The organism is Alloalcanivorax mobilis (genome assembly GCF_002864685.1).
Classification (GTDB): domain Bacteria; phylum Pseudomonadota; class Gammaproteobacteria; order Pseudomonadales; family Alcanivoracaceae; genus Alloalcanivorax; species Alloalcanivorax mobilis.
The window spans coordinates 1-55853 of the sequence record NZ_NMQZ01000004.1 but is presented as its reverse complement, the minus strand read 5'-3'; the positions used below and the strand labels follow the sequence as shown (position 1 = coordinate 55853).

Annotated in this window: 54 protein-coding genes and 1 tRNA gene (1 of these 55 running past the window's edge); 22 read left to right on the top strand and 33 right to left on the bottom strand. The window is 64.8% G+C overall.

Annotated features, from left to right (window positions below):
* On the bottom strand, positions 1–521 hold the 5' portion of the coding sequence (locus CGS25_RS04025) for a D-2-hydroxyacid dehydrogenase (RefSeq protein ID WP_101674661.1). Its footprint begins 451 nt before the window's first position; 521 of the gene's 972 nt are visible here — the first part of the coding sequence; it begins with the start codon at positions 519–521; the stop codon falls past the left edge of the window.
* Positions 522–559: 38 nt separating this feature from the next.
* On the opposite strand from CGS25_RS04025, the gene CGS25_RS04020 reads away from it, so the two are divergent.
* The gene (locus tag CGS25_RS04020; protein WP_101674660.1) at positions 560–1117 is read left to right on the top strand and encodes a DUF523 domain-containing protein; all 558 of its coding nucleotides are present in this window, start codon (positions 560–562) and stop codon (positions 1115–1117) included.
* 6 nt (positions 1118–1123) lie between these two features.
* Here CGS25_RS04020 and CGS25_RS04015 read toward each other — a convergent pair whose 3' ends face one another.
* Complete coding sequence (locus tag CGS25_RS04015) at positions 1124–1591, bottom strand: DUF4112 domain-containing protein (RefSeq protein ID WP_089033650.1); 468 nt, start codon at positions 1589–1591, stop codon at positions 1124–1126.
* Between the two features lie 49 nt (positions 1592–1640).
* Positions 1641–3521, bottom strand: a complete 1881-nt coding sequence (gene speA / locus CGS25_RS04010) for a biosynthetic arginine decarboxylase (RefSeq protein ID WP_101674659.1) — start codon at positions 3519–3521, stop codon at positions 1641–1643.
* 184 nt (positions 3522–3705) lie between these two features.
* Here speA and speE point away from each other — a divergent pair, with 184 nt between their 5' ends.
* The 3 genes from speE to CGS25_RS03995 all read left to right on the top strand — a co-directional run bounded on the left by speE (position 3706) and on the right by CGS25_RS03995 (position 6352).
* Positions 3706–4566 carry a polyamine aminopropyltransferase gene (speE, locus tag CGS25_RS04005; protein WP_089033652.1) on the top strand — a complete coding sequence of 287 codons (861 nt, stop codon included), beginning with the start codon at positions 3706–3708 and terminating at the stop codon, positions 4564–4566.
* A gap of 140 nt (positions 4567–4706) precedes the next feature.
* The gene (locus tag CGS25_RS04000; protein ID WP_101674658.1) at positions 4707–5165 is read left to right on the top strand and encodes a MarR family winged helix-turn-helix transcriptional regulator; all 459 of its coding nucleotides are present in this window, start codon (positions 4707–4709) and stop codon (positions 5163–5165) included.
* Positions 5162–6352, top strand: coding sequence for a multidrug effflux MFS transporter (locus CGS25_RS03995; RefSeq protein ID WP_089033654.1), 1191 nt, complete (start codon positions 5162–5164; stop codon positions 6350–6352). Before CGS25_RS04000 ends, CGS25_RS03995 begins: the two co-directional genes overlap by 4 nt.
* Before the next feature lie 9 nt (positions 6353–6361).
* Here the strand turns inward: CGS25_RS03995 and CGS25_RS03990 are convergent, their stop codons facing one another.
* Both CGS25_RS03990 and CGS25_RS03985 read right to left on the bottom strand, forming a co-directional pair.
* Positions 6362–7090: an SDR family oxidoreductase gene (locus CGS25_RS03990; RefSeq protein WP_089033655.1), complete on the bottom strand. Its 729-nt coding sequence runs from the start codon at positions 7088–7090 to the stop codon at positions 6362–6364.
* 536 nt (positions 7091–7626) lie between these two features.
* Positions 7627–8553, bottom strand: a complete 927-nt coding sequence (locus CGS25_RS03985) for a LysR family transcriptional regulator (protein ID WP_101674657.1) — start codon at positions 8551–8553, stop codon at positions 7627–7629.
* 123 nt (positions 8554–8676) lie between these two features.
* Here CGS25_RS03985 and CGS25_RS03980 point away from each other — a divergent pair, with 123 nt between their 5' ends.
* Positions 8677–9354, top strand: coding sequence for a histidine phosphatase family protein (locus tag CGS25_RS03980; RefSeq protein ID WP_089033657.1), 678 nt, complete (start codon positions 8677–8679; stop codon positions 9352–9354).
* A gap of 96 nt (positions 9355–9450) precedes the next feature.
* Positions 9451–10203, top strand: coding sequence for an SDR family oxidoreductase (locus CGS25_RS03975; RefSeq protein WP_089033658.1), 753 nt, complete (start codon positions 9451–9453; stop codon positions 10201–10203).
* Positions 10204–10339: 136 nt separating this feature from the next.
* On the opposite strand, the gene CGS25_RS03970 is transcribed toward CGS25_RS03975, so the two are convergent.
* The 6 genes from CGS25_RS03970 to glnK (CGS25_RS03945) all read right to left on the bottom strand — a co-directional run bounded on the left by CGS25_RS03970 (position 10340) and on the right by glnK (CGS25_RS03945) (position 15786).
* Entirely contained in the window at positions 10340–11182 is an 843-nt protein-coding gene (locus CGS25_RS03970) for a PqiB family protein (protein WP_089033659.1), read from the bottom strand.
* Complete coding sequence (locus CGS25_RS03965) at positions 11160–11666, bottom strand: paraquat-inducible protein A (protein WP_089033660.1); 507 nt, start codon at positions 11664–11666, stop codon at positions 11160–11162. The genes CGS25_RS03970 and CGS25_RS03965 overlap by 23 nt, the downstream gene beginning before the upstream one ends.
* A complete protein-coding gene (locus tag CGS25_RS03960) occupies positions 11650–12255 on the bottom strand; it encodes a paraquat-inducible protein A (RefSeq protein ID WP_089033661.1) in 606 nt (201 codons plus the stop codon). Before CGS25_RS03960 ends, CGS25_RS03965 begins: the two co-directional genes overlap by 17 nt.
* Before the next feature lie 316 nt (positions 12256–12571).
* Entirely contained in the window at positions 12572–13924 is a 1353-nt protein-coding gene (locus tag CGS25_RS03955; RefSeq protein WP_101674656.1) for a DEAD/DEAH box helicase, read from the bottom strand.
* Positions 13925–14115: 191 nt separating this feature from the next.
* Positions 14116–15375, bottom strand: a complete 1260-nt coding sequence (locus tag CGS25_RS03950) for an ammonium transporter (RefSeq protein ID WP_089033663.1) — start codon at positions 15373–15375, stop codon at positions 14116–14118.
* A 72-nt stretch (positions 15376–15447) separates the two neighbouring features.
* A complete protein-coding gene (gene glnK, locus CGS25_RS03945) occupies positions 15448–15786 on the bottom strand; it encodes a P-II family nitrogen regulator (RefSeq protein WP_089033664.1) in 339 nt (112 codons plus the stop codon).
* 489 nt (positions 15787–16275) lie between these two features.
* Between glnK (CGS25_RS03945) and glnK (CGS25_RS03940) the strand changes: the two genes are divergently transcribed.
* From glnK (CGS25_RS03940) to CGS25_RS03930, 3 genes are all read left to right on the top strand, one after another.
* A complete protein-coding gene (glnK, locus tag CGS25_RS03940) occupies positions 16276–16614 on the top strand; it encodes a P-II family nitrogen regulator (protein WP_089033665.1) in 339 nt (112 codons plus the stop codon).
* A 26-nt stretch (positions 16615–16640) separates the two neighbouring features.
* Positions 16641–17963, top strand: coding sequence for an ammonium transporter (locus CGS25_RS03935; RefSeq protein WP_101674655.1), 1323 nt, complete (start codon positions 16641–16643; stop codon positions 17961–17963).
* A gap of 201 nt (positions 17964–18164) precedes the next feature.
* Positions 18165–18446 carry an accessory factor UbiK family protein gene (locus CGS25_RS03930; RefSeq protein ID WP_089033667.1) on the top strand — a complete coding sequence of 94 codons (282 nt, stop codon included), beginning with the start codon at positions 18165–18167 and terminating at the stop codon, positions 18444–18446.
* On the opposite strand, the gene CGS25_RS03925 is transcribed toward CGS25_RS03930, so the two are convergent.
* Positions 18437–20371: an alkyl/aryl-sulfatase gene (locus CGS25_RS03925; protein ID WP_101674654.1), complete on the bottom strand. Its 1935-nt coding sequence runs from the start codon at positions 20369–20371 to the stop codon at positions 18437–18439. The genes CGS25_RS03930 and CGS25_RS03925 overlap by 10 nt on opposite strands.
* Before the next feature lie 106 nt (positions 20372–20477).
* On the opposite strand from CGS25_RS03925, the gene CGS25_RS03920 reads away from it, so the two are divergent.
* Both CGS25_RS03920 and CGS25_RS03915 read left to right on the top strand, forming a co-directional pair.
* Complete coding sequence (locus CGS25_RS03920; protein ID WP_158672533.1) at positions 20478–21377, top strand: LysR family transcriptional regulator; 900 nt, start codon at positions 20478–20480, stop codon at positions 21375–21377.
* A 106-nt stretch (positions 21378–21483) separates the two neighbouring features.
* On the top strand, positions 21484–22971 hold the full coding sequence (locus CGS25_RS03915) for a YifB family Mg chelatase-like AAA ATPase (RefSeq protein WP_089033670.1): 1488 nt from the start codon (positions 21484–21486) through the stop codon (positions 22969–22971).
* Between the two features lie 6 nt (positions 22972–22977).
* On the opposite strand, the gene CGS25_RS03910 is transcribed toward CGS25_RS03915, so the two are convergent.
* From CGS25_RS03910 to CGS25_RS03870, 9 genes are all read right to left on the bottom strand, one after another.
* Positions 22978–23850, bottom strand: coding sequence for a DMT family transporter (locus CGS25_RS03910; RefSeq protein WP_101674652.1), 873 nt, complete (start codon positions 23848–23850; stop codon positions 22978–22980).
* A 198-nt stretch (positions 23851–24048) separates the two neighbouring features.
* On the bottom strand, positions 24049–24840 hold the full coding sequence (locus CGS25_RS03905) for an N-acyl homoserine lactonase family protein (RefSeq protein WP_101674651.1): 792 nt from the start codon (positions 24838–24840) through the stop codon (positions 24049–24051).
* 4 nt (positions 24841–24844) lie between these two features.
* A complete protein-coding gene (locus CGS25_RS03900; protein ID WP_101674650.1) occupies positions 24845–25729 on the bottom strand; it encodes an NAD(P)-dependent oxidoreductase in 885 nt (294 codons plus the stop codon).
* Positions 25729–27114 (bottom strand): MmgE/PrpD family protein, encoded by a 1386-nt coding sequence (locus CGS25_RS03895; protein WP_101674649.1) that lies wholly within the window; start codon positions 27112–27114, stop codon positions 25729–25731. Before CGS25_RS03895 ends, CGS25_RS03900 begins: the two co-directional genes overlap by 1 nt.
* The gene (locus CGS25_RS03890) at positions 27111–28556 is read right to left on the bottom strand and encodes an NAD-dependent succinate-semialdehyde dehydrogenase (protein ID WP_101674648.1); all 1446 of its coding nucleotides are present in this window, start codon (positions 28554–28556) and stop codon (positions 27111–27113) included. The genes CGS25_RS03895 and CGS25_RS03890 overlap by 4 nt, the downstream gene beginning before the upstream one ends.
* 19 nt (positions 28557–28575) lie before the next feature.
* Positions 28576–29439 carry an alpha/beta fold hydrolase gene (locus CGS25_RS03885; protein WP_089033676.1) on the bottom strand — a complete coding sequence of 288 codons (864 nt, stop codon included), beginning with the start codon at positions 29437–29439 and terminating at the stop codon, positions 28576–28578.
* Positions 29439–29804: a hypothetical protein gene (locus tag CGS25_RS03880; protein ID WP_101674647.1), complete on the bottom strand. Its 366-nt coding sequence runs from the start codon at positions 29802–29804 to the stop codon at positions 29439–29441. The genes CGS25_RS03885 and CGS25_RS03880 overlap by 1 nt, the downstream gene beginning before the upstream one ends.
* Before the next feature lie 104 nt (positions 29805–29908).
* On the bottom strand, positions 29909–31993 hold the full coding sequence (locus CGS25_RS03875; RefSeq protein WP_101674646.1) for an acetate--CoA ligase family protein: 2085 nt from the start codon (positions 31991–31993) through the stop codon (positions 29909–29911).
* Between the two features lie 2 nt (positions 31994–31995).
* Complete coding sequence (locus CGS25_RS03870; RefSeq protein ID WP_101674645.1) at positions 31996–33162, bottom strand: acyl-CoA dehydrogenase family protein; 1167 nt, start codon at positions 33160–33162, stop codon at positions 31996–31998.
* Between the two features lie 113 nt (positions 33163–33275).
* Here CGS25_RS03870 and gcvA point away from each other — a divergent pair, with 113 nt between their 5' ends.
* From gcvA to CGS25_RS03835, 7 genes are all read left to right on the top strand, one after another.
* Positions 33276–34175 (top strand): transcriptional regulator GcvA, encoded by a 900-nt coding sequence (gene gcvA, locus CGS25_RS03865; RefSeq protein ID WP_101674644.1) that lies wholly within the window; start codon positions 33276–33278, stop codon positions 34173–34175.
* Between the two features lie 166 nt (positions 34176–34341).
* A complete protein-coding gene (locus CGS25_RS03860; RefSeq protein WP_089033681.1) occupies positions 34342–35400 on the top strand; it encodes an NAD-dependent epimerase/dehydratase family protein in 1059 nt (352 codons plus the stop codon).
* 46 nt (positions 35401–35446) lie between these two features.
* Positions 35447–36694, top strand: coding sequence for an ABC transporter substrate-binding protein (locus CGS25_RS03855; RefSeq protein WP_101674643.1), 1248 nt, complete (start codon positions 35447–35449; stop codon positions 36692–36694).
* 113 nt (positions 36695–36807) lie between these two features.
* Positions 36808–37749 carry a branched-chain amino acid ABC transporter permease gene (locus CGS25_RS03850; protein ID WP_089033683.1) on the top strand — a complete coding sequence of 314 codons (942 nt, stop codon included), beginning with the start codon at positions 36808–36810 and terminating at the stop codon, positions 37747–37749.
* Between the two features lie 8 nt (positions 37750–37757).
* The gene (locus CGS25_RS03845) at positions 37758–39008 is read left to right on the top strand and encodes a branched-chain amino acid ABC transporter permease (RefSeq protein WP_157933781.1); all 1251 of its coding nucleotides are present in this window, start codon (positions 37758–37760) and stop codon (positions 39006–39008) included.
* Positions 39005–39754 (top strand): ABC transporter ATP-binding protein, encoded by a 750-nt coding sequence (locus CGS25_RS03840; RefSeq protein ID WP_101674641.1) that lies wholly within the window; start codon positions 39005–39007, stop codon positions 39752–39754. Before CGS25_RS03845 ends, CGS25_RS03840 begins: the two co-directional genes overlap by 4 nt.
* Positions 39754–40458: an ABC transporter ATP-binding protein gene (locus tag CGS25_RS03835; RefSeq protein WP_101674640.1), complete on the top strand. Its 705-nt coding sequence runs from the start codon at positions 39754–39756 to the stop codon at positions 40456–40458. Before CGS25_RS03840 ends, CGS25_RS03835 begins: the two co-directional genes overlap by 1 nt.
* Positions 40459–40509: 51 nt before the next feature.
* Here the strand turns inward: CGS25_RS03835 and CGS25_RS03830 are convergent, their stop codons facing one another.
* The 4 genes from CGS25_RS03830 to CGS25_RS03810 form a co-directional block, all read right to left on the bottom strand.
* The gene (locus CGS25_RS03830) at positions 40510–41406 is read right to left on the bottom strand and encodes a TauD/TfdA dioxygenase family protein (protein ID WP_101674639.1); all 897 of its coding nucleotides are present in this window, start codon (positions 41404–41406) and stop codon (positions 40510–40512) included.
* 28 nt (positions 41407–41434) lie between these two features.
* Positions 41435–42124 carry a TetR/AcrR family transcriptional regulator gene (locus tag CGS25_RS03825; protein WP_157933780.1) on the bottom strand — a complete coding sequence of 230 codons (690 nt, stop codon included), beginning with the start codon at positions 42122–42124 and terminating at the stop codon, positions 41435–41437.
* A gap of 309 nt (positions 42125–42433) precedes the next feature.
* Complete coding sequence (locus CGS25_RS03815; protein ID WP_101674638.1) at positions 42434–43180, bottom strand: SDR family NAD(P)-dependent oxidoreductase; 747 nt, start codon at positions 43178–43180, stop codon at positions 42434–42436.
* Between the two features lie 164 nt (positions 43181–43344).
* Positions 43345–44397: an AraC family transcriptional regulator gene (locus CGS25_RS03810; protein ID WP_101674637.1), complete on the bottom strand. Its 1053-nt coding sequence runs from the start codon at positions 44395–44397 to the stop codon at positions 43345–43347.
* 179 nt (positions 44398–44576) lie between these two features.
* Here CGS25_RS03810 and CGS25_RS03805 point away from each other — a divergent pair, with 179 nt between their 5' ends.
* Together CGS25_RS03805 and CGS25_RS03800 are read left to right on the top strand one after the other, a co-directional pair.
* Entirely contained in the window at positions 44577–45050 is a 474-nt protein-coding gene (locus CGS25_RS03805; protein WP_101674636.1) for an MOSC domain-containing protein, read from the top strand.
* On the top strand, positions 45047–45592 hold the full coding sequence (locus CGS25_RS03800; RefSeq protein ID WP_101674635.1) for a DUF1415 domain-containing protein: 546 nt from the start codon (positions 45047–45049) through the stop codon (positions 45590–45592). Before CGS25_RS03805 ends, CGS25_RS03800 begins: the two co-directional genes overlap by 4 nt.
* 1 nt (position 45593) lies before the next feature.
* Here the strand turns inward: CGS25_RS03800 and CGS25_RS03795 are convergent, their stop codons facing one another.
* The 4 genes from CGS25_RS03795 to CGS25_RS03780 all read right to left on the bottom strand — a co-directional run bounded on the left by CGS25_RS03795 (position 45594) and on the right by CGS25_RS03780 (position 47829).
* The gene (locus tag CGS25_RS03795) at positions 45594–46322 is read right to left on the bottom strand and encodes a pseudouridine synthase (protein WP_232802246.1); all 729 of its coding nucleotides are present in this window, start codon (positions 46320–46322) and stop codon (positions 45594–45596) included.
* 69 nt (positions 46323–46391) lie between these two features.
* Positions 46392–46868: a LabA-like NYN domain-containing protein gene (locus tag CGS25_RS03790; protein WP_101674634.1), complete on the bottom strand. Its 477-nt coding sequence runs from the start codon at positions 46866–46868 to the stop codon at positions 46392–46394.
* Positions 46865–47122 carry a VF530 family protein gene (locus CGS25_RS03785; protein WP_101674633.1) on the bottom strand — a complete coding sequence of 86 codons (258 nt, stop codon included), beginning with the start codon at positions 47120–47122 and terminating at the stop codon, positions 46865–46867. Before CGS25_RS03785 ends, CGS25_RS03790 begins: the two co-directional genes overlap by 4 nt.
* A complete protein-coding gene (locus CGS25_RS03780; RefSeq protein WP_101674632.1) occupies positions 47119–47829 on the bottom strand; it encodes a pseudouridine synthase in 711 nt (236 codons plus the stop codon). Before CGS25_RS03780 ends, CGS25_RS03785 begins: the two co-directional genes overlap by 4 nt.
* Positions 47830–47917: 88 nt before the next feature.
* Here CGS25_RS03780 and rep point away from each other — a divergent pair, with 88 nt between their 5' ends.
* Entirely contained in the window at positions 47918–49939 is a 2022-nt protein-coding gene (gene rep / locus CGS25_RS03775; protein ID WP_089033696.1) for a DNA helicase Rep, read from the top strand.
* A 68-nt stretch (positions 49940–50007) separates the two neighbouring features.
* Here the strand turns inward: rep and CGS25_RS03770 are convergent, their stop codons facing one another.
* The 4 genes from CGS25_RS03770 to CGS25_RS03755 form a co-directional block, all read right to left on the bottom strand.
* Positions 50008–50463: a c-type cytochrome gene (locus CGS25_RS03770; RefSeq protein ID WP_089033697.1), complete on the bottom strand. Its 456-nt coding sequence runs from the start codon at positions 50461–50463 to the stop codon at positions 50008–50010.
* Positions 50464–50594: 131 nt separating this feature from the next.
* The gene (locus tag CGS25_RS03765) at positions 50595–53195 is read right to left on the bottom strand and encodes a CHASE2 domain-containing protein (RefSeq protein WP_089033698.1); all 2601 of its coding nucleotides are present in this window, start codon (positions 53193–53195) and stop codon (positions 50595–50597) included.
* A 462-nt stretch (positions 53196–53657) separates the two neighbouring features.
* Complete coding sequence (locus CGS25_RS03760) at positions 53658–54347, bottom strand: response regulator transcription factor (protein ID WP_089033699.1); 690 nt, start codon at positions 54345–54347, stop codon at positions 53658–53660.
* Between the two features lie 107 nt (positions 54348–54454).
* Positions 54455–54781 (bottom strand): DMT family transporter, encoded by a 327-nt coding sequence (locus CGS25_RS03755; RefSeq protein ID WP_089033700.1) that lies wholly within the window; start codon positions 54779–54781, stop codon positions 54455–54457.
* Positions 54782–55257: 476 nt separating this feature from the next.
* Between CGS25_RS03755 and CGS25_RS03750 the strand changes: the two genes are divergently transcribed.
* A tRNA-Arg gene (locus CGS25_RS03750) sits at positions 55258–55334 on the top strand.
* Positions 55335–55853: the final 519 nt, after the last annotated feature.

Genomic DNA, 55853 nt, shown 5'->3' with positions numbered 1-55853 from the left:
ACGGTCATGCCGAAGGCGGCGGCCAGTTCGCCAACCCGGCGCCCCAGGTCGCCGTGGCCGATCAGCCCCAGCACCTTGCCCTGTAGCTCCATCACCGGGTAATCCATGCGGCAGAACATCGGCGAGCGGCTCCAGGCGCCGGCGTGGGCGTCGCGGTCATACTGGTGCCAGCGGGTGGCCAGGCCAAGCATCAACGCCAAGGTGTGCTGGGCGACGCTGGCGGTGCCGTAACCACTGACGTTGCACACCACGATGCCGCGCTCGCGGGCGGCGTCCAGGTCCACGTTGTTGATGCCGGTGGCGCTGATGCAGATCAGCTTGAGATCGGGGCTGGCCTCGATCGCCGCCCGGTCGATCACCACCTTGTTGGTGACCGCCACGGTGATGCCCTGCAAACGGCTTTGCAGTTCCGTCGGGCTGGTTTGCGTGTAGCGGGTCCAATGGGGCAGCTCCGCCTCCAGGGCGGCGCTGTCCAGCTCCGGAAGGTTGAGGGTCTGGCTGTCGAGAATCACGCCTTTCATGGGAGACTGTCCCTGTAATCACACTGTGGGAGCCCTCCATGCTACCGGATTTGCTGCGCGAGTTGGGCGTCACCCTGCCGCTGGAGCCAGCACATAGGCCGGTGGTGGGCGTCAGCGCCTGCCTGCTGGGCCGGCGGGTGCGTTACGACGGTGACCATAAATACGATCCGCGCGTTGGCGAGACCCTGGCCGGGCTGGTCAGGCTGCGTGAGTTCTGCCCCGAGGCGGCCATCGGCCTGCCGGTGCCGCGCCCGCCGATCCGGGTGGTGGACCTGGATGGCAGCCAGCGGGTGCGCGGCGTCGCCGCCCCGGGGCACGATTTCACCGATGCTCTGAGCGGCTGCGCGGATCGCATCGAGGAGACACTGGACGGCTTTATTCTCAAAGCACGCTCACCCAGTTGCGGGTTGGGCGACACGCCCGTGCACGACGCCGCCGGAGTGCCGCACGGTGTCACCGACGGCGCCTTCGCCGCGCGCCTGCGCGAACGCTTTGCCGGCCTGCCGATGTGCAGCGAAACCGGGCTTGTTGACCCTCAGGCCCTGGCCGCCTTCGTGACGGCGGTGTTTCGCCACTGGCGCGCCCGAAACCAGTGAACCCGGTTACAGCACCATCACCACCGCCGCCGTGATCAGCGCGAACAGTACCGACAGCCCCGCCAGCGTCGCCCAGGGGAAGGGGTCCTTGCGCTCTTCGTGCAGTTGACGGTGCAGGTGCTCGCGCAACAAGCGGGTGTTGCGGGTGTTGGCTTTATAGATGGCGTCGAAGGCGTCGCCCACCACCGGCAGCAACCCGCCAATGAAATCCACCAGCATATTGCGCAGCATCTTGCGCTTCAGCGCGCCGGGAACGCCGGCGCGCTGCGCTTCCAGCAGAACATAGCTGGACAACACCAGCCCGGCGGCATCGCCAACCACCGGCACCAGGCCGATGATCGCCTCGGCACCGAGCCGGAAACGGGTGAAGGGAATGCCAATGCTGGAATCGGTGAAGCGGCTGAAGCGCTCCAGGCGCTGCAAGGCAGCTTCCTGTCGGGCCCGGTCCCGGGCGGTGTCGGCGTGCTCGGCCATGGTTCGTCCTTGTTCGGTTAGTCCAGGTAGGTGTTATTCCAGGCAAGTGTTATTCCAGGTAAGTGTAGCCGGCCAGGCCATCGCGAATCTCGCCGAGAAAGCGCTGCCGTTCGGCGTCGTCGAGTTGGGCCTGGTGGCAACGCTGCTCCAGGGTGCCGAGCAGACGCTCGGGGTCGTAGTTCACATAGCGCAATACCGAACTGACGGTGTCGCCCTGGATCGCGTGGCTGAGCTCGATCTGTCCGGTTTCGGTGAGGTTCACATCCACCGAATCGGTGTCGCCGAACAGATTGTGCATGTCGCCCAGGATTTCCTGGTAGGCGCCCACCATGAAGATGCCCAGGTGGCCGTTGATGCGCTCGGGCAACGGCAGGCTGGTTTCCACGCCTTCGCCGTCCACGTACTGATCGATGCGGCCATCGGAGTCGCAGGTAATGTCCTGCAGCACACCACGCCGGGTGGCCGGCTGATCAAGGCCGGAGAGCGGCAGCACCGGGAAAATCTGATCGATTCCCCAGACATCGGGCACCGACTGGAACACCGAGAAATTGACGAACAGCTTGTCGGCGAGCAGTTCGTTGAGGCGATCAAGCAGTTCACGCTGCTGACGGCGGCGCGGGTCGAGACGCTCGCGCAGCGCCAACAGACCGTTGATGTACAGTTGCTCGCCGCGGGCCCGGTCGGCGATGCTCAATTCGCCGCTCAAATAGCGCAGGTGCAAATCCTGCCAGGCGCCCACCAGTTCCGGGTGAATCTCCAGCAGGTTGGGCTGCTCGCCGACCAGCAGCCCGTTCAGGCGCCACAGCTCGCGTAATTCGTTGCCGTCCTGCTCGCCGGGGGCCTGCACGTCGGCCCGTTCGAGGCGCTCTTCGTCGGTGATGTTGAGCAGCAGCACGGCGTGGTGGGCGGTGAGCGCGCGCCCGGATTCGGAGATCAGGTCGGGCACCGGCTGGCCAAAACGGGCGCATTGCTCGGCCAGCGTTTGCACGATGTGCCAGGCGTAATCGGCGACGCCGTAGTTCATCGAGCAATAGGAGCGCGAGTGGGTGCCCTCGTAATCCACCCCCAGGCCGCCGCCCACGTCCACCGTGTCGACACCGGCGCCCAGGGTGCGCAATTCCGTGTAGTAACGCGCCGCTTCGCGCATGCCCGCTTTGATGTCCTGGATGTTGGCGATCTGCGAGCCGAGATGGAAATGCAGCATGCGCAGGCAATCCAGTTTGCCGGCGGCGCGGCAGTGCTCCACCGCCTGAATCAATTGCGGCGCGCTGAGCCCGAATTTGGATTTTTCGCCACCGGTGTTCTGCCAGTTGCCCTTGCCGATGCTCATCAGCCGCACTCGCAAACCAATGCGCGGCGACACCTGCAAGCGCTCCGCTTCGTTGAGCAGCATCGGCAATTCGGAGAGCTTCTCGACCACGATGTGCACGCGCACGCCGAGCTTCTGGCCCATCAGCGCCAGGCGCAGGTACTCCTGATCTTTATAGCCGTTGCACACCACGATGTCGCCGGGATTGGACAGCGCCAGCACCGCCAGCAACTCCGGTTTGGAACCCGCTTCCAGGCCGACCGGCTCGCCTTCGTCGCGGGCACGCAGAATTTCGTGCACCACGCGGCGCTGCTGATTGACCTTGATCGGGTAAACCGGCGTATAGCCGGCGTCGTAATGCTGCTGCTCAATGGCGTCGCGGAAGGCGCCGGCGAGGCGCCGCACGCGGTCGCGCAGGATGCCAGAGAAACGCGCCAGCACCGGCGTGCGCAGGCCCGCGGCCCGGCATGCGCTGAGCACGTCTTCCAGGGTCGCTTCGCGGCCATCGGCGCCTTGCGGGCGCACCCGCAGGTGGCCATCGGCGCCGATGCGGAAATAGCCCTCGCCCCAACGTTCCACGTTATAGATGGCGTCAAACGGGCTGTGCGGCTGCGAACTCATGGCGATTCCTTGGGGCTGCGATATTGCGGGCATTATGCCTGCCGGCGGCGGCGGATAGCACGTCGCAATCGCGCCCCGCCAGCACCGCCAGGCATGACGCTCTGGTTCCGGTGGAAAACCGTGGCCGGGCCGCGCGCTTGCCCTACAATAGAGCCCCCGTTTTGTGTTTCCCCGGAAGATTGCTATGAGCACCCATGACGACAACTGGTTCATCGAACATTTCGACTCCGCCGGCACCGCGTTCGGCTTGCGCCTGAACAGCAAGCTCGAGGAGGTGCGCACCGACTACCAGCACATCGAAATGTGGGACACCGAAACGTTCGGCTACCTGATGACCATCGACGGCGCCACCATGCTCACCAGCCGCGACAACTTCCTGTACCACGAGATGATGGCGCACCCGGCGTTGTTCAGTCACCAGGGCGCGCGCAACGTGCTGATCATCGGCGGCGGCGATTGCGGCACTCTGCGCGAAGTGCTGCGCCACGAGGGCGTTGCCCGCGCCACCCAGATCGACATTGACGAGCAGGTGACCCGCTTCTCGGAGAAATACTTTCCCGAACTGTGCGAGCGCAACGATGACCCGCGCGCGGAGCTGCGCTTCGAAGACGGCGTGAAGTTCATGCAAGAGTGCGAGGCGGCCAGCTTCGACGTCATCATCGTCGACTCCACCGACCCGGTGGGCCCCGCCGAGGGGTTGTTCAAGGCCGAGTTCTTCCGCCATTGCCATCGCGCCCTGGCCGACGGCGGCGTGCTGGTGCAGCAGTCCGAATCGCCGCTGCTGCACAGCAGCACGATTATCCGTGACCTGCACAGCAACATGCGCGAAGCGGGCTTCGAATCCACCCGCACCCTGCCGTTTCCGCAGCCGGTCTATCCGAGCGGCTGGTGGAGTTGCACCCTGGCCGGCAAAGGCTGTGACGTGGGCGAATTCCGCGAAGCGGACGCCCGCGGCAAGGGCTTCGAAACCCACTATTACACCTCGGACATCCACAAAGGCGCGCTCTCTCTGCCGCCCTTCATGGCCCGCGCCCTGCAAGCCTGAGCCCGGCAATCCCTCCCGGTCGCGCCGTGCGGCACCGGTTGCAGACCGGGAGGGTGGCGTCCGCCGGCCGCGCATCGCTTGCCGGTGGGCAAATAGATGACATATCATCTATTTCCATATCATCTAAATAAGCGATTGCCATGCCCTCCCCGGATTCCTCGCCACGCAACGCCCTGGCCCCCTTGGTCGGGCAGGTGTCACGCCTGTGGCGCCGCGCCGTTGACCGCCGCCTGCAACCCTTTGGCCTCTCCCAAGCCACCTGGCGACCACTGCTGCATTTGTCGCGGGTGCCGGCACCGGTCTACCAGAAGGATCTCGCCAACGCCCTGATGGTGGAAAGCTCGTCGGTGGTGCGGGTGCTCGATGCCCTGCAACGCCAGGGCTTCATCGAACGCCGCGAAGGCCAGGACCGGCGTGCCAAGGAGATCCTGCTGACCGATCCGGGCCGCGCGATCGTCGATCAGTTGGAGCGAATCTCCGCCGAGGTCCGCGACCGCACCCTGGCGGATGTGTCCGACCAGGACCTCGCCACCACCTTGCGGGTGATGGCGCGCCTGCGCGACGCCCTGGAATCGGAACGCGACCTGGAGTCGCAATGACACCGCCCTCCTCCACGCCACGGGCGCCTGCCCTGTGGGGGCTGGCGTTACTGACCTTCAGCGGCACCCTGGCGATGCACATTTTCGTGCCCGCCCTGCCGGTGGCCGGCGCCGACCTGCACGCCTCCAGCGCCGCCATGCAGATGACCGTGAGCCTGTATATTTTCGGCCTGGCCCTCGGCCAGTTGGTGTACGGCCCACTCTCCGACCGCTTTGGCCGGCGGCCGGTGCTGCTCGGCGCGCTCACGCTGTACACCCTGGCCGGGCTCGCCGCCGCCCTGGCGCCGGGCGTCAACGCCTTGATCGCGGCGCGCTTGTTCCAGGCACTGGGCGGTTGCGCTGGTCTGGTGCTGGCACGGGCGATCGTGCGCGACACCGCCGCCCCCCGGCTGGCAGCGCAACGGCTGGCGCTGATGAATCTGATGATGACCGTGGGGCCGGGGGTGGCGCCACTGCTGGGCAGCGCCATGGCCACGCAACTGGGCTGGCGGTCGATCTTCTACCTGCTGGTGGCCCTGGGCGTGGCCAATTTTCTGTTCACTTGGCGATTGCTGCCGGAAACCCATCAACCGGCGACCCGCCAGCCCGGCACCAGCCTGGCGCGGGATTATTGGCGCCTGTTGCGCTCGCCGGTGTTCCTGGGCTACGCCATCGGCGGCGGCTGCGCCACCACCTCGATTTACGCCTTTATCAGCGCCGCGCCGTTCCTGTTCATCGAACAACTGCACCGCCCGGCGGAACACGTCGGCTTGTATCTGGCGATCCTGGTGACCGGCATGTCGCTGGGCAACATTCTTTCCAGCCGCCTGATGGGCCGCTTCGAGATCCGCACGGTGATGGTGCGCGCCAACCTGCTCAGCGCGGTGGCGGCCCTGGTGTTTCTGGGCGTGGCGCTGAGTGGCCATCTGTCGCTGGAACTGGTGCTGGGCACGGTGTTTCTGTTCACCCTCGGCGCCGGCATCGCCAGCCCGGCGACCCTCACCGAGGCGATCAGCGTGGTGCCCCACCTGACCGGCTCCGCCTCGGGTCTGTACGGCTTCACGCAAATGATGATCGGCGCCGGCAGTGCCGCGCTCGCGGTGGTCGGCCCCAACCCGGCGCTGGCCGCCGCCTCGGTGCTGGCCGGCGCCGGCGTGATCGCGCAGTTGTCGTTCTGGGTGGCGCTGCGCGCCCGGGTCGCGGGCTAAAGCCGCGATCTACGCCATCTTTTCCATCCAGGGGCGCAGATCCAGCTCGTGGGTCCAGGCGTCGCGGGGTTGTTGGTGCAGCATCCAATAGGCGTCGGCGATGTGCTCCGGATTGAGAATGCCGTCCTGTTCCTTGAGCTTGTAGCGCTCGGGAAAGTTATCCCGAATCCAGGCGGTGTCGATGGCGCCATCGATGATCGAATGGGCCACATGAACGCCCTCCGGCCCCAGCTCGCGGGCCATGCTCTGGGCCAGCGCCCGCAATGCGAACTTGGCGCCGGCGAACGCGGAGAAGCCGACGCCACCGCGCAGCGACGCGGTGGCGCCGGTGAAGATAATGGTGCCGCGCCCGCGTGGCACCATCACCCGGGCCGCCTCCCGACCGGCCAGGAAACCGGCGAACGCGGCCATCTCCCAAACCTTGCGGTAGACCCGCGCGGTGGTCTCTCGGATCGGGAAATTGACGTTGGCGCCGATGTTGAACACCACCGCCTCCAGCGGCCCGACCTGCTGTTCGATGGTGTCCACCAGATCAATGGTCTGCTGTTCGTCACGGGCGTCGCAGCCAAAAGCACGCGCCTGGCCTCCCGCTGCTTCGATCTCCTCGACCAGCGGCGCCAGGGCGTCCTGGTGCCGACGGGTCACGCAGGCGGTGAACCCTTCCCGGGCGAACCGGCGGGCAATCGCCCCGCCCGTGGCATCGCCCGCCCCCACCACCAATACGGCTGGAGCAGTCATGGCATTTCCTCGTCATCCGGGTTTTTCAGAGTGTTCAGTGTTCAGTGTTCAGTGTTCAGTTAGAAAACCGGCTTGGTGCTCCGGAATCAAGGTGCCTACGCCAGCAAACACTCAATGTCGGTTTTGCTGAAAACTGAAAACTGAACACTGAAAACTTACTCTCCATAGTCAGTTCCGTTTTAGAACTTGTCAAGCGACAATAACCTCTCACCGGGTCAGCGTCGGTGAGAGGCAGGTATAAATCGGATAATTCAGAAAATGCGAAAACGGCGTTGCAGCATGGAAAACCGGTCAGCTCGCGACCGCCATGGTAATGGCAAACGCCACGCCCCCAAGAATCATGATAATAGCGGCACGCCTCGCCACCGTTGGCCAGTCGATCCAATACATCATTGTTGCCCCCAACAATTATTTTCGTTTTCACAACAAAATGTGACCCAAGTCACAAATAGCAATATCGTCGGGGCTATGCAAAAACACAATCCGAAGAAGGCGTGACCGCGCCAGGCAGCCGAACGGCGTAGGGCGTCGCCGTGTCAGGCTTGCGCTGGCGCGCCGCCAGCTTGCTGGTCCGCCATCAGGGCCAGAACCCGCTGCCGCAGCCAGGTGTGGCCCGGGTCGGCGCTCTGGTCGCGGTGCCAGTACAAGTGCAATTCCAGGCCCGCCAGATCCACCGGCAGCAACTCCTGGCGGCTGCCCGGCGGTGCCAGCTGCCGGGCCAGCAACCCGGGCATGGTGAGCAGCAAATCCGAGCCCATCACGGTGGCCAGGGCCGCCATATGATGCTGGCAACGCAGCCGGATATGGCGGCGATAGCCAAGCCGGGAAAGACCAAAGTCCTCCATCCCCGGGCCTTCCCGCCGGGAGGACACCAGCACATGCTGGGCGGCCAGATAGGCGGGCAGATCAAGCCGCCCGGCCAGCGGGTGTCCCTCACGCATCAACACCACCAACGGCCCGCTCAGCACCGGCCGGTGCTCGATCGATTCCGGCAATGGCAACAGCACGTCCGCCGCCAGATCAAGCCGGCCGCTGGCCAGCTCGGTGGCCAGTTGCCGGCGCGCCACGGTCATCGACTGCAAACGCACACCCGGCGCCTGATCGATAACCTGCCCCATCAGCACCGGCAACAGGCATCCCTCCAGACCGTCCCGCAGACCCAGCACAAAGGTGCGCTCCGCTTCGCTGACGTCGAAACCGCCTTCATCGCTCAGGCAACGCTGAAAGCCGCCCAGCGCCTGGCGCACCGGCGTGACCATGGCGCGAGCCCGGGGGGTGGGCACCATGCGCGCACCCTGGCGCACGAACAACGGGTCTTCCAGGCGTTCGCGCAGGCGCCCCAGGGCATGGCTGACCGCCGGCTGAGTCAGGCTCAACACGCGCGCGGCGCGGGTCAGCGAGCCTTCGGTATAGATCGCGTCGAAGACCACGAACAGGTTCAGATCGAATCGGGAAACATGCATGTTATTTATTACCGGTTATTTTCAAGATTCATTCGATTTATTGAAAACCGCCCCCTAGCATGAGGTCAAGAATTCCCACGCCTACGCCGCGCCCGCTACCGCGCCATATCGCCAGGAGCCGTCATGCCCGTTATTTATCTGGTCCGCCATGGCCAAGCCAGCTTCGGTGCCGAGAACTACGATGCGCTGTCGGAAACGGGCTGGGAGCAAAGTCGGGTGCTGGGACGGCATTTGCTCGGTCAGGATTTGGGCGTGCCCCGGGTGGTGTGCGGCGCCATGCGCCGCCACCGGGAGACCGCCGAAGCGGCGCTCAAGGAACTGGGGCTGCCTGACGAATGGAGCACCGACTCGGGGTTCGATGAATACGACCACAAGAGTCTGCTGCGGGTGCATTGGCCGGAATCCGGCGACCGTGCCGCCCTGGCCAGTTGGATGGAGCAGCAGGAGCACCCCCGCCGTGCCTTTCAGGCCCGCTTCGAGGAAGCCCTGCGCCGCTGGCAGCGCAACGAAGACCCTTACAACGAAACCTGGCCAGCGTTCCGCGAGCGCGTGCTGGCCGCGCTGTACAGCCTGGCCAATGGGCTCGGCCGGGGCGACAGCGCCCTGGTTTTCAGCTCCGGCGGCGCCATCAGCGTGGCCATCCAGCACCTGCTGGAACTGGATGAGGAAGCGCTGATTACCTTCAACCGGGGGCTGGTCAACACCAGCGTCACGCGGTTGCTGGTCAACGCCGGCAACCTGCGCCTGGCAACGCTGAATGAGCATCTGCATCTGAGCGGTGAGCTGCTGACCTACCGCTAGGGCCGAACAGGCCATTCCCGGCCCGGCGTCTGGCCGGCGGCCCGGATTCCGGTCACCATGCGCCGACTCCTCTACCCGCCGCGCAAGGACCCACCGATGACGACCCGATCCACGATCCTGATTACCGGCGCCAGCTCCGGCCTGGGCGAAGGCATGGCGCGCCTGTTCGCGGCCCAGGGCCGCAACCTGGCGTTGTGCGCCCGGCGGCTGGAAAACCTGGAAGCGCTGCGCACCGAACTGCTCGCCGCGCACCCGCGCATCCAGGTGGAGGTGCGCGCTCTGGATGTGAACGATTACGACCGGGTGTTCCAGGTGTTCGAGGAACTGGACCAGGCGCTCGGCGGCCTGGATCGCATTATCGTCAACGCCGGCATTGGCAAAGGGCAACCGCTGGGCACCGGCGCGTTCCACGCCAACCGCCAGACCGCCGAAACCAACTTCGTGGCCGCCCTGGCGCAATGCGAAGCGGCGATGCAGATCTTTCGTCGCCACGGCCGTGGCCATCTGGTGGTGATCTCATCCATGAGCGCCCTGCGCGGCATGCGCAAAAACATCACCACTTACGCCGCCAGCAAAGCCGGCGTGGCCGCCCTCGCCGAAGGGCTGCGCTCGGAAATGCTCGGCACACCGATCAAGATCAGCACCCTCTATCCCGGATACATCCGCTCGGCGATCAACGAAAAAGTCAAAAACGCGCCGTTCATCGTCGACACCGAAACCGGCTGCAAAGCGCTGGTCAAAGCGATCAACAAAGAACCCGCCAAAGCCTGCGTCCCCGCCTGGCCCTGGGCGCCCCTGGGCTTCGCCATGCGGGTATTGCCGTTGGCGATTGTTCGGAAAATGACGTGAAAAGTTAAAAGTTAAAAGTTAAAAGGCGAGGCGGGTGTGCCACTCGTTATGTCGCGCCCTCCAGGTCTCACTGATCCGCGACGCCTCGCCGCGCTTCAACCTTTAACTTGCAACTTTTAACTACCCCGATTGCTGCCTATTGCCACCCCAACACCGGCGCCCATTCTTTCCAGTCGTCTTCGGCTTCGTTGTGCAGAGTGAAGCGGGTGCCGGGGGCGGCGAGGCCGCCGGCCTGGTCGGGGGTGGCGAAGCTGATGCCGCCGCGCAGCAGGTTTTCCACCGAGCTGGCCTGGATGTCGGCGCCGCTGAACAGACCGAAATCCACATCCAGGCCGGAGCTGTTCCAGAATTCCGAGTTGCCGCGCACCAGCTTGGCGTAGCGGGGCTCGATCACCACGCTGATTTCCACGTGCCGGGCGTCGCGGGCGAGCTGGCTGTCGCCGATGGTGCCCACCGGCAGGTCCCGGTAGAACACCTGCCGGCCGGGTTTCAGTGAGCCCAGGGCGTCCGCCACCAGGGTAATGCGCAGGCCCGATTCCGGCTGCTGCTCCGGCGGCGAATCCAGCCCTTTGAACTCGCTGGCGGGGTCGCCGTCGCCCGCTTCCACGGCGATGTATTTGCCCGACACCAGGGTGTCCAGGTTGCGGGCGCCGGCCACGCCGATTTCCGGCTCGACGATCCAGAAGCGGCTGTTTTCTCGGGCCAGTTTTTCCGCGTCCCGATTGAGGCTGGCGTGCACCTCCACCCGGCTGAGGTCGTCGGTGAGCCGGATTTCATCAATGCTGCCCACCGGCACGCCGCGGAATTTCACCGGCACGCCGGTCTTCAGGCCGCTGCCATTGTCGAAGGTGATCACAATGCCCTGGCTGGACGCCAGAAACTGCTGATAGAGCAGCCAGCCGGCCAGCACCACGCTGAGCAGCGGCACCAGCCAGATCGGCGAGGGCCAGCGGGTGTTACGGGTTTGCACGGATTGCATCGTCGTCCTTCCAGAGTTGTTTCGGTGAAAAGGCGTGGGCGGAAAGCATGGTCAGCACCACCGCCAGCCCAAAGGCGGTGATGCCCGGCTCCGGGTTGACTCGGGCGATCTCTCCAAAGCGCATCAGGCCGGCCAGCAACGCCACCACGAACACGTCCAGCATCGACCAGCGGCCGATCCAGTACACCCAGCGGTAGGCGCGGGCAGCGGTTGCCGGCGCCGGGTGTTCCGGCGTATGCCAGTAGATCACCGCCAGCACCAGCACCTTGAGGAACGGCACCAACAGGCTGGCGGTGAACACCACCAGGGCCAGGCCGGGCATGCCGGAATCGAACAACCCCTTGATGCCATCGGCGATGGTGCCCGAGCTCTGCCCGCCAATGCCATTGAGCGTCATGATCGGCAGCGTGTTGGCGGGCACCAGCCAGATCATGGCGGCGATCAGCAAGGCCCAGGCCAGTTGCCGTTCAGCGCGCCGGGTCATGACGACGCTCCATCACCCGATCCAACGCCGCCGGATTGGCGAGCGCCTCGGCGATCAACCGCAACACCACCATCGCCAGCAGGCAGATCAGCCCGGCCTGCAAATGCAGGGTGGCGTTCTCGCCGAGCTTGGTGGTGGCGATCAGCGCGCCGAGCAAAAAAATTTCCGGCATTGCCCATTCGCGGCCCTGCCGGTACCACCACACCCAGCGGCCCAGGCTAACGCCGCCGCGCAGCCGCGCCATGGTGACCAGCAACGCCAGCAATTGCGCCAGTGGCATCACCAACAGGGTCACCGCCACCAGCGCCGCCACCAGCGGGTAACCGTTGCTGAACAAGGCGGTCACACAGGAGAACACGCTGACCGCGTTGTACAGGCCGAACTGGTCCATGCTCAACAGCGGCAGAAACATGGCCGGCGCCCACAGCACCAGCGCCGCCAGCGCCAGCGCGGCGACCGCCTCAACGCGAATGCGGTGGGAGGAACCGAGCCGGGCCCGGCAACGGGGACAAAACCATTCCCCGCGACGCTGTTGCGCCGGGGCACTCAGGGCAAGCCCACAATCGTGGCAGACAATCGAATCGGACATGGTGGGGGTCGCGCCGGCAAAAAAACCACTTTAAAGGCACGTTCGTACCGTCACCATGCGCGTCGGCGTGAAGACCGGTAAAAAAGGGAAAAAGGTGGGCTGGACGCTGGACGCTGGACGCCCGGATCAAAATCAACCCATTCGTGGTCAAGGAGCGCTGGCGCCTTAAAATCGAATCCGCCGCTGGCTGGGCCTGCTCCTACACAAAACACTCTTCTACGCAGCCGCCGTAGGAGCAGGCCCTGCCAGCGACGGGGTTGCTGTTCCCGCCTTTTAGGGCGTCGCCGTGGAAGCAGACACCGGCCGGCGCTCGAGGTCAGTCCAGCGGGCCGGGGTTGGTTTTTCGTTTCGGCTTGGCGAATCCGCCCTGCAAATCACTGGCGGGCTTGCTGGCGGCGCCCTTGCGGGCCGGCCGGGCCGCTTTCTTCGCCACTTTTTTAGCTGGCTTACCGGTTTTGGCCAGCGCCCGCTTCTTGAGCTTTTTGTTTTTGCTGCCCACCGCCTTACCGGAACGCTTGACCAGCTTGGGCCCCTGGTAGCGCCCTCGCAGCGGCTCGACCACCCGGAATTCGAACTGCTGGCGCAGATAGCGCTGGATGCTCGCCATCAGATTCCATTCGTGGCTTTCCACCAGGGAAATCGCCAGGCCGGCGCCATCGCCGCGACCGGTGCGGCCGATGCGGTGCAGATAATCGTCGCCGCTGCGCGGCATATCGAAATTGATCACCAGTTCCAGGCCGTCCACGTCCAGGCCGCGGGCGGCCACGTCGGTGGCCACCAGCACGGTGACGGCACCGCTGTTGAGCCGTTCCACCGCCAGTTTGCGGTCCTTGGTGTCCTTGTCGCCGTGCAGCACGAATACCTTGTGGGCGGTGGCGCGCAATACGCCTCCGAGCCGATCGGCGGCGGCCTTGGTATTGGTGAACACAATCGCTTTTTTATGCGGCTCGTGAGCCAGCAACCACTGCACCAGACGTTCTTTATGGGAGCGGTCGTCGGCGGTGATGATCTGCTGGCCGACCTGCTCATTGAGCTCGCGCACGCTGTCCAGTAACAGCGCTTCAGGCTCACGCAGCACGCGCGCCACCATCGCCGCCATCGCCTCGCCGCCCGGGGTGGCCGAGAACAGCAGGGTTTGCCGGGCCGGATTGCAGGCTTCGGCGAGGCGCATCACGTCGTCGCTGAAGCCCATGTCGAGCATGCGGTCGGACTCATCCAGCACCAGCACCTTCACTTCGCCAAACGCCAGATTGCCGGCTTCCAGGTGCTCGATCATGCGGCCCGGCGTGGCCACCAGAATCTCCGGATTACGGCGAATCCGTGACGCCTGCACCTTGAAATCCTCACCGCCGGTGATCGCTTCGGCTTTTATGAAGGTGAACCGGGCCATCGCCTCCACCTGCTTAAGGGTCTGCCGGGCCAGCTCCCGGGTGGGCGCCAGAATCAGCGCCCGGGTGCCGATGCCGGCGTCCTTCTCTTGCAACAGGCGCTGCAGCATGGGCAGCACGAAGGCGGCGGTCTTGCCGGTGCCGGTGCGCGCCACCACGCGCAGATCGCGGCCCGCCAGGGCCGCCGGGATGGCTTGTTTCTGCACCTCGGTGGGCTCGCTCAGGTTGAGTTCTTCGAGCGCGCGGAGCAAACGTTCGTGCAGGTTCAGTTCAGCAAACACACAGGGCCTATCGGGTGGCGGTGGCAATTGCCGCTAGTGTAACCCGGGGAGCGCCCGGAAAGGGACGGGGGATTGGGGGGCAGGCGGTTTTCAGGGTTCAGCCGGTAACGCACTTCCTGGTGTCGCGTGCCGCGCACCATAAAAAAGGGCGCCCGAAGGCGCCCAGCAATGCTCCAAGGAAGGAAACAGAATCAGCTTTTCACGAATTCCGGGTAGGCTTCCATACCGCAGTCCACGATATCCATGCCTTCGTACTCTTCCTCTTCGGTGACACGGATGCCGACGATCGCTTTGAGCAAGCCCCAGACGATCAGGCTGCACACGAACACCCAAGCGAAGATGGTGACGGCACCGATGATCTGGCCGCTGAAGGTGGAGGCGTCGTTGGTGATCGGAACCACCAGCAGGCCGAGGATACCGCACACACCGTGCACCGAGATGGCGCCGACCGGATCGTCGATTTTCAGCTTGTCGATGGTGACGATGCTGAACACCACCAGCACACCACCGATGGCACCGAACAGGCTGGCCATCAGGGGAGTCGGGGTGGACGGCTCGGCGGTGATCACCACCAGACCGGCCAGGGCGCCGTTAAGAAGCATGGTCAGGTCGGCTTTGCCGAACAGGAACTTGGCGATCACCATGGCGGCGATGGAGCCGGTGGCGGCGGCGGCGTTGGTGTTCAGGAACACCATGGCCACGGAGTGCGCGTTGGCGGCGTCGGACAGCTTCAGCACGGACCCGCCGTTGAAGCCGAACCAGCCCAGCCACAGGATCAGGGTACCGAGCGCGGCGAGCGGCAGGTTGGAGCCGGGGATCGCGTGGATTTCACCGTTGGGGCCGTACTTGCCTTTACGAGCGCCAAGCAGCAGCACACCGGCCAGGGCGGCGGTGGCGCCGGCCAGGTGAACGATGCCGGAACCGGCGAAGTCGGAGAAGCCCAGGTCACCCAGGTTGAACATGCCGAAGACGTCGTTGCCGCCCCAGGTCCAGCTGCCTTCCATCGGGTAGATAAAGCCGGTCATGACCACCGCGAAGGCGAGGAAGGCCCACAGCTTCATGCGCTCCGCCACGGCGCCGGACACCACCGACATGGCGGTGGCGACGAACACCACCTGGAAGAAGAAGTCGGACGCGGCGGAGTAAACGGAGTCGCCGTCGAAGCCGTTTTCCGCGGAAGCGCTGAGCACTTCGGTGAGGCTGAAGGCCTCGATACCGTGCAGGAAGAAACCACCGTCGTACATGATCGCGTAACCGCAGACCAGGTACATAACGCTGGCGGTGGAGAACAAAGCGATGTTCTTGGTGAGAATTTCAGTGGTGTTCTTGGCGCGCACCAGGCCGGATTCGAGCATGGCGAAGCCCGCCGCCATCCACATTACCAGGGCGCCACACACCAGAAAATAAAAGGTGTCGATGGCGTATTGTAGTTCAAAAATTTGGTTTTCCACGTTGCAACCCTCCGAGAATAGGAAGCGTGATCAAGACCTTGGCATGGGTCGTCTTTTCACACGATTTGGAACTTAAATCGCGTCCTCGCCGGTCTCGCCGGTGCGGATACGGATGGCCTGCTCCAGGCTGGTGACGAAGATTTTGCCGTCGCCAATCTTGCCGGTGTTGGCCGCCTTGGTGATTGCCTCGATGACCTGATCCAGGCTCGCTTCGGCGATCGCCACTTCGATCTTCACTTTGGGCAGGAAATCCACCACGTATTCCGCCCCCCGGTAGAGTTCGGTGTGGCCTTTCTGGCGCCCAAAGCCTTTCACCTCGGTAACGGTGATGCCCTGCACGCCAATCTCGGATAGTGCCTCGCGCACATCGTCCAACTTGAACGGCTTGATAATGGCTGTAACCAATTTCATTTCTATCTCCTTCGAAACGCTGTTAACGCGTCCGGTTGACGTTCGTTTGGTTTCAGGCCCCGCTTTGGTACCCGATCCATCCACTCGTGCGAACGCTCTGGTCCCACTTGTGCACGACCCATGCCAGTTTTAAAAAGTCACGCTATCTCAGAGGGTTGAAAGCTTTTACAAGGTTGATCTGCGAGGCGACGTGGGTATTTCGCGGGGGCACTGCGGCATTATAGTGCACCGCTTTAGGGCTGGTACCAAAATGGTGCAAGGCGCGACAATGCCCGAAAGCCGGGTACTGGCGCAGCCCCAGGCGAATACGGTGTATGGTGGTGCCCGGCCCGCGCGGCAAAGTGGCATGAGTCATGCTGCCTTGCCCGATGAGACGTGGACCCGGACATTCCATCCATGGACAACGCTGCGCCCCGGCCCACCCGGGGCCGGCACGCAGCACCAAAACGGACGTCAACAGGCCGCGCACCGCGCCGCCGAGGAGAACCCATGAAACTGGTCACAGCGATTATCAAACCCTTCAAGTTGGACGACGTGCGCGAGGCACTGTCCGAGATTGGCGTGCAGGGCATCACCGTTACCGAGGTGAAAGGCTTTGGGCGCCAGAAAGGCCACACCGAACTCTACCGGGGGGCGGAATACGTGGTGGATTTCCTGCCCAAAGTGAAGATCGAAGTGGCGATCGCCGAAGCGAGCCTGGATCAGGTCATCGAGGCGATCACCAAGGCGGCCAACACCGGCAAGATTGGCGACGGCAAAATCTTCGTCACCAGCCTGGAGCAGGCCATCCGTATCCGCACCGGCGAGACCGGCGAGGACGCCGTGTAACACGGCGCCGCGAGGAGAAAACAAGAATGAATACGCAACGCGCTTTGATCCGAATCGGCGCTCTCGCCGCCGCCTTGTTCCCGACGCTGGCACTGGCCCAGGAAACGCCCGCGCTGAGCGCCGGTGATACCGCCTGGATGCTGACCTCCACGGCGCTGGTGCTGCTGATGATCATTCCCGGGCTGGCGTTGTTCTACGGCGGCCTGGTGCGTTCGAAGAACCTGCTCTCGGTGATGATGCAGTGCTTCGCCATCACTGGCCTGATCACCGTGCTGTGGTTCGTGTACGGCTACAGCCTGGCGTTCGACACCAGCGGCATGAGCGCCGGCACGCTCAATCTGCATTCCTTTATTGGTGGCCTGGACAATCTGTTCCTCAACAAGCTCACCAAGGAAGCGCTGATCGGCGCCTTCCCGGAAAGCGTGTTCGTGACCTTCCAGATGACCTTCGCGATCATCACCCCGGCGCTGATCGTGGGCGCCTTCGCCGAACGCATGAAGTTCTCGGCCATGCTGATCTTCATGGGCGTGTGGTTCACCCTGGTGTACGCGCCCATCGCGCACATGGTGTGGAGCGGTGACGGCGCGCTCATGTGGGACTGGGGCGTGCTCGATTTCGCCGGCGGCACGGTGGTGCACATCAATGCCGGCATCGCCGGTCTGGTGGCCTGCATCATGCTCGGCAAGCGCAAGGGCTACCCGTCCTCGCACATGGCCCCACACAACCTGGGCTACACCCTGATCGGCGCGGCCATGCTGTGGGTCGGCTGGTTCGGCTTCAACGCCGGCTCCGCGGCCGCCGCCGACGACACCGCCGGCATGGCCATGCTGGTGACCCAGATCGCCACCGCTGGCGCGGCGCTGGCCTGGATGTTCGCCGAGTGGGTGGCGCACGGTAAACCCAGCGCTCTGGGCATCGCCTCCGGCGTGGTGGCGGGGCTGGTGGCGAGCACCCCCGCCGCCGGCACCGCCGGCCCGGCCGGGGCGCTGATCATCGGCATCGCCGCCGGCCTGATCTGCTTCTTCTGCGCCACTACCCTGAAGCGCAAACTGGGCTACGACGACTCCCTGGACGTGTTCGGCGTGCACGGCGTCGGCGGCATCGTCGGCGCGATTCTCACCGGCGCCTTCGCCGCCCCGGCACTGGGTGGCTTTGGCGACGTGCGCAACATCGGCGCCCAGCTCTGGATACAGGTGCAGGGCGTGGCGTTCACGGTGATCTACACCACCATCGTCACCTTCGTGATCCTTAAGGTGATCGACCTGGTGATCGGCCTGCGCGTCAGCGAAGAAGACGAAACCATCGGCCTGGACCTGTCCCAACACGACGAACGCGGTTACAACCTGTAAAGGCGCGGCACGCTACACGCAACACGCTTGCACGCACGACCCCGCCCCCTGGGCGGGGCCGTGGTTTGCGGGACACCGTGCCCGCCCCACCCACTGAAAACTGAACACTGAAAACTGAAAACCGCCCCCCAGGGCAGCGTCTAGCGCCCCGCCACCGCCATCCGCTACCATGCCAACCTGATCAGCCCTCGGAGCCGTCCCATGCAAGACCAGCCCTTTCTTGATCGTCTGATGAACGACATCAGCCGCCATCTGCCCGCCGATCTGGGGCGGCTGCGCCAGGAGGTGGAGCACAGCGTGCGCGCGGTGCTCAACGAGACGATGACGCGCCTGGATCTGATCAGCCGGGAAGAGTTCGAGATCCAACAGCAGGTGCTGGAGCGCACCCGCGCGAAACTGGAGGCGTTGGAAAAGCAGGTCGCCGAGCTTGAGGGCGATGCGGCCCCGGCCGCTGCGGGCCGGGGCGCGCCGGATCAGGGTTGAACCGCGGGCGTGACAATATTGAAACTGGGTTCGAACTGATCGAGCAGCGAGAACAGGGTCGCGGCCTTGCCGTTGTCGCCCTGCATCGTCATCAGCCCCTGCTCAATCGCCTCGGGGATGGTCAGTTCACCCACACCGACCCGGTCCAGGGTCGCCTTGTCCATGCTCAGATCCGCGTCGGCCTGGGGGTGGCGGCGGTCCGCCAGGTGAGTGAGCACGCCGTTGCGCACCGTCAGGGCGAAGTCCCGGTCCAGGTCGGGGAAGCGCCAGTTGAGCGTCATCGGATGCCGCGCCGCCTTCTCGGTGTTCAGGCGCACCGCCAGGAATGAGAAAAACAGGTCCGGGGTCAGCGCCCGCACCAGATCCGGCGCGCCGCCACCGCGTACCCGCTTAACGCCGTTGCGCAGCTCCTGGGCGCCGGTCAGGTAAGCGTTACGCCAGGTGGTGTTCTCGCTCTGATACCCGAGCTGCTCCAGCGCGTCCGCCTGCAGCAAACGTGCCTCTTTGTTGTCCGGATCGGCGAACACCACCTCGTTGACGATCTGCGCCACCCAGCGGAATTCACCGTTCTCGAACGACGCCCGGGCTTTCTCCAGCACCGCCTCGGCGCCGCCCATCCATTCAATGGTGCGCTTGGCGGCCGGCACCGGGGGCAGCGGATTAAGATGCGCCGGGTTGGCGTCGTAAAAGCCCATATAGCGCTGATACACGGCGCGCACGTTGTGGCTGACCGAGCCGTAATAGTCGCGGGCGTACCAGCGGCTGGCCAGGGGCTCGGGCAGGCTTTTCAGGCGCTCGGCGATGTCCAGCGGCGTCAGCCCGTGGTTGAGCAGACGCAGGGTTTCGTCATTGAGAAAGGCGTACATGTCGCGCTGGTCGGCGAGAAATTCGCGAATGTTGTCCGCGCCCCAGGTGGGCCAATGGTGCTGGGCGAACAACACGTCGCTGCGGTCACCGTAGCGCACCAGGGTTTCGCCCAAATAGTAGGCCCACACCCGCGGGTCGCGCACCAGCGCGCCACGGATGGTCAGAATGTTGTGCATGCACTGGCAGGCGTTCTCGGCCACGCACAACGCCCGCCACTGCGGGAAATAGAGATTCATTTCCGAGGGCGCCTCGGTGCCCGGGGTGAGCTGGAACTCGATTTCCACGCCGTCGATCACGTGATTTTCGATCGGCTCGACGATGCTGTGCGTCGGCGCGATCAATGTCACCGTGCCCCGTGACGTGCCCTTACCCAGGCCCGCGTCCACCTGCCCGCGCTCGCTGCGCGGCAACAGGCCACCATACATATATTGGGCGCGGCGCAGCATCGCCGGGCCGGCGTAGACGTTCTCGCTGACGGTCTCTTCCATAAAGCCGTCGGGGGCGTAAATGCGCACCTTGCCGGCGCGCACGTCCTCTTCACTGACCACCCCTTTGACGCCGCCGAAATGGTCCACATGGCTGTGCGTGTAGATCACCGCCAGCACCGGCTTGCGCGGCCGGTGCTGGTAGTAGGTGTCCAGCGCGGCGGCCGCCACCTCGGCACTGACCAGCGGGTCCATGATGATCAGGCCGGTGTCGCCTTCGACCACGTTCATATTGGAAAGATCGAAACCACGAATCTGATAGACCCGCTCGCACACCTTGAACAGGCCACTGTGGTTGTTCAGCTGCGCCAGCCGCCACAGGCTCGGGTTGACCGTGTCTGGAACCTGGTCGGTTTGCTGAAACTGATAGGCGCGGAAATCCCATACCACGCGGCCATCCTGCTGGCGGCGGATCTGGTCGCCGTCGAAGCCGGCGATGTAGCCGCGCCGGGCGTCGTCGAAATCAGCGCGATCCTCAAACGGCAACCGCTGATGCCACGCGTGGTTGCAAGTGACGGTGGCCGGCTGCGCCGGTTTCGGGGCGATTTTCTCGGGCTTGTCGGAGCCGCTCATGGCTACCTCCACGGCAAGGGGACGGACGGGCGAGGCCCGTTGTACGCCGCCACCGCCCATGTTACAAATGCATAACACTCATCCTTTCAATGCAGAAAACGCATTTATGAACCTGCGCCGCCTGGAACAGTTGGTGGCCCTGGCGGAGGAAGGCTCTTTCGTCAAGGCGGCCGCCCGCTCCCATCTCAGCCAGCCCGCCCTGACCCGGGCAATCCAGGGCCTGGAGCGTGAGCTGGGGGTGCAGTTGTTCGACCGCGCCCACCAGGGCGTGGTGCTGACCCCCGCCGGCCGGCGGCTGGTGGACCGGGCCCGGCGGGTGCTGTTCGAGGCCCGTGGCCTGAAACGCGACGCCGACCTGATCCGCAACGATCAACTGGGCGAGGTGCGTTTCGGCGCCGGTTCCTACCCCGCCGCCATTCTGCTGCCCGATGTGCTCGCCACCTTGATGGAGGAGCACCCCGACCTGAACCTGAATGTGGAGGTCAATGATTGGGCCACGCTGCTGCGCAAAGTCACCGAGGAAGTGCTGGAGTTCGCGGTGGTGGAACGGCGCACGGTGCCGGCCCAGGCGCTTCTGGAAACGCGGTTACTGTCGGTGGAAGCCGCCGGCTGGTACGTGCGCACCGGCCACCCCCTGGCGGCACGGGCGCGCCTGGCCACCCGCGACCTGCTGCCCTATCCGCTGGTGTCGGTGCCGTTGCCCGACGCCGCCCGCGCCGGCTTGCAACGTAAGCTGGGGCTGACACCGGGAGAGAAGCTGACGCTCGGCATCGAGTGCAACGACCTTCATGTGCTGCGGGAAGTGGTCACCCGCAGCGACGCCGTTCTCAGCGCCACCGCCACGCTCTGCCGGCGGGAAGTGGCCGAAGGCCGGCTGGTGCGTTTGAACATCGACGACAGCCACCAGAGCGTCGAGTTCGCCCTGGTGCAACCGGCCGGGCACACGCCCACGCCGGCGGCGGCCAAGACCATCGCGCTGATCGAACAGCTCGCCGCGCGGCGGTAACCGCCCGAGGCTGGCGATTCACGCACAGGGATCGCCGGGGATTTCCTACGCCAACCGGCGCCGGCGGCGCACGCTCCTGGCGCGCCGCCGGCGTTAGCATGGCGGCATGTCCATCGCCCTTTTGCACAGCCGCGCCACGCGCGGCATCCAGGCGGTGCCGGTGCGCGTTGAAGTGCACCTGGCCCCCGGCCTGCCCGGTTTCACCATCGTCGGTCTGGCGGACACCGCCGTGCGCGAAAGCAAGGACCGGGTGCGCTCGGCACTGGTGAACAGCGGTTTCGAGCTGCCCCAGCGCCGCATCACCGTGAACCTGGCGCCGGCGGACCTGCCCAAGGACGGCGGCCGTTTCGATCTGCCGATCGCCCTGGGCATCCTGGCCGCCAGCGGCCAGCTCGGCAAAGTCCGGCTCGACGGCCGCGAATACATCGGCGAATTGGCGCTCTCCGGCGGCCTGCACCCGGTGCCGGCGGTGTTGCCGGCGGCGCTGGCCGCCGCCGAGCAGGGCCACGCCCTGGTGGTGCCACGGGAAAACGGCGATGAAGCGGCTCTGGCCGGCGCCGACACTCTGGCGGTGGACAGCCTGACGGCGCTGTGCGCGCACCTTAAGGGGCATCAACCGCTGCCACCCCACCCGGCCCCGCCGGCCAGCCACGAGGACGCAGACGGCCCCTGCCTGTCGGAGATTCATGGCCAGGCCAGCGCCAAGCGGCTTCTGGAAATCTGCGCCAGCGGCATGCATTCCCTGCTGCTCAGCGGGCCGCCGGGCTCCGGCAAAAGCATGCTGGCGGCGCGCCTGCCCGGGCTGCTGCCGCCGCTGGGCCGAGCCCAGGCCCTGGAAGTGGCGGCGATTCATTCCTTACGCACGCCCCGGCCAACGCGAAACTTCCTGCATCGCCCGTTCCGCTCACCCCACCATACCGCCTCGGCCAGCGCCCTGGTCGGCGGCGGTTCTTATCCCAAGCCCGGGGAAATTTCACTGGCGCACCATGGGGTGCTGTTTCTCGATGAACTGCCGGAGTTCGATCGCAAGGTCCTGGAGGTGTTGCGCGAGCCCCTGGAAACCGGCCAGGTGCACATCGCCCGCGCCGCCCAGCAGGTCAGTTTCCCAGCCCGCTTTCAATTGGTGGCGGCCATGAACCCCTGCCCGTGCGGTTACCTGGGCGACCCGGAGCGTAGCTGCGGGTTTCGCTGCGAGAAGGCGCGCCGCTATCAGAGCAAGCTGTCCGGCCCGCTGCTGGACCGCATCGACCTGCACCTGGAGGTGCCAGCGGTGACGCCCCAGGCACTGCTCGGCGAGCCCGATGGCGAAACCAGCGCGGCGGTGCGCGAGCGGGTGAGCGCCGTCTGGCGGCGCCAGTGGCAGCGCCAGGGCCACCTCAACCGGGATCTGGACAGCCGCCGCCTGGCCGGCGATCTGGCGCCGCACCGCGCCTGGCTGGCGGCGGTGATGACGCGCCTGGATTTGTCCGCCCGGGCCTTGCACCGTAGCCTGCGAGTGGCACGCACCATCGCCGACATGGCCGGCGAGGAGCATATTGGCCGCCCGCATCTGCGCGAAGCGCTCAGCTACCGGCAGAATCTGCAACGCGGATGAATCGGCTTATTGCCGCCAGGGCCGGGTCCACAGTTCGGCGATCAACACACCCGCGAGAATCAGGCTGCCGCCCAGGAATAAGGCACCGGTGAGACGCTCACCCAACAGCCACGCGGCGATCAGGGCGGTCAGCACCGGCAGCAGATTGAAGAACAAGCTGGTGCGCCCCGGGCCGAGCCGGGCGATGCTCGCCATCCACAACAGGGGCGCCACCATCGAGGCGAGCAAACCGGCGTACAACACCAGCGGCAACGCCGCCAGGCTGGCCCCCTGTTTCGGCGAGATCAGCAATAACGGCAGCAAAAACACAATCGCCACCAGCACCTGCAGGTACAACAACAGCAGCGGCGGCACCGGTGGCCGCCAGCGCTTCAGCAACACCCCGTAAACGGCGTAAGCGAAGGTGGCCACGATCATCATGCCATCGCCACCATTGACCCCCTGATGCAACAACGCGGCCGGGTCACCGCCGGACACCACCAACAGCACCCCGGCCAGGCTGACCAGTGCGCCAACACTGGCGCCACGGGTCAGCGGCGTGCCCAGCACGGCGATCGAAAGCCCCAACGCCATCATCGGCATCAACGACAGAATGATGCCCATATTGGTGGCGGTGGTGAGGGTCGCGGCGTAATACGCCAGACTCTGGTACACCGCCATGCCCAGCAACCCGAGCACCACGATGCGGCCCAGGTGCGGCCTGACCTCGCCCCAGTGGCGACGCAATGAACCGACCATAAACGGCGTCAGCAACAGGCCCGCCAGCAGCCAGCGATAAAAGCCGATCTCCGCCGGGTGCAACACGCCCACCGCCAACCGATTGACCACATTGTTGCCCGCGAAGATCAGCACCGCGCCCAGCGGGAAAAGATAATTCATAGCGGCGCCCCATCAACGAAGTGGGGCCATTATCCTCATGTCCGCCTGGCGATCCATAGAAGGTCGGACGTCTGATGTCGGACGACTGACGCTTAACCCCCAAACGGAGCGGTTTGAGCTCACGCAAAGACTCGTTGCAGAGCCGCAATGTCAGAAGAACCGGGTTTTGACTTAGCGTCCGACGTCCGACGTCCGACATCAAACAGGCGACTGATGCAGCACGGCGATGTCCAGGTCGGGTACCGTCAGGCGCGGGTAGCGTTCGCGCACCGCTGGATCGTGGCCGGGGATGATGTGGTCGGGAGAGTCGGCAAGGCGTTCGATCAGGTCGTAGCCTTCCAGCATGTCGCCGACGTGAAAGATGGCGGGAAACGGGTTACGGCGCTCCAGATTCTGATAGTAATGCAGCGCGTCGGAGGCCAGCACCAGCCAACCTCGCCGGGTGTGCACGCGCACCACTTGCAGGCCATCGGTGTGGCCACCCACCCGGTGCAGGGATAAGCCCGGCGCGAGCCGTGTCTCGCCATCATGGAAGCGAACACGCCCGGCGTACACTTCACGCACCATCGCCACCACGTCTTCCACTTCAAAAAAATGATTCAGCGACGAGTGACACATGTGCCGGCCGGTGGCGAACGCCACTTCACGGTCCTGGATGTGCAGCGGGGCCTGGGGAAAACTGGCCAGGCCGCCGGCGTGGTCGTAGTGCAGGTGGGTAATGATGACGTCGTCCACCTCGCCGGGCGGGTGACCCAGCGCCTGCAGCGCCTGTTCCGGGGTCACCTCCAGCGAGCGTTTGCGGCGCTGGGAAGAGTGCGCGCTGAAGGCGGTGTCCACCACCACCAGATGGCCGGCGTGGCGCAACACCCAGATGTAGAAATCCAGCGGCATGATGCCGTCGTGCACATCGCGGGTGAGAAAATTGTCCGGCGCGCGCCGCTCGGCGCTGGCCATGCGCACGGCGAACACTTCGTACTCCGGCAGACTCATGGGCTTACCCTTTTACACGGCCGTCGATCAGTTGGATCATCGCCGGGTAGTAGTTTTTCGCCAAGCCGGCGTCGCGGGTGCGGCACAGCAAATCGCGGGTGCGCGTGGCGGCCTGCGCCCGCACGCCGCCACTCTCGGCCAGCGCCAACGCCAGACTGATGTCCTTGATGGCGTAGTCAGTGGGGAACGCCTTTTCCGGGAAGTGATCGGGCACCAGATTGTTCAGGCCCGGATGCCGCAACGCAAAACTGTCGCCGGACCCCAGACTGATGGCGTTGAACAACAGTTCGCCGTCGACGCCGGCGGCACGGCCGATGGTCAGCGCTTCGGCCAGCGCGTTGACGTTCATGAACACCAGCATGTTGTTGAGAATTTTCACCACCTGACCGCAGCCGGTGCCGCCGCAGTGCACGATGTCCGAGCCCATGTGCGCCAGCAACGGCTGCACCCGGGCGAACTGCTCGTCGCTGCCACCCACGGTGATCAGCAGGGTGCCGTTGCGGGCTGCCTCGCGCAGGCGCGCCACCGGCGCGTCCACCAGCTCAATGCCGCCTTGCGCCAGTTTCTCCGCCAGAGCGCGGGTGCGCGCCACATCGCTGGTGCTCATGTCGATCACGGTGGCGGGCCGCCGTGGCGCCGCCAGCAAGGCGTCGGCCACCTCTTCCACCTGGGCGATGCCCGGCAACGACAGGAACACCATGTCCGCCGCCTCGGCCACCGCGGCGACGCTGCCACAGGCCTGTGCGCCCAGCTCGGTGAGCGTGTTGACCTGCTCGCTATCCAGGTCGAACACATGCACGCGGTGGCCACTTTTGCGGGTCAGATTGGAGGCCATGGGGGCGCCCATGACGCCCAGGCCGATAAAGCCCAGCGGTATGTTGTCGGTCATCACGGTACTCCTGTCAGATCGAAGGGTGGCGCGGTGGCGTCGATCAACGGCGCCACATCGTGCACCCGTTCCACCCGCGACCATTGCTGGCGCAAGGCGCGGGCCCGGTCGGCGCCGACAATCGGCGCGCTCAGGTCAATAAACTTTTTCTCCAGGGCGGCTTCGTCCATCGGCACGGTGGCACTGCCGAGCGCCTCGCTGGCGTCGTGTTCGTAAACACGGCCACGGGCGTGCAGACGCACCCGCGCCGGCCGCTGGTCCAGGTAGCGCCGGTCCATGTCGTCACTGGCGCGCACCGACACCCGCGCGCACAGCGCGGCGGTGGCCGCGTCGGCGCGCGCGGCCGCATTGAAGTGCGCCAGCGTCACGGCGCGATGGCGCAGCGCGGTGGCAAGCACGAACGGAAACGACAACTGGCTGCTGGCGAAGTCCTCCCACCCCACTGCGGCGTGATCGGCGGCGATGCGATAGGTCTCCACCTCGATGGCGGACACTTCCTCGGCGTGCAGATCGTGCTCACCGGCCAGCGCCAGCACCGCGTCGATGGCCGGCTGCAAATGCCGGCAGCAGGGGTAGGGTTTGATGTAGCAATCGGTGATACCCGGCGCGCGGGCACGCTCCGCCGGCCAGTCGATGGGCTCGGGGAGACCGCCGGCGAACGCCTGGAAAAAGCCGTCGCGGCCTTCCAGCACCCGCGGCGGGCCGGCCAGCCCCTGTTCCGCCAGCAGCACCGCGAGCACCCCTTCGCGGGCGGCGTGGCCCGGGTGCAAGCGTTTCACATCGGCGCCGCCGGCGACAAAGGCGAACAACCCGGCCGCGCCACTGGCGGCCAGGCCCAGGGCCCGTTCCAGCGCTTGCTGATCGAGCCCGCGCAGGCGGGCGGCGGCCACGGCGGCGCCGAACACGCCGGAGGTGGCGGTGGGATGGAAGCCGCGCCGGCGCATTCGTGGGTGCGCCAGGCGCGCCACCAGGGTCACCGCCTCATAGCCGGCCACCACCGCTTCGAGCAACGCCTCGCCACTGGCATGACTCTGATGCGCCAGCGCCAGCACCGCCGGAATCACCACCGTGCCCGGGTGGGTGGAACCAGGCCGATAGCCGTCGTCCAGTTCCAGACCGTGGCCGGCCACCGCCGCCAGCCACACCGCATCGAGCAGATCCTGGCGACGCTCGCGGCCGGGCACCGGCACCGCACCCGCCGCGCGCACCCCGGCCAGCGCCGCCTCGGCGCCTACGGTGACGCGCTGGTCGCTGCCGGCAATGATCGCGGCCAGAGTATCCAGCAGATGCCGCACGGTGGCCGCGCGGGTGCTGTCACTCAGGCCCGCCCAGCCGAGCCCACCGACGCGCTCCAACAACAGCGCGGTGACCGGCGGCGCGCTCATTGCGCCGCCTGGCTGACGAACTTGATCTGCTGGAACGCCTGCAAGCCCTCGATGCCGCCTTCCAGACCGACACCGCTGTCGAGCACGCCGCCAAACGGCGTTTCCGGAAACGACACTTTCCAATGATTGATGATCACGTTGCCGCAGCGAATTTCGCGGCTGAGCCGATCCACCACGCGCAGATCATTGCTGAACGCGTAGGAGGCCAGGCCCAGGGGCAGGCGGTTGGCCTGGCCGATGGCCTCATCGAGGTCGGCGAAGGGGGTGATCATCGCCAGCGGGCCGAACGGTTCTTCATTGGCGACCCGGCATTGAGGGCCGACCCCGGTGAGCACGGTGGGCGGGAAAAAGAAGCCCGCCCCGGCGCGCCGTTGGCCGCCGGTAGCCACCGTGGCGCCGTGCTCGCGGGCATCGGCCACCAGTGCTTCCAGCGCGTCCAGCCGGCGGGCGTTCTGCACCGGCCCCATGCCGGTGCCAGCGGCCAGCGGATCGCCTGGGGTGATCGCGGCGGCGTGCTTGACGAAGGCTTCCACGAATTGGTCATGGATCGATTGGTGGACGTAAAAGCGGGTGGGTGAGGTGCACACCTGGCCGCTGTTACGGAACTTGGTGGCCACCGCGCCCTTCACCACCGCGTCCAGGTCCACGTCGGGGAACACTAGCGCCGGCGCGTGCCCGCCCAATTCAAAGACCATCCGTTTCATGGTGGCGGTGGCGCGCGCCGCCAGTTGTTTGCCCACCGGCGTCGAGCCGGTAAAGGTGATCATGCGAATCACCGGCGAACTCAGCAATTGCTCGCAAATCGCCACCGGATCACCGAACACCATATTGACCACGCCGGCGGGCAGGCCGGCCTGCTCCAGGGCACGGGCCAGGAACAGCGCGGTGGCCGGGGTACCCTCGGACGGTTTGATGATGATCGAGCAACCGGCGGCCAGGGCGCCGGCGATCTTGCGCGATGGCGTGATCGCCGGCGCGTTCCAACCGGCCACCGCCATCACCGGGCCGACTGGCTCCGGCAGCGCCATCATCCGCAAGCCCGGCGACCGCTCGGGAATCACCCGACCGTAGGCGCGCCGGCCCTCTTCCGCCGCCCACTCGAACATTTCCGCGGCGGTCTCGGTTTCGGCGCGGGCTTCGGCGAGGGGCTTGCCCAACTCCAGGCTGATCAGCCGGGCCAGGGTGTCACGGCCCTCGCGAATCAGCGCGGCGGTGCGGCGCAGCACCTCACTGCGCGCCACCGGGCTGGTGCGGCGCCAGCTTTCGAAAGCACGTTCGGCGGCGTGCAGGGCCCGCTCGATATCGGCCGGGCCGGCGTGCGGCAGCCGCCCCAGCTCGGCGCCACTGGCCGGGTTGATCACGGCCTGGTCGGCCCGGCCGGCGCCGTCGATCCAGTCGCCGTCGATCCACAATCGCGGCGCCGGGTAGCGGTGTTCGTTCATGGCGTTCTCCCTGGGTGGCTTAAGGCCGCGCTTCGGCGTGGCGGATTTTCTCCAACACCGGCCACAGGTATTGCAGGAAACCGTCCGGGTCTTCGCTCATCGGAAAATGGCCGACCCCGGGCATGATGGTGATCTCGGTGCCCTTGATCAGGCGGCCCAGCGCGCGGGTGTCGTCGGCGGTGCAGGAATAATCGTAATCACCGCTGAGCAGATAGACCGGGCACAGTTCAGTGTTGATCTCCGCCACCCGGTCACGGATGTCGCCGTCCACGGTGTAAAAGTGCAGGTCGCCTTTGAAGATGCCCGGGCCGCCTTGCATGTAATGCCACAGGGTTTCCCAGCGCCCATCGTCCGGCGCCGCCGGGCCGACCAGGCCGGAGACAATGCCGGCGCAGGTTTCACCGCCCTGCACATCCGGCCGGTGCAGCCACTGCAGATCGTAATAGGGCTCCACGTGGGCGCCGGATTGCAGGCCAATGATGGCGCGAAAATGCGAGGCGTGTTCCAGCGCCAGATGCAGCACGATACGGCCACCGATCGAGCACCCCATCACCACCGGCTGGTCCAGGCCCAACGCCTCGCACACGGTCATGATGATGTCGGTGTAGGCCTGCGAGGTCAGCTTGTACTCGCGATTCTGCCAGCCCGGCGGCGGCGAGGTCTTACCGTGCCAGGGCAGATCGAAGGCAATCACCCGGTATTCCTTGAGCAACTCCGCGTCGTTGAGCAACGCCCGGTACTGACGGCTGTCGCTGCCGGCGGTGTGCAGGCACAACAGCGGAATGCCCTGGCCGGCTTCCTCGATGTACAGGCGATGCGGCTCACCGAGCAGATCAAGACGCAGATACCGTCCGATCACCGGTTCAAAAATGGCTTCCGTCATCAGATCGTCTCCCGCAATTTCACCAGTACATCCTTGAAATACAGAAGATTGGCCATCAGCGGGTGCTGGTCACCCTCCAGCTTCAAGGTCTTGAATTTCACCATCGCGAGAATGTCGTGGTAACCCGGTTTCGGGTAAGGCTGGCAGTATTCCGCCCAGGCTTCTTCCTGCACGCGAATGGCAAAGCTCCAGCGCGCCATTACGAACGGTCCCGGACGCACCGACTCGACCCGTCCGTCCAGAATGCGGATCAGGTAACCCTGGTCGCCCACTTCCAACAGGAAGGTGGTGTCGACAAAGCGGCCGCGATGAACGAGCCAGCCGTCGCCGTTCACCCGTTCCGGTAAACGTTGTGGATCTTGCATGTCTTTTCCCGGTCAGCGGTTGTTATCGAATTCGATTCTGTTCGCCTGCCGGCAGCGCGCAACTTCACATTGCGCACCCCGGCATGAGCTCTTGTCATAGTTCGTCAACGCTGTTGCTGAATCAGCGCATCCACGGCCAACACGCCCTCGCCTTCGGCGAACACCATCAGCGGATTGATTTCCGCCTCCAGTACGTTGGCGTCGTCGAGCACGGCCAGGCGTGACACCGCCACCACCGCCTCGGCGACCGCTTCCAGATCCCCTTTGGCCTGGCCACGGAAGCCGGCCAGCGCTTGCAGAGCGCGCACTTCGCCGACCATGTCCCGGGCCGCCTCCAGGGTCACCGGCGCCAACCGCAGTGCGCGATCCCGATAAATTTCAGTGAGCACGCCACCGGCGGCCAACATCACCAGTGGTCCGACTTGCGGATCACGGCGGAAGCCAACCAGCACTTCCCCCAGCCCGCGGCGCATCGGTTGCACCAGGATGCGCGACACCCGGGTGTCGGGCAGACGCCCCTGAACCGCGTCGCGGATCGCCGCCATGGCGGCGGCCAACGCCTCCGCGTCGGCGATGTTCAACCGCACGCCGCCCACATCACTTTTGTGGCCGATGTCCTTGTCGAGCACCTTGGCCACCACCGGATAATCAAACGCCAGCGCCGGCACCGGTTGGTCCGGGTCGAGCACCGCGAAAGGCGCGTGGGGCACGCCGGCCTGCTGGAACAGCGCATAGGCCTGCGCTTCATCCAGAGCCATCGCCTCGCCGGCGGGCAATGCCGGCGGCATCACGGTGGCCGGCCAGCGGCGCTGAAACGCGGCGGCGATCACATCGCCGCAGGTCTCCGGGGTGCGGAAGTTCGGCACCCCGGCGTCGGTGAGCCGGCGCAGTGCCTCCGGCGCCTCCGGCACAATAAAACACGCCAGTGGCTTGCCGCCGTCAATGCTGTCGATCACCGGCTTGACCGCCAGTTCCGGGCGGCTGCGCGCCGACGAGCCCACCGCCGCCAGCACCAGATCGAACTCCGGCGCGCTTTGCATGATGTCCAGGGTGGCTTTCATCACTTCATAGCGGGTACCGGCCATGGTCAGATCAATGATGCGCCCGGCGGCAACGTGCACGCCGGCGTCCGCCAGCCGCTGCAGGGTGTGCTCGCTGGGGCCGACCACGTTGACGCCGCGAATGCCGAGCTGGTCCACCGCCATGGCGGCACCGCCACCGGTGGTGGTGACCACGCCCACCGCGGGCCGTCGCTGCGCCGGCATCAACGGCACACGGGCCAATAACGGCAACGCCTCCAACAAGCCCTCGAAGGTGTCAGTACGGGCAATGCCGCAATCCTTGAGGAAGGTGTCCGCCACCGCGTCTTCACCGGCCAATGCGCCGGTGTGCGACACCGCCAGCTCGGCGGCCACTTCCGAGCGGCCCAGCTTATAGGCCACCACCGGTTTGCCGCGCGCGGCGGCGGCGATGGCGAAACGGCGCAGGGTGTCGGCGTGGCGGGTGGATTCCAAAAACAGCAGATAACCGGTGATGGCCGGATCATCCAGGGTGGCCTCGCAGATTTCACCAATCGACAGATCCACTTCGCTGCCCACCGACACCAGGCCGTTGAAGCCGATGCCACGTTCACGACCGCGCGAGGTCAGCGCACCGATCAGACTGCCGCTGTGCGAGGCGCAGAACACACCGCCCTTGGGCAGATCCGGTTCGGCGAAGGCGGCGTTGGCGGTCAGCACCAGATTGTTGTGCAGACTGATCACACCGAGGCTGGAGGGGCCGAGAATACGAATGCCATAGCGACCGGCGATCTCCGCCAGGCGCTGCTCGCGCTCCACCCCCTGAGGGCCGGATTCGGAAAAACCGGTGGCGAGAATGGTGGCCACCGCCACGCCGAGCCGGCCGCACTCTTCCACCGCCGCCATCGCCAGTTCGGTGTTGGTAAGAATAAAGGCGTGATCGGGCACCGCCGGCAAAGCGGAGAGCGACGGATAGGCTTTTTCGCCCTGCACCGTCTCACGGCCCGGATTGACGTTATAGATAGCGCCGGCGAAGCCGGCCTGGCGCAGGTACTGCAAGGGCCGACCGGCGGTCTTGCCGGGATCATCCGATACGCCGACCAGGGCGATGCTGTCCGGTTTAAACAGCGCCTGGGCCAGGCTCGCCCGGTGGGCGGAAGATTCACTCATCGTCACTGTTCCTGCTTGGGCTTGGGCGCGCGCTGGCTGAACCGGCGGCCCAGCACTTCCTCGGCGATGCGGTTCTTAAGAATTTCCAGGGAACCGCCAGCGATCTGCCAGCCCCGGGTCCGTTTGAAGCAATGCTCCACCAGGGTCTCCGTGGAGTAGCCCATGCCGCCCAGGATCTGCATCGATTCATTGGCGCATTCAAACCCGGCCAGGTTACAGGCGAGCTTGGCCACCGAGGTTTCGTAGGGCGACGGCAGGCCACGGTCGGCGTTGGTGGCGGCGCGATAAAGCAGGAACTGGGCGGCGTCCAGTTTCATCGCCATCTCCGCGAATTTCCATTGGATGCCCTGGAACTCACAGATCGGCCGACCGAACTGTTCGCGCACCAGAGCATGATCGCGCGCCACATTGAACGCATGCCGGCCCAGCGCCAGGGCGCGGGAAGAATTGCCAATGCGCTCCACATTGAACCCGGAAATCTGTTTTTTGAATCCGCCCGGGCCAAGCAATACATTCTTCTTCGGCACCCGGCAGTTGTCGAAATACAGCGGCGACCATTCCTCTCCACTCATGAACGCGGAAGGCTTACCCACCTCGAACCCCTCGGTGCCACGCTCAACGATCACCGAGCCAATCCCGCCCACGCCCGGCCCGAAGCGCACGTAGATCAGGTAGGCGGTGGCGTCCGGGCTGTGCGTGGAGAACACCTTGCTGCCGTTAATAATATAGTGATCACCGTCTTCCCGGGCGGAGGTTTTCAGTTCGGTGGCGGCGGAACCGGCGTCCGGTTCGCTCATGCCCAGCGCCAGCAATTGCTTGCCGGCCAGCAGGTCGGGCAGGAACCGTTCCTTGAGTTGTGGCTCGGCGTATTCGGCGAACGTGCGGATGGCACCGAAGTTGCCCGCCTGAACCACATCGGCGCTTTTCGGGCATACCAACGCCAGTTCCTGAATGGCGATCACCGCGTCCATCAGGGTACCGCCGATGCCGCCGTCCGCTTCATCAACGAGGATGCCCAGCAAGCCCTGGCCGGCAAGCAGTCTGGCGATGTCCCACGGATAGGAAGGATCGTGGGCGCGCTCCAGCGCGCCGTCGGCGAGCTTATCCCGAGCGAAGCGCCGCACCTGATCGGCGAACACCTGCTGGTCTTCTGTTAACTGAAAGTTCATGATAGAAGATCGGTCCTGTGATGAATGCGTAGTTGGCTCTATTGTCGGCGTCGCGAAAAATCACGCCACTTCACAGATGTAAACTCGGCATAACTTGTTGGTATAAAGGTCCGATGAGCCGCACCGTACCGCCCCTTAATCCACTCCGTGTTTTCGAATGCGCCGCGCGCCACGGCAGCTTCACCAAAGCCGCTGACGAGCTGTTCGTGAGCCAATCCGCGGTGAGTCGCCAAATCGCCACGCTGGAAGACTATCTGAGCGTGAAGCTGTTCGTGCGCGAGCAGGGCGGCGTGCGTCTGACTCCGGAGGGCGAGCGCTACCAACGGGAAATCGGCCCGGCCTTCGCCTCGATTGCCTCGGCCACGGACAGACTGCGCAGAACCACCGCCGCCTCGCCACTGAAACTGCGCGTGTACGCCACCTTCGCCGCCAAGTGGTTGATTCGCCGGCTCAACGATTTTCACGCCCGCAACCCGGGAATTCATGTGCGCATCAGCACCAGCGTGGCGCCGGTGACGTTCGCCAAGGACGACGTCGACGGCGCCATTCAGTTCGGCGACGGCAACTGGGTGGACGGCGATGCGGAGTTTCTGTTCGGCGACCAAATCGAGCCGGTGTGCAGCCCCTCGCTGCTGGCCGCCGGCCCGGCCCTGTCCAACCCCCAGGACCTGTTTCAGCACCGCCTGCTGCATTCACGTTATCGCCGCATCGACTGGCAGGACTGGCTTTCCAGCGTCGGGCTGAGACTTCCGGATGAAACCGAACCGATGATCTTCCCCAGTTCCCTACTCACTTATCAGGCCGCCATGGACGGGCTCGGCGTGGCCATCGGCCAAGTGCGCATGCTGCAATCGGAGTTCAAGACCGGCACCCTGATACGGCCATTCCAACGGCCGCTGGAGCGGGACCTGGCGCATTATTTTGTTTTGCCCAAAGGCGTTGAGCCTTCCTCCAAACTGCGCATTTTCCGCGATTGGTTGCGCCAGGAAATTGAAAACGAAGAGCTGCTCTGAACCGTCTCCCCGCCCGCTTTAACCGCCATTACGCCGCCCATCCCGGCGTATAACAACACCTCATGCCGACATTCGAAATGCGCGGTGTCGCCGCTTCGGGGATGACGCTAGCTTATAGCTGACCGATTACGGCTCACTCCCTCCCCGAGGCATGAGGAGAACAACAATGAAGAAAAAAGTCGCCCTGATCGCGGGCGTCGGTGGCACCTGTGGCGCCAACCTGGCAGAAATGCTGCTGGCCGACGCCAGTGAGGGCTGGCAGGTCATCGGTTTGTCGCGCACCCGCCCGGAGCTGAAAGTCGACATCGACCACCGGCCGGTGGATCTTCTCGACCCGTCCCAGTGCGAGACCGGCCTGGGCGATCTGAGCGCGGTCACTCACATCTTCTGGACCGCGCTGCTGAACGGCAAAACCCGCGAAGAAGAGAATCAGCTCAACGCGCGCATGTTCGTTAATTTCATGGACGCCGCTTTGCCGCGCATTGATGCGCTTGAACATGTGCATGTGCTAGAAGGCGTCAAACAGTACGGCTACGACCTGGGCCCCTACAAGACCCCGTGCCGCGAAGACGACCCGGCCGGCCAGCCGCCGTACTTCTATGTGGATCAACACGCCTACACCTTGAAATGCCAGCAGGGCGCTGATTGGGGATGGTCCACCACGCGCCCGGGCGCGGTGTGCGGCTATTCCTACGGCGGTCGCATCAACCTGATGACGGTATTGGCCGCCTACGCCACGATCATGAAAGAACTGGGCGAGCCGCTGTATTTCCCCGGTGACGAGGCGACTTTCAATGCGCTTACCTTCGCCACCGACGTGGGCCTGCTCAACCGCATGATGGTGTGGGCCTCCACCGATCCTCGTGCCGCCAACCAGGCCTTCAATGCCGCCAATGGCGATCACTTCCGCTGGTGCCATATGTGGCCGGCGATCGCCGCCATGTTCGATATGCCCGCCGGGCCGGTGCGCACCACCCGCCTGACCGAGTTCATGGCCGACAAAGGCCCGCTCTGGCAGAGCATTATCGAAAAGCATGGTCTGGAAAAAACCGAGCTTCAGAAAATCGCGCCCTGGGGTTACGCGGACACCGTTTTCCGCCGCTATTGGGACAACGGCATCAGCACCGTCAAAGCCAACCAATTCGGTTTCACCGAAATGATCGACAGCTACCAGATGATGCAGCGCATCTTCGATGAGTTCCGCGCCCAGCGGGTGATTCCCTGATCACCCGGCCGGTTCGCTCCGTATTCATAAAAAGGAGAGCACTCCAATGAGAACATTGAAATCCAAGGTCCTGGCGCTCACCGCGCTGGCGACGTTTTCGATCTTTTCCGCTGCCATTCAGGCGGCGCCATTGAAAATCGCGGGCATGGTGCCTCTGTCGGGCGCGTCCGCCGCCACCGGGGAGCTGTACGTTCAAGCAATGACCTACGTGGTGAATCGCTTCAACGAAAACGGTGGCTGGCACGGCGAGCCGATCAAACTCGAATTCTATGACACCCAGGAATCCACCGGCGTTGCCTCCGACCGCTTTCAGCAGGCGGTCGCCGAGGGCATGAATATCATTGCCCAGGGTGGCGGCTCCTCGGTGGCGGCGTCGTTGTCCGGCGATGTGCGCCGCTGGAATCGCCGTCATCCGGACCAGCAGGTACTCAGCTTCACGATGGGCGGCGAAGCCGCCGGCCTGACTGGCGAGAACTGTCATTTCCATCATTTCCGCTTCGCCACCACCGCGGCGATCCGCGTTCAGGCGTTGATGGAAGCGATGAGCAAGACCGGCGCCCTCGGCGAAAAGGTTTACGCCATCAATCAGGACTACAGCTGGGGGCACGAAATGCAGGAGGCGATTCTCGCCAACGCCGACAAGTACGATTATGAAGTGGTCGGCAAATCCCTGCACGCCACCAACAAGCTCGCGGACTTTTCTCCCTACGCGCTGCAGAGTCAGCGCTCGGGCGCGCAAACCGTGGTCACCGGCAACTGGTCCCGGGACCTGCTGCTGTTGCTCAAGGCGATTGACCAAAGCGGCGTGGACGCCAACCTGGCCACCGTCTATCTGGATCAGCCGGGCAGCATCGCCGCCGCCGGCAGCGCCGCCGAAGGCAGTTACATCGCCCAGGTGTTCAACGCCGAGGCCGCCAAGGAAAAAGGCGCCGCGTACATGGAGGATTTCAAAAAGCGCATTGGCACCTACCCGGCCGGGCTGGGCAACAACGGCGTGATTTCCATGATGATGCTCACCAAGGCGCTGTCCAGCCTGCCCAAGCAAGACAGCATTGATGTCAACCGGATTGCCCTGGCGCTGGAAAAAGCCCAGGTCGATGATTGGCCCACCGGCACCCTGACCATGCGCGCTTCGGATCATCAGTTGTTGCTGCCGCTGGTGGTCTCCAAGGTCAGCAAGGATGCCCGGTACAAGATCGACAATACTGAATATGGCTTCAAGCCGGTTCAGTTGCTCAGCGCCGAGCAGGCCCGCGTGCCGGCCGACGCCAGTTGCGAGATGCAACGCCCCTAGGGGGCCTAGCCTGGAAGCCTGAGCGCTCAAGGGGTTTTCAACGGTTCCCAAATGACGGTCGGCGGCGCCGCTGAGCGTGCCGCCGGCCTGGTCGAGGTCCTGACGGGTTGGTTATGGATTATTTTCTCGTTTCTCTTTTGAACGGCGTTATTTATGGCTTGATGCTGTTCATGGTCAGCTCCGGGCTGACATTGATTTTCGGCATGATGGGCGTGCTCAACTTTGCCCATGCCTCTTTCTATATGATCGGCGCGTACATCGGCTATTTGTGCAGCCTGCATCTGGGTTTTTACGCCGGCCTGGTGATCGCACCGCTGGTGGTGGGCGCGCTGGGCGTGTTCAGCGAACGGCTTCTTCTGCGCCGGGTACGGCCCCAGGGGCACACCCATGAATTGCTGCTGACCTTCGGCCTGTTCTTTATTTTTGAAGAGGTCATCAAAGTCTTTTTTGGCAATTTCGCCGTGCCTTATCAAGTGCCCGCCGGTCTCGACTTCGCCGCCTTCAGCGTCGGCAGCATCGAATATCCCTTTTACCGCCTGTTCATTGGCGTGGTGGCGCTGGTCATGTTCGTGGCCATCCTCGCGGTGCTGCAGCTCACCCGTCTTGGCATCGTAGTGCGCGCCGCCGTGCACCGCTCCGACATGGTCGCCGCCCTGGGCCATAACGTGCCCACCGTCTTCACTGCTCTGTTTGGCGGCGGCGCCGCCCTGGCCGGCCTCGCCGGCGCGGTGGCCGGCGCGTTCTTCCCCACCTCACCAACCATGGCCTCGGACCTGGGCACGCTGGTGTTCGTGGTGGTGGTGATCGGCGGCCTGGGCTCTTTGTCCGGTGCCGTGGTGGGCGCTCTGTTGATTGGCGTGGTGACCAGCTTCGCGGTGGGGCTGAATGTGTCCCTCGCCAGCCTCGCGGCCTCCCTCGGCCTGGGCGACACCCTCACGCAAATGGGCGGCCTGTTCACCGTCAGCCTGTCGTCGCTGGCGGGCACCATCCCCTATCTGCTGATGTTGCTGATTCTGCTGCTGCGGCCTTCCGGACTGCTGGGGGAACGCTCATGAGCCGCGTTATGTCTTCGCCTGTGGCTCGCTACGCATGGCTGGCGGCCACCCTGCTGTTGCTGGTGCTGTTGCCGCTCACCGACAGCGCCACCCTGATCAACGTGGCCACCAAGTGCCTGATCGCCGGTCTGTTCGCCATGGGTTTCAATCTGCTCTGGGGACAAATGGGGCTGCTCTCGTTTGGCCACGCCGCCTATCTGGGCATTGGCACCTTCGCCACCTTGCACATGATGAACGCCATCGATGAAGGCTGGGGTTTGCCCGCGCCCCTGCTGCCGGTTCTGGCCGGCGCGCTGGGCGTTGTGGTGGGGGCGCTGATGGGCTGGTTCGCCAGCCGCCGCACCGGCATTTATTTCGCCATGATCACCCTGGCGGTGGCGGAGCTGACCCATGTGATCGCCGACAAATGGCAGGGCTTTTTTGGCGGCGAGGCCGGGGTGCGCTCGATTCGGACCGACTGGTGGCTGTTCGGCTTTCAGGACGCCACGTCGGTCTATTACTACTGTTTGGTGTGGAGCGTGCTGTTGGTGATCGCGCTGTGGGCGCTGCTGCGCAGCCCGTTCGGGCTGCTGATGTACGCATTGCGCGAAAACGAGGAGCGGGTGCGCTTTCTCGGTTACCGCACGCATTCCATCAAGGTGGTCGGCTTCGCGGTGTCCGCCGGGGTGTCGGCGGTGGCCGGCAGCCTGATGGCATTCATGAACGAGTCCGCCAATGCTTCCATGTTCGCCACGCTGACCTCCGCGGAGGTGGTGTTGAACACCGTGATCGGCGGCTCGGCGGTGTTTCTCGGTCCGGCGCTGGGCGCGGCCTTCAACACCTTGTTCGGTTATTACATTGGCGGGCTGTCGCATTTCTGGTTGCTCTACCAAGGGCTGATTTTCGTATTGGTGATCATGTACGCCCCCGGCGGGCTGGGCGGGCTGTTCAGCGGCGCCACCCGCCAGGCGCGCGAAGGCCGTCTGGCGCACCACGCTCCCGCCTACGCGGTCGGCGCCCTGGCCAGCCTGCTGATCGCCGTGGCCACCATCACCGTGGTGGAGCTGGTAGGCACCGTGATGGGCAGCTCTTATCGGGTGCTGCGTCTGACCAGCGGCGAGACCTGGCCGCCGGTGTCGCTGTGGGGCATCGACTGGCACCCGCTGGGCATCGGCACCTTCACCTTCGTGCTGGTGCTGATCGGCGCCGGCACCGTATTGCTACGCTGGGCCATGGCCAGTCATCGCCAGGCCCTGGATCGTATCGGGAGTGAAACATGACATCGGCGTTGTGTTTAACCGGAGTACAAAAGCGCTTCGGCGCCACCGAAGTGCTGAAAAATGTCGACCTGGATATCCGCGAGGGCGAGCGGCATGCGTTGCTGGGCCCCAACGGGGCCGGCAAGTCGACGCTGTTCAATCTGATATCCGGCCGCGACCGGCCCAGCGCCGGCTCGATCACCCTGTTCGATCAGGAGATCGCCGGGCTGACACCGGCGCGCGTCAACCGGCTGGGGCTGGGGCGTTCCTTTCAGATCACCAATGTGGTGGCCGGGGTGTCGGTGCGCGACAATCTGCTGCTCGGCGTCATGGGCCTGCATGGCCGGCGCTGGCCCTTTAGCCGCCGGGGCCAGGCCTGGCGGCGCATCGAGGAAAGTGTCGATGAGGTGCTGGAACGCATGCGCCTGAGCAGCGAGCGTGACCGGCTCGCCGGCGACCTGACCTATTCGCAACAGCGCTCATTGGAAATCGGCATGACCCTGGCTACCGGGCCGCGCGTGATCCTGCTCGACGAACCCACCGCCGGCATGTCCCGCGAAGAAACCAGCCACACCATCGAACTGATCGAGCAGGCCACCGTGGGCAAGACCCTGCTGATCGTCGAGCACGATATGGAAGTGGTGTTCCGCTTGGCCGATCGCATCTCGGTGCTGGTGTACGGTTCGGTATTGAGCACCGGCACGCCGGAGCAGATTCGCGCCGACGCGCGCGTGCAAGAAGCCTATCTCGGGGAGGCCACCGCCTGATGCTGACCGTCAACGACCTGCACGCCCACTACGGCAAAAGCCATGTGCTCAACGGCGTGCGCTACCAACTCAAACCCGGCGAGATCGGCACCATTCTTGGCCGCAACGGTTCCGGCCGCTCGACACTGTGCAAGTCGATCATCGGCCTGCTGCCGCCCACGTCCGGCTCGGTGAACCTGGGCGGACGCGAACTGGCCGGCCGCGCGCCCCACGAGGTGTCCCGCGCCGGCATCGGCTATGTGCCCGAGGAGCGCGAGATTTTTCTTAATCTGAGTGTCGACGAAAACATGACCATCGGGCGCAAAAAAGGCATCCCCGGAGCGCCGACCTGGACACCGGAGGAACTGTACGATCTGTTCCCGCGCCTGCGCGAACGCCGCCGCGTCAAGGCCGGCAGCCTGTCCGGCGGCGAGCAGCAAATGCTGACCATGTTCCGCACTCTGCTCGGCAACCCATTGATGATCCTCATTGATGAGCCCACCGAGGGGCTGGCGCCGAAGATCGTCGGCGTGGTGCGCGATACGGTGCTGGAAATGAAACGCCGTGGCATCGGCGTGCTGCTGCTGGAGCAGAAGTTGTCACTGGCGTTGCAGATTGCCGACCACGTGGCGGTGATGGGCCACGGCGAAATCGTCTTCGAGGGCAGCGTGGAAGAGTTCCGCGCCAACCACGAGGTGCGCACTCGCTGGCTGGAGGTGTCTTGAATCCGGGCGTCGGACGTCGGACGTCGGACGTCAGACGTCAGACGCCCTGTATCAAGCCGCCCGCACGCGCCGGTGGGGCGCCAGATTGAGCTCGCCTTCCACGCCTTCGCTGTCGAAATAAGGCCGGTCGCCCTTGATCGTTACCCGGTAACCACTGCGCACTTCCGGGTAGTAATCCCACATGGCGTAATGTTGCACGCAGCGGTTATCCCAAAAGGCGATGGAGTTCTTGCGCCAGTTGAAGCGGCAATGAAACTGGGGCTGGGCAATGTGATTGAAAAGGAATTTCAGCAACGCGTCGCTTTCGTCTTTATTCAGCCCGACGATGCGAGTGGTGAACCCGGAATTCACATACAGTGACTGGCGGCCACTTTCCGGGTGCGTGCGGATCACCGGATGCTCATGCTCAGGGAAAGCGTTCTGGGTGTCCTCTCGCTGGCCTTTTCCGGTCTGATAATAGCCACGGTAAACGTGCTCACCGGAATGCACCGCCTTGCAACTTTTCAAAAATTCCTTCATGCGCGGCGACAGCGCATCGTAGGCGGCGTACATGCTGGAAAACAGCGTATCACCGCCGCATTCGGGCACCGTGTGCAGGCGCAGAATGCTGGCCATTGGTGGTTCTTCATCGCAGGACACATCGGTGTGCCAGGCTTCGCCGGCCACGTAGCGGGAGTGTTCATCGGCGTGGATCGGCAGCACCTCCGGGTGACCTTCTGGCGATTTGGCCGCCGGGTGCACATGCAGTTCGCCGAAGCGGCGACCGAACGCCTTGTGCTGATCCAGGGTCATGTCCTGATCGCGAAAAAAAATCACCTGGTTGTCCACCAGGGCCCGGCGAATCTCCGCCAGGGTGTCCTCTTCCAGTTCCTGGCTCAGATCCACGCCGTGAATTTCCGCGCCCAGGCGCGGGGTGACTTTGCGGACTTCAATATTGCGATACGACATCGGTTGTTCTCCTTTTTGTCGGAAAGTCTCAGGGAGTCTCTTCCTCCTTCAGCCAGGCGGCGCATGCACCGCCGAGCAAATTGATATGGCTGTCGATCAGCATGGTGATCACCACCTGACGCGGCAGATGCCCGGCCGGCTTTTGCGCTAGCCGCTCGGCGCTCTCCCAATCGGCCAGCACATTGATGCCCATGCCGATCAGAAAGCGCATTCGTTGCACCACTACCCAGGCCGGCAGCTCGGGCAGGATGTCGATCGCCACCAGCTCGGTTTCACGCACCGCGTTGTCGTTCCAGCCGCTCAGTGATTTGGCGTTGCGCCAGGCCGGGCTGCGATACCACTGAGCCATCAGTTGCACGTAGCAGGAGGGCTTTTCCGGGGTGGTCAGGGTGGCCGCGAACGGCAATACCATCGCCTCCGCCAAGCCTTGTACGGCGGCCACTCCGTCACCGCGATTGATGGTGGCCAGCCGCGCCCGGCGGTCGGCGATAATGGCGTCCCAATGGCGGCGCAGCACCGCCAGCAGCAGCCCCTCTTCGGAGCCAAAGTGATAGTTGATCACCGAGGCGTTTTTCTCACCGGCTTCCTTGCGGATGCGGTTCAGCGACACCGAGCCCAGCCCCTCGTCCGCCCACAGACGCTCAGCGGTATCGATCAAGCGGTCGCGGGTTTCGTTCTCGCTGCGGCGGGGCGCGCGTGGATTACGGGCTGCACTCACGGTCATCCTCCGGTGTCGACGCAATCAATGAGACTTCATTAATCTTGATTCAAAGACTAGGCCTGGCGAGGAAGGGGTGTCAAGGGTGGGCGGACGCTTGACGCTAGACGCCGGACGCCGGACGCCGGACGCTAAACCCGGTGCGGAGATCGATGGGGTGTTTCCTGGAATGCCTCCGCGAACCTATCTGTTTGCACGGGGTCTCGCAGAAAACACACCAAGCCTGGCAGACGCGGGTTTAGCGTCTGGCGTCTGGCGTCTGGCGTCCGGCGTCCGGCGTCCGGCGTCCGGCGTCAGACGTCTAACGCCCTAAAGCGTATTACACAAATGCGCGCCATCCACCGGAAGGGCGGCGCCGCTCATGTAGCTGGAAGCGTCGGAGGCGAGCAACAGCAGTGGGCCGACCAGTTCGTCGATCTGCCCGAGGCGGTGATAGGGAATCCGCTTGATCAGCTTGGCGCCGTGGGGCCCCTGGAAGAATTCGCGGTTGATGTCGGTTTCAAAATAGCCCGGGCAAATGGCGTTGCAGCGGATGTTGTAGCGGGCGTAATCCAGGGCGATGGACTGTGTCAGTTGCACCACCGCGGCTTTCGAGGCGGTGTAGGGGGCGAGCATGGCGCCGACCCGCAGCCCCAGAATCGAAGCGATGTTGATCAGGTTGCCGGGGCGCTCGTCGCGACGCCATTGCTGGATCGCGAACTTGCTGACCGCCCAGACCCCATTGAGGTTGGTGTCGATCACCGCGTTCCAATCCTCGGCGTCGATCCGGTCGGTGCTGCCTTCGCGGGTAATGCCGGCGTTGTTGACCACCACGTCCAGGGCGGGCATGTCGGCGAACGCCTTCTCCACACTGGCGTGGTCGGCCACGTCCATGGGCACCACCAGGGCTTCGCGACCGAGATCGCGCACCGCTTGCGCGGTCTGCTCAAGTTTCTCGACGCGGCGGGCGGCCAGCACCAGATCGGCGCCCTGCTTGGCCAGGGCAACGGCGAAATGGGCGCCAAACCCACTGGACGCGCCGGTGATCAGAACCCGTTTACCGGTCATTTCAAACATGGTTTTCTCCTCTCCTGGCGCCCGCTTCAGGCGGCGCGCAAACGATAAACACCGGCCCTCGTTGTACCCGCGAACGGCGGGCGAGGGCTCGGCGAAAGGGACGATTGTGCCTTGTGTCGAGGAACAGCGCGACGATCCGCGCCAAAAGCCAACGCGCGGGCGGATCAGCCGCCTGGGAGCCTCTGAACAACGCCCTGATAAAAACTGGGTGGGTGACCGGTCCAACGGCGGAAGGCACGGGTAAAATTGCTGGGCTCGGCGTAACCGAGCAGGTCGGCGACCTGCTGCACCGGCAGGTTGTCTTGCAGATAGCGCACCGCGCGGGCCATGCGCACTTCGTCGAGCAGGTCGCGATAGCCCACGCCGACGGCGGCCAGATAGCGGCGCAGGGTGCGCGAGGTGAGATGAAAGCTGGCCGCCAGTTGATCGAGGCTGGGCAACATCCCTTCAGCCTGCATTAGCCGGGCGCGCACCCGCGAGGCCCAGTCCTGATCAGCTTCCAGGCGCAGCAGTTCCTGTTCGCACTTCTGCGCCGCCATTTGCCGGGAAGTGGGGTCGGCCAGGGAAAACGGCTCGGCCATCAGCGCGGCGGGGAAGCACAGCGCCGCCACCGGCTGGCCGAAGCGCACCGGCATCCCCAGCACCTGCGGGTAGCGCGCCGCGTGCGGCGGTGCCGCGTAGGGCAGCTCCAGGGTGGCGTCGCGGAAGCGACCGGCGAGCAGGTAACGCAACCCGCTGACCAGGGCGGCGGTCACCACCTCCAGATAAGGCACGCGGATATCGCCGAGCGGATAAGGCTCGGCGAGGCAGAAGCGTACCCCATCGCCTTGCACCCGCAGGCGCGGCAAACACAGCCGGGTGCGGGTGCGGAAATAACGCTCAAGCAGGCCCAACGCCTCGCCCAGATTGGCACTGCTGATCGCCGCGTAGCCGAGCAGGCCATGCGCGGTGACCGTTAACTGCCGGCCCAGCGCCAGGCCGATGGCCGCATCGCCGGTCATCGCGCGGGCGCCGTCCATGACCCGGCGGAACTGCTCGAAACGCAGCGCCGGCGCCGGGCTGTACACCTGCTCGGCAGTCAGTCCCATCTGCTTCAGTAAGTCTGCGGTGTCGAGGCCGAACTCCTCCACCAGCTCCAGAAGATTGCGCACGTAGTTCACCGGGATCGGCGTGCGATCAGTGACCAGGCTGGCGAAGACGGGCGGCGGCGTATTCATCCGGGAAAGATACACCTGTTCGCGGCTTTGTCCGAAAATGACAGGTGCTTGTCCAGCGCGGCTCTTTGCCCTGGCCGGCGGCGCCCGGTGGATGTGCTGGCCCTGCGCGCGCGATTGCGCTGACGGCGGCGCCAAGGGCCGTTACCATGGCGGCCACTGTCCACCGCCGAGCATCCGCCATGGCCCGCGTCCGCGCCCTCTACACCGCCGCTGAAAAGCGTGCGCCGATTCACCGCCAGCCGGCGGTCCAGGTCCGCTCGGGCTGTGGCATCGTCGGCGACCGCCACTACCGCCGGGGCAACGCCCCGGAACAGCAGATCACCCTGATCGAATGGGAGCAGGTGCGCGCTTTCGCCGAGCGCCACGGCGCCCCGGTCGACCCGGCCACGTTGCGGCGCAACGTGCTCACCGAAGGTCTGGCGTTGAACGACTTGCCGGGCCGCCGCTTCCAGGTCGGCGATGTGCTGTTGCGCGGCGTCGAGCTGTGCGAGCCGTGCACGGTGGTGGGGCATTTGCTGGCGCGTCCCGGGCTGGCGCCACGCGAGGTGATCCGCTCACTGCTGGGCCGTGGCGGGTTGCGCGCGGAGATTCTCGGCACCGGCGTGATCCGTGAAGGCGATCACATCGACATCAATCCGGAGCCGCGCCCATGAACGAGATCGAACAACGCACCCGGCAATGGCTGGAGCAGGCGGTGATCGGCCTGGGGCTGTGCCCGTTCGCGAGTCAGCCCTATGGCCGCGACCAGGTGGCGATCGTGGTCAGCGACGCCACCGGCGAGGCGCAACTGCTGGCGCAGCTGAGCGCCGAACTGCGGCGGCTCGACGACAGCGCCGCCGGCGAGCGCGAGACCACCCTGCTGGTGGTGCCGGCGATGCTCGCCGATTTCCTCGATTACAATGATTTTCTCGATCAGGTGGACGCGCTGCTGGAAAATCATGGCGACGGCGACGCCTATCAGGTCGCCAGCTTCCACCCCGCCTACCAGTTCGCCGGCACCGCCCCCGGCGACGCGGAAAACTACACCAACCGGGCGCCGTATCCGATTCTGCACATACTGCGCGAAGACAGCCTGAGCCGGGCCCTGGAGCACTACCCGGACGCGGACCAGATTCCCGAACGCAACATCGAGGCAATGAACCGCCTGGGCGCGGCCGCGCTCAAGCGGCTGTTCGCCGGCTGGCGCGCGCCCTGAATCAGGCGTCCGCGCCCACCGACGCCACTTCCGCCGCGCTCAGTTGACGCCATTCACCGGGCGCCAGGGCCGGGTCCAGTTCGATTGCCCCGACCGCTTCGCGATGCAGCGCCACCACCCGATTGCCGACCGCCGCCAGCATCCGTTTTACCTGGTGGTAACGGCCCTCTTCCAGGCTTAACAACAGGCCGCCCGAGTCGAGCCGTTGCACCCCGGCGGGGCGGGTCGGGCGTGGGTTGTCCTTGAGCACCACGCCGTCGGCCAGTTGCCGGGCCTGGCTGTCGCTGAGCGGCTCGGCGGTGGTCACCCGGTAGCGCTTGGCGCAGCGCTGGCGGGGCGCGGTGAGGCGGTGCGACCAGTCACCGTCGCTGGTCAGCAGCAGCAGGCCGGTGGTGTCGCGGTCAAGCCGGCCGACGATGCGCAGATTCTCGCGCTCGGCGCCAGGCAGCAGGTCCATCACGGTGGGCAGAGTGCCGTCGCGGGTGGCGCACACCACCCCGGCGGGCTTGTGGATCATCAGGTAACGGTGGCCGGGCAATGCCAGCGGCTGGCCATCCAGCAGCACCCGGTCGGCGGCGGCCACCGCGGTGTTGGCTTTGCCGGCCCGCGGCTGGCCGGTGCCATCAAGCAGCGCCACCCGGCCGGCGCGAATCAGCGCCTTGGCCTGCTTGCGGGTCACGCCAGCGGCGTGGGCCACAAAGAAATCCAGACGCACGGAAGTCTCGCTCATCTCCACCACACTCATCGCAACGGTGCTTGTCTCAACCGCCCCTTCCGGCAACGGTGATTCCAACACCCCTTATTTCAACAGAAGGCCGCCCTCAATGGGCACGAACTGGTCAGCGGCGCGGGCCAGGGCGGCGGCGGTGAGCGCCTGCACGCCGTAGACCTCCACCCGGCAGCCGTGTTTGGCGCGGATGTGCTCGGCGAGAATGGCGAAGTCACCGTCGCCGGAGGCCAGCACGATCACGTCCGCGTCGGCGGCCTGTTCCAGGATATCGATGGTGATGCCCACGTCCCAATCGCCTTTCGCCGAGCCGTCGGCGCGTTGCACGAACGGCTTGAGCTTCACGTTGAAACCGATGGCGCGCAGGATGTTCTGGAACTGCCGTTGCTTTTCGTCGCCCCGGTCCACCGCGTAGGCGTGGGCGGCGACCACCTGGCGGCCGCCGGTGACGCGCGCCCAGAGCGCGTTGTAATCCACGTTGCTCTGGAACGTCTGCCGGGCGGTGTAATAGAGATTCTGCACGTCCACGAACACCGCCACGCGGGTCATGGGCGCGGCTCCGGCAGCGGCTCGAGGCCCAGGCTCTCGCGGTACAGCCCTTCCAGTTTGGCGCGCGACCAGGGCGTGCGGCGCAGAAACGCCAGGCTGGATTTCACGCTCGGCTGAAATTGAAAGCAGCGGATCGGCAGCCGCCGCGCCAGCTCCGGCCAGCCCAGCGTTTCCTGCAGCTCGGTGACCATGCGCTCAAGGGTAATGCCGTGCAAAGGGTCGTTGCGGTGAGCGTCGTGATGGCCCGTGGTCATGGCGGGGTCTCCGGGTCCTGGCGGCACAGATGAATTTCCTGATCGGTGAGGGGGCGATACTGCCCGGGGGCGAGGGCCGGGTCCAGCACGATCGGGCCGATGCGCTCGCGGTGCAACGCCACCACCCGGTTATTGAAATGGCCAAACAGCCGCTTGACGTGATGATAGCGCCCTTCGCTCAGGGTCAGGCGGGCCTCGTACCGACCCAGGGTTTCGAGCACGGCGGGCCGCGTGGTCAGGTCCTCATAGCGAAAATGAAGGCCGGCGGCGAAAGTCGCCGCGTAATGGTCTTCGATCGGGTCTTCGGTGCGCACCCGGTAAACCTTGGGCCAGTGCCCACCCGGGCGGGTCAGCCGGCGCGACCAGTGGCCATCGTTGGTGAGCAGCAGCAAACCGGTGGTATTGAAATCCAGCCGGCCCGCCAGGTGCAGTTCGTCGCTTTCACCGTCGATCAGATCCAGCACCGTCGGGTGCCGTGGGTCGAAAGTGGCACTGACACAGCCGGTGGGTTTATGCAGCATCAGATAGCGCGCCTGCTTGCCCTGCAGCGGTTCGTCATCCAGCACGATCCGGCTGAAGCCGTCCACCGGGTGGTGGCCGTCGCGCACCGGCCGGCCATCCACCGTTACCCGGCCGGCGGCCAGCAGCCGCCGCACGGTGCGCCGGCCCAGCGCCCGGTGCTGGCCGAGAAAGCGATCCAGCCTCATTCCACTATTACCTCGTGCCGTGCTCTTCGCCGTGGGGGTCGGGCTGGTATGATACGCGCTTCGCCACCGCCGCCGCTCCGGAGCCTCGATGTCCAATCTCAACCCGCGCCAACAGGAAGCCGTACTGTACACGGATGGCCCCCTGCTGGTCCTGGCGGGCGCCGGCTCCGGCAAGACCAGCGTGATCACCCGCAAGATCGCCTGGCTGATCCAGGAGCGGGGCGTGCCGGCGCGGCGCATCGCCGCGGTGACCTTCACCAATAAAGCCGCCCGGGAAATGAAAGAGCGGGTGCAGGCGCTGGCCAGCCGTGGCCAGACCCGCGGGCTGATTGTGTCCACCTTCCACAACCTGGGGCTGCGCATCCTCAAAAGCGAACTGGCGGCGTGCGGGTTGCGGCGCGGCTTCTCGATTCTCGACCAGGCGGACAGCAAGGAAATTCTCAAGGAAATCCTGTTGCAGGGCGAGTCGGAAAAAGACGCCGCCGCGGTGGACGGAGTGCAAAAGCGCATCTCGGACTGGAAAAACGAACTGATTCTCCCCGATCAGGCCGTCAGCCATGCCAGCAGCGACGACGAACTGCGCGCGGCGATGGCCTACAGCGGTTACAACCGCATGCTGCGCGCCTGCAACGCGGTGGATTTCGATGATCTGATCCTGATGCCAGCGGACATGTTCCGCGCCCAGCCCCGAATTCTCGAGAAGTGGCGCCATCGCATTCAGTATCTGCTGGTGGACGAGTATCAGGACACTAACGGCGCCCAGTACGAGCTGGTGCGCATGCTGGCGCTGCCCGAGGGCCACTTCACCGTGGTCGGCGACGACGATCAGTCGATCTACGCCTGGCGCGGCGCGCGCCCGGAGAATCTGGCCCGGCTGCAGGACGACTGGCCGGCGCTCAAGGTAGTGAAACTGGAGCAGAACTACCGCTCCACCGGACGCATTCTGAAAGCCGCCAACACGGTGATCGCCAATAACCCCCATGTGTTTGAAAAAAGCCTGTGGTCGGATTACGGCTTCGGCGGGCCGATCCGTATCGCGGCGATGCGTGACGAAGACGGCGAGACCGATTGGATCGCCGGCGACCTGTTCCATCGCCGTTTGCAGGGGGGCCTGCACTGGCGGGATTTCGCGGTGCTCTACCGGGGCAATTTCCAGTCCCGCATTCTGGAAATGAAGCTGCAATCGCTGCAAATCCCCTACAAGGTGTCCGGCGGCACCAGCTTTTTCGCGCGCAGCGAAATCAAGGATCTGATGTGCTACCTGCGGCTGCTGGTCAACCCGGACGACGACAACGCCTTCCTGCGCATCATCAACACGCCGCGCCGGGAAATCGGCCCGGCCACGCTGGAGCGGCTGGCCGGCTGGGCGGCGCAGCGCGAACAAGGCCTCTACCATGTGTGTGAAGACCTGGGCCTGGCCGAGGTGATGCCCGCCAAGGCGCTGGAGAAGCTCGGCGAATTCAAACGCTGGCTGGATCAGAAACGGCGCTTCTGCTTTGGCCACAACAGTCTGCAGGCGGTCAATGAGCTGATCACCGAGATGAAATACGAAGACTGGATCATGCAGAACGCCTCCAGCCCGCGCATCGGCGAAAAGCGCATGCAGAATGTCTGGCAGTTGGTCAGAAACATTCAACGCATGCTGGAAAAACAAGAAGAAGACGACGACGGCGCCACCGACCTGGAGGCGGTGATCAGCAAGCTGGTGCTGATGGACATGCTCGAACAACAGGACCAGGAAGACGATTCCGACCGCGTCCAGTTAATGACGCTGCACGCCTCCAAGGGCCTGGAGTTTCCCCATGTCTACATGATGGGCGTGGAAGAAGAGCTGCTGCCGCACCGCACCAGCATCGAAGAAGACAACATCGTCGAGGAACGGCGCCTGATGTACGTGGGCATTACCCGCGCCCGCGAGACGCTGACCATGACCCAGGCGCGCACCCGCAAACAGTACGGCGAGAAGATCGACACCCTGCCCAGCCGCTTTATTGAAGAGCTGCCCCAGGACGACCTGCACTACATTGGCGAAGGGTTCGAGAAAGACGAAAAGCAGGAAACCCAGGCCGCCGAAGCGAGCATCGCCAATCTGCGCGCCCTGCTCGACTGAGCGGCGCACGCACCGCACACAAAACGGCCGGGACAAGCCCGGCCGTTTGGTTACTGCACGTTGTCGCGTTACTTGCTGTTGTCGACCATGTACTGAACGGTGTTCTTGATCTCTTCATCGGAGCAATCGGAGCACATGCCCTTGGGCGGCATCGCGTTGAAGCCTTCGATGGCGTGCTTGACCAGGGTGTCCATGCCTTTGGCCACGTGCGGCTTCCAAGAGGCCGCGTCACCGAACACCGGGGCGCCGGCGGCGCCGGTACCGTGACAGGCGGCGCAGTGGCCGTTATAGACGGTTTCGCCATCGCGCGGCTCGCCGGAGGCGCCACCGGAAGCGGCCACGGCGGTGCCGCAGTCCTCGCCTTGCACGCAAACGCTGCCGACCGGCTTGAGACGCTGCTCTACCGCCCGATCGCTGAGAATGGAGCGCTCACCCAGGGGGTAAGGAGAAATGTCCTGGGTACTGGTGGCCGCCGCGACACCGGCAAACAACGTGGCCATCAGAACGAGACTGGCAGTCAGCATTTTCTTCACGATTACACCTCTGATTTCAGTAATTTGTCAGAGGTCGGAAGCCTCTGGGGAACCTCTGGACGGCGGCGATTATACCCCTAGAAAACACGGGGACAAAATGGCTGTTTGCCAGCACCGGAGAATCACAGCCCGCTGACCTCCACCCGCAACAGCGAAAGCGTGAAACAGCTGCCTTTGCCGGGCTCGCTCCGCACCTGGATATCGCCACCGTGACGCTCGGTGACCACCTTGACGAAACGCAGCCCCAGGCCGGCGCCACGAGTGCGCCCCCCGCCACTGTTGCTGGCGCGGCTGAAGCGCTCGAACAGGCGATCCTGGAAGCCTTCGGGGATGCCCACCCCCTGGTCACGCACCTCGCAGAGCACCCGGCCGTCTTCGGCGGCCAGGCTGACCTCCACCTGACCACCTTCGTGGCTGTATTTGATGGCGTTGGTCAGCAGATTGACCACCAGCCGCTCAAGCAACTCGTTGTTGCCCCGCACCCACACATCCTGATCCGGGTCGTAATTGAAGCGCAGGGCGATATTGCGGGTCTGGGCCTGGATCTGCACCTGATCGATGGCCGATTCCACCACATCGAGCATGTCCTGCTCGACCATCTCCACCGCTTCGTCGGCCTCGACCCGGGCCAGTTGCAGGAATTGCTCCGCGATGTTCAGGTTGCGGTGCGCGTAATGTTCCACGTTATCGAGAAACTCACGCAGTTTTTCGCCCTGCTCGCCGTGGCGCATCTTGCCGATCAATGCCAGCACCGAGACCATCGGCGAGCGCAGGTCGTGGGACAGGAAATCCAGCATTTCGGTGCGCGTGCGCATCGCCTGTTTGACGTCGGAAATGTCCTTGAGGCTGATGATCAGCATGCGCCCGGGCTGGTCGCCGGCGTGCACCAGAATCATGTCCAGGTAGAGGTCCATGCCACGGTGGTTGCGGCACTCCTTCTGCACCCGCCCGTCGGCGAGCACCTCCTGGAGCAGCTCCAACCAGCCCCGCTCACCGCTGAATTCCAGCTCGCGGCCGATGTCCGCCAGCCCCAGGGTGTCTTGGCCCACGCCTTCCAGGCTGAGCAGATAGGCCGCCTGGGGGTTAATAAACACCACGCCGCCGCAAGCGTCGGCGATCAGCACGCCCTCGCTCATCTGCGCCAGGCCGACCTGGAAGAAGCGGGTCAGCGCCTGCTGGCGCTGCTCCTCGTCACGCAGGCGCTCGACGTGCTTTTCCATCACTTCGAAACGGGGACCCTGCTGGGAACGGCGATTCTCGGTGCGCGCCAGCATCGCCCGAATCCAGTAATCGTAGGTGTCCGCGTCCAGCCCCTGGCGCCACACCACCCAGAGCTCGTAGCGCTTGCCCTCGTGCCGGAACGGATAGCGGCGCGCCAGCGGCCCGCGCCAATCCACCGGCGCCAGTTTCTCACCGCCGGATACCGCGGACGCGCCACCCTGGGTGTCCAGCCGCCAGGCGCGCAACGGCATCACCTGGTCGAGCATGCGCAACATCCGCGACAGCGGCGCCGGCTCGGTGAGCCGGCGGTTCAGGTCGCTGTGCTCGGAGAGCCGCTCCAGCGCATTGCGCATATACGCCATCGAGTACTCAAGCCGGCGCCAGGTCCACAGCGGGTAGGCCACCAGAGCCGCGATCAACGCCGAGGACGGCGGGAACCACAGATCGAACAGCACCATCAGCCCCAGACAGGTGCCCAGTGTCAGCAGCATTGAACCGATCACCAGCGGGATGCTCCAGCGCGGCAGCACGAACGGCAGCGCCAACGGTGCCAGCAACGCCAGCAGCAGGCTCAGCAACAACGCCGGCAGGGTATCCATGCCACGAATCAGCCGGTCGTCGCGCAGCGCATCGAAAATATTGGCGTTGATCTCCACGCCGGACATCAATTCACCCTGGCCGGCGGTGGGGGTGGGCAGCATATCGCCAAGCCCCGAGGCGGTGGCGCCAATGAACACGAACTGACCTTTGATCAGATCGTCCGGCACCCGCCCTTCCAGCAGATCCACCGCCGACACCTGGGGGTAGGTCCCGGCGCCGCCGGTGAACGGAATAAAGCGGGGGTATTTGCGCACATTGGCGAGCCCGGCGAAGCTCTGCTCTTCACCGGCGGCGTAGACGTCCGGCGAAAGCAGCCCCTCGCCCTCAAGCAATGCCTGGGTGATGTGCGGCCACCAGGGCTGGCCGATGCCCGAGCGCAGGAACACCGAACGCGCCACGCCGTCGCCATCCAACTCCAGATCCACGTGCCCCAGGCCCTTGGCGACCCGGGCAAAGGGCGCGTGCGGCAGCACTTCGATCAACTGCCCGCCGGAGCGCAACTGCTCCACATGCACCGGCAAATAGACGTGGCCGTCGTTGGCGATCGCCTCGGTCAGGGCCTGGTCGGATTTCGGATGAGCCCGGTCCGGCTCGGAGAGGATCAGATCCATGAGAATGGCGCGCGCGCCCTGCTTATGGAGCTGATTGATGATCTGGGCATGCACTCGGCGATCCCAGGGCCAGCGGCCGATCTCGCGCAGGCTGTATTCGTCGATGCCGACGATCACCACGTCACCGGAGGGCTCCACCGGCACCATCTGCATCATATTGTCGTAGAGATAGCGGTTCAGGAACGACAACGCCCCGCTGATCATCAACAGTATGCAAAGGCCGGCCACCACCATCAGCACCGACAGGTGCTCGACCAGGTAACGTTTTTGTTCGGAGCCAAATTTCGGCATGGTGTCCTATAAACGTCAAAACCAGGGCCATGACCCCGACGAAAATCCGCGAATCCGTTTTGTTATCGCTGTCCCTGACGATTCCCGGCCCACGCGCGCCCTCTGGTACAGTAACCGCCCGGTTGGGCGTGTCCAGCCTGAAATCACGATTTTCCCCGTGGCGGCGTTCAACGACGCACATAAAGCGCCGTGGCGCCCGATTGGGGCGATTTCAGGAAAGCGTAGCGAATGAAAAACGGGCCGCTGGCACACCGCCGCCGCGCCCTGCCCCTCGGCGAGACGTGCCGGCTCCAGCCACCAACCGCCTGACTGATCAGACATCGCCGACCGCAGGATACAGCATCCGCGCACCGCGCAACATCACTTGGGGGTTGAATCGCCCGCCGCCGGCGGGTCGCCGGCGCGAGCCAGGGCAGCAACAACAAGGCCGGCGGGGCAGCGCCCGTCCGGCCAGGACGGACCTTATTCGTCCATCGGTTCGAGCCGATAACCGTGCTGGTACACGGTCTTGATTCGATAGCCGCGCTCCGGCCGGATCTGCAGGCTGCGCCGAATCCGGCTGATGTGCACATCCACGGTACGGGATTCAATCGGCGTCATGATGCCCCACACCTTCTCAAGCAGGTGCGCCCGGGACATCAACTTGCCCACGTTCTGAAACAAATAACAGGCCAGCTCGTAGTCCTTATCGGTGAGCTTGACCGCTTCCTCCTCCAGGAGGATCTGTCGACGACCCCGATCGATCGTCCAGGGACCCACTGTAATCATTCCTTGATCATCCATGTCGCCCACGCCGGCCCGACGCCCCAATGCGGAGAGGCGGGCAAGAAGCTCCGCTTGTTTGACAGGTTTCACCATGTAGTCATCCGCTCCCTGGGTCAGCGCCCCGACAATCGATGACTCATCATCGCGCTGTGTGGCAAACAGCACCGGGGTCCGGTTACCGCTGGCTCTGACCTCACCCAACACGGCGTAACCGCTCATGTCGGGGACTTCCCAGTCAAGCAACAGCAGATCGAAGGTGTCTCGCCGCAGCAGACTCATGAACTCGCGTCCACTGGCGAGATGCATGCAGGTATGCCCGGCTTCCCGAAGCCAGTGAGTGACCAGCTCCGCTTGGGCGTAATCGTCTTCCAGGTAAGCTATGCGCACCGTGTTTACTCCATCCTTTGACGCTGAAGGTTACCCAAACCACACTGCAACAGCGGGAAAAGATTGTAAAATGGCGAGCCCGACCCGCGTGCGCCGGGCCCGCGCCATCATGCGTTGGCGGTCATCTTCAAACCCACCACGCCGGCGATGATCAGCCCCATGAACAACAACCGCCCGGCGTTGAGCGGATCGTGAAACAGCAGCACACCCAGCAACGTGATGCCCACCGCGCCCAGCCCGGTCCATACCGCGTAGGCCGTGCCCACCGGAATACCGCGCATGGCGTACGACAAGGCCAGCATGTTGAGCGCCGTCAACGCCAGCGAAGAGCCCACCGACAGCACCCCGGGCTGCACCTGAATCCACTTCAGGCTCATCGCCCAGGCGATCTCCACCAGCACCGCCGCCAGCAACACCCACCAGTAAGGGGTCATTGAATACCTCCCAATACCGGGCTCATTGAGACACGGCCCCGCCGGAAACCCGTAAGAGACAGACCCGCCGCCCACCGCACGCACCGGCGGGCGGCGGCATTATACGCACCCCTCCCCGCCCCACCCAATCCATGGACTCCCCCCGCACAACCGGCTATCATGCGCCTCCGAAATCAACACCCAGGCCCGTCAAGGCCGGAAGACCGGCCCAGCGAACGGCCGGGAGCGTTAACGGCGCACCGCGTCGTCAGGCTGTTCGGAGCGCACCGAACGTGCTAACGCAGAAAAAAGTTTTGCGCCCCTGGATAGCTCAGCTGGGCGCAGCCGGACCAGCGAAAGCATGCTTTCGCCCGGCGGAGCGCCCCTTGCCCTGCCAGGCAAGGGGCCGGACCGGCGAACGCCGGGAGCGTTAACGGCGCATCGCGTCGTCAGGCTGTTCGGAGCGCACCGAACGTGCTAACGCAGAAAAAAGTTTTGCGCCCGTAGCTCAGCTGGATAGAGCGTTGCCCTCCGGAGGCAAAGGTCAGAGGTTCGAATCCTCTCGGGCGTACCAAATAAAAAAGGGCCACCCCTCGCGGGTGGCCCTTTTTTATTTGGTGGGCCTGAGCGGCTCATTCCAACCTCTCAGGTTCGATTATCTCGCTTTACAAGCGAGATAACGACGAGCGGCACAACGTGCCGCGAAGCCCCGCAGGGGGCGAACCGGCAAAAAGCCGGTTCGATCCATCCTCACGGAGGCATGAAACACCTTCGCTACTCCCCTCACCCCTCCCGGGTGACCCTTTTTATGGTTCATCGCGGAATAGCGGGAATTTACTCAATGCCGATCCATTTCCCATCGCCGCTGACGCCCTGTTGGGCGTTTTACTTGATTCGTGGCGTTGCCACTCACCCTTCGGGCCGCCTTCGGCGTTCCAGCCGCAAGCGGCTGGTCTTGCTTGTCCAAGATAGTAAACACATCCCGCGCAGCGGGTGAACGCACGCAGTGCGGGCCGTAGGCCGGAGCGAAGCCCCCTCTTTTTTTATGAAGGGAAGGAAGGACACCCCGTTGTGTCGCCCTTCGGGTGCCCTT

Bases quoted from the DNA above. Each gene is read 5' to 3' on its own strand.
- CGS25_RS03985 (WP_101674657.1), bottom strand. From the start codon at position 8,553: ATGCATGTTTCCCGATTCGATCTGAACCTGTTCGTGGTCTTCGACGCG.
- CGS25_RS03800 (WP_101674635.1), top strand. From the start codon at position 45,047: ATGAACGAGATCGAACAACGCACCCGGCAATGGCTGGAGCAGGCGGTG.
- CGS25_RS03875 (WP_101674646.1), bottom strand. From the start codon at position 31,993: ATGAGTGAATCTTCCGCCCACCGGGCGAGCCTGGCCCAGGCGCTGTTT.
- CGS25_RS03885 (WP_089033676.1), bottom strand. From the start codon at position 29,439: ATGACGGAAGCCATTTTTGAACCGGTGATCGGACGGTATCTGCGTCTT.
- CGS25_RS03755 (WP_089033700.1), bottom strand. From the start codon at position 54,781: ATGACCCCTTACTGGTGGGTGTTGCTGGCGGCGGTGCTGGTGGAGATC.
- CGS25_RS03915 (WP_089033670.1), top strand. From the start codon at position 21,484: ATGTCCATCGCCCTTTTGCACAGCCGCGCCACGCGCGGCATCCAGGCG.
- CGS25_RS03855 (WP_101674643.1), top strand. From the start codon at position 35,447: ATGAGAACATTGAAATCCAAGGTCCTGGCGCTCACCGCGCTGGCGACG.
- CGS25_RS03905 (WP_101674651.1), bottom strand. From the start codon at position 24,840: ATGAGTCTGCCGGAGTACGAAGTGTTCGCCGTGCGCATGGCCAGCGCC.
- rep (WP_089033696.1), top strand. From the start codon at position 47,918: ATGTCCAATCTCAACCCGCGCCAACAGGAAGCCGTACTGTACACGGAT.
- CGS25_RS03960 (WP_089033661.1), bottom strand. From the start codon at position 12,255: ATGTCCGATTCGATTGTCTGCCACGATTGTGGGCTTGCCCTGAGTGCC.
- CGS25_RS03785 (WP_101674633.1), bottom strand. From the start codon at position 47,122: ATGACCACGGGCCATCACGACGCTCACCGCAACGACCCTTTGCACGGC.
- CGS25_RS03765 (WP_089033698.1), bottom strand. From the start codon at position 53,195: ATGCCGAAATTTGGCTCCGAACAAAAACGTTACCTGGTCGAGCACCTG.
- CGS25_RS03990 (WP_089033655.1), bottom strand. From the start codon at position 7,090: ATGACTGCTCCAGCCGTATTGGTGGTGGGGGCGGGCGATGCCACGGGC.
- CGS25_RS03970 (WP_089033659.1), bottom strand. From the start codon at position 11,182: ATGCAATCCGTGCAAACCCGTAACACCCGCTGGCCCTCGCCGATCTGG.
- speE (WP_089033652.1), top strand. From the start codon at position 3,706: ATGAGCACCCATGACGACAACTGGTTCATCGAACATTTCGACTCCGCC.
- CGS25_RS03850 (WP_089033683.1), top strand. From the start codon at position 36,808: ATGGATTATTTTCTCGTTTCTCTTTTGAACGGCGTTATTTATGGCTTG.
- CGS25_RS03795 (WP_232802246.1), bottom strand. From the start codon at position 46,322: ATGAGCGAGACTTCCGTGCGTCTGGATTTCTTTGTGGCCCACGCCGCT.
- CGS25_RS03965 (WP_089033660.1), bottom strand. From the start codon at position 11,666: ATGACCCGGCGCGCTGAACGGCAACTGGCCTGGGCCTTGCTGATCGCC.
- CGS25_RS03980 (WP_089033657.1), top strand. From the start codon at position 8,677: ATGCCCGTTATTTATCTGGTCCGCCATGGCCAAGCCAGCTTCGGTGCC.
- gcvA (WP_101674644.1), top strand. From the start codon at position 33,276: ATGAGCCGCACCGTACCGCCCCTTAATCCACTCCGTGTTTTCGAATGC.
- glnK (WP_089033665.1), top strand. From the start codon at position 16,276: ATGAAACTGGTCACAGCGATTATCAAACCCTTCAAGTTGGACGACGTG.
- CGS25_RS04000 (WP_101674658.1), top strand. From the start codon at position 4,707: ATGCCCTCCCCGGATTCCTCGCCACGCAACGCCCTGGCCCCCTTGGTC.
- CGS25_RS03910 (WP_101674652.1), bottom strand. From the start codon at position 23,850: ATGAATTATCTTTTCCCGCTGGGCGCGGTGCTGATCTTCGCGGGCAAC.
- CGS25_RS04015 (WP_089033650.1), bottom strand. From the start codon at position 1,591: ATGGCCGAGCACGCCGACACCGCCCGGGACCGGGCCCGACAGGAAGCT.
- CGS25_RS03810 (WP_101674637.1), bottom strand. From the start codon at position 44,397: ATGAATACGCCGCCGCCCGTCTTCGCCAGCCTGGTCACTGATCGCACG.
- CGS25_RS03895 (WP_101674649.1), bottom strand. From the start codon at position 27,114: ATGAGCGCGCCGCCGGTCACCGCGCTGTTGTTGGAGCGCGTCGGTGGG.
- glnK (WP_089033664.1), bottom strand. From the start codon at position 15,786: ATGAAATTGGTTACAGCCATTATCAAGCCGTTCAAGTTGGACGATGTG.
- CGS25_RS03770 (WP_089033697.1), bottom strand. From the start codon at position 50,463: ATGCTGACTGCCAGTCTCGTTCTGATGGCCACGTTGTTTGCCGGTGTC.
- CGS25_RS03995 (WP_089033654.1), top strand. From the start codon at position 5,162: ATGACACCGCCCTCCTCCACGCCACGGGCGCCTGCCCTGTGGGGGCTG.
- CGS25_RS03930 (WP_089033667.1), top strand. From the start codon at position 18,165: ATGCAAGACCAGCCCTTTCTTGATCGTCTGATGAACGACATCAGCCGC.
- CGS25_RS03920 (WP_158672533.1), top strand. From the start codon at position 20,478: ATGAACCTGCGCCGCCTGGAACAGTTGGTGGCCCTGGCGGAGGAAGGC.
- CGS25_RS03815 (WP_101674638.1), bottom strand. From the start codon at position 43,180: ATGTTTGAAATGACCGGTAAACGGGTTCTGATCACCGGCGCGTCCAGT.
- CGS25_RS03840 (WP_101674641.1), top strand. From the start codon at position 39,005: ATGACATCGGCGTTGTGTTTAACCGGAGTACAAAAGCGCTTCGGCGCC.
- CGS25_RS03975 (WP_089033658.1), top strand. From the start codon at position 9,451: ATGACGACCCGATCCACGATCCTGATTACCGGCGCCAGCTCCGGCCTG.
- CGS25_RS03900 (WP_101674650.1), bottom strand. From the start codon at position 25,729: ATGACCGACAACATACCGCTGGGCTTTATCGGCCTGGGCGTCATGGGC.
- CGS25_RS03925 (WP_101674654.1), bottom strand. From the start codon at position 20,371: ATGAGCGGCTCCGACAAGCCCGAGAAAATCGCCCCGAAACCGGCGCAG.
- CGS25_RS03880 (WP_101674647.1), bottom strand. From the start codon at position 29,804: ATGCAAGATCCACAACGTTTACCGGAACGGGTGAACGGCGACGGCTGG.
- CGS25_RS03780 (WP_101674632.1), bottom strand. From the start codon at position 47,829: ATGAGGCTGGATCGCTTTCTCGGCCAGCACCGGGCGCTGGGCCGGCGC.
- speA (WP_101674659.1), bottom strand. From the start codon at position 3,521: ATGAGTTCGCAGCCGCACAGCCCGTTTGACGCCATCTATAACGTGGAA.
- CGS25_RS03935 (WP_101674655.1), top strand. From the start codon at position 16,641: ATGAATACGCAACGCGCTTTGATCCGAATCGGCGCTCTCGCCGCCGCC.
- CGS25_RS03870 (WP_101674645.1), bottom strand. From the start codon at position 33,162: ATGAACTTTCAGTTAACAGAAGACCAGCAGGTGTTCGCCGATCAGGTG.
- CGS25_RS03830 (WP_101674639.1), bottom strand. From the start codon at position 41,406: ATGTCGTATCGCAATATTGAAGTCCGCAAAGTCACCCCGCGCCTGGGC.
- CGS25_RS03845 (WP_157933781.1), top strand. From the start codon at position 37,758: ATGTCTTCGCCTGTGGCTCGCTACGCATGGCTGGCGGCCACCCTGCTG.
- CGS25_RS03890 (WP_101674648.1), bottom strand. From the start codon at position 28,556: ATGAACGAACACCGCTACCCGGCGCCGCGATTGTGGATCGACGGCGAC.
- CGS25_RS03835 (WP_101674640.1), top strand. From the start codon at position 39,754: ATGCTGACCGTCAACGACCTGCACGCCCACTACGGCAAAAGCCATGTG.
- CGS25_RS04020 (WP_101674660.1), top strand. From the start codon at position 560: ATGCTACCGGATTTGCTGCGCGAGTTGGGCGTCACCCTGCCGCTGGAG.
- CGS25_RS03790 (WP_101674634.1), bottom strand. From the start codon at position 46,868: ATGACCCGCGTGGCGGTGTTCGTGGACGTGCAGAATCTCTATTACACC.
- CGS25_RS03860 (WP_089033681.1), top strand. From the start codon at position 34,342: ATGAAGAAAAAAGTCGCCCTGATCGCGGGCGTCGGTGGCACCTGTGGC.
- CGS25_RS03805 (WP_101674636.1), top strand. From the start codon at position 44,577: ATGGCCCGCGTCCGCGCCCTCTACACCGCCGCTGAAAAGCGTGCGCCG.